The sequence below is a fragment of the Spartinivicinus ruber genome, from assembly GCF_011009015.1.
Lineage (GTDB): Bacteria > Pseudomonadota > Gammaproteobacteria > Pseudomonadales > Zooshikellaceae > Spartinivicinus > Spartinivicinus ruber.
In genome coordinates this window covers 1,928,701-1,986,371 of sequence record NZ_CP048878.1, presented here as the reverse complement: position 1 = coordinate 1,986,371, position 57,671 = coordinate 1,928,701, and the positions used below count along the sequence as shown (strand labels likewise).

The following is a 57,671-nucleotide window of genomic DNA, read 5'->3' as shown; positions in this document are numbered from 1 at the left end:
TAACAAAGCAACGGGATATTGGTTTAACTGCTGTCGAGTAATGGTAACTGTAGCGGGCTGTGTGATTAACGACTGTACAAACTGTTCCCAACTGTTGTTAAGTTTTACATTCAAATCACTTGAAAGACTCAGCTGAGGTTGACAACAACTAATAACTACAGACACCAAAAGGGAACTAAGCCTCATCGCGTATACTTACACCTAACCAGCAAAACTTAAACTCACCATCAACTGCTTTTCAGTAACCTCTTTACACACAACTTCTGCTTATCACTACACAACACCAAACTATAAAATACAGTGCAAGCCGCTCAGTCAAACAAATATATCGTTTTAGATTGTCATGGGAATGTAAAGAAATACAGCAACACTTTTATAAATAAGGTAGTCAGAAATCAATAGGTAACCAGCCCCATTTTTTTAGCAATAGGCAGCCACATGTGTACCTGTGCCATGTGGTTTTCCTTTGATAACTCGGTAAAAGGCTGTGACAGCTCAACACACTCCAGGCATTTACGCCGCTCCTGAGTACTGTTGAGAATTTGATATTGCCACTGCTCAAGTTCATACATGGTAACGCGATATTGCACTCGGGTAATCGCAATATAGTACTTGCAAGCATGTTCAGTTGCTGAAAACGGCTGTTCATTGTTAATCCTATTCCAGATTGCAATCATCGGATAATTCATATTTAACAGGCGAGTACAAGGTGTTAGCTGTATAAATGCATGACTGTCCAGCACCGCCGTTTCCATTAATAAGCTGAGTAACTGATTTTCCTTTTGAAAATGGCTACCTTGTTTTTGTAGTTGCTCCAACCCTGGCGCACGGATGACTTCTGTCCGAGCACGCTCAAAGCGGGCTAGTTCAACAGGAAAAAATAACATTTCCGACTGCTGAAGTGTTTTATTTCGTGCCGCTTGGCTTTGCAGTAGAAAGTCAGCAAACTGCCCTCCTAAATTAAACAAGGTGTGAGAAGTCGAAGGATATTTCCAAATATAAGCTTTAGCAAAAAAGTCAAATAAATCTGCTCCCATCACTTTACATAATGCAGGAAAGTCTGCTCGAAGGCATTCCAATAAACGTAAAACATAACCTTGCGCATAAATGTTGAGTCGTGTTTCTGGAGTCAGGTTGTTACTGTGGGTAATACTACATTGTTCATTTAATTCATACTGGTGATTGGCCAAAACTAATCCCCGATTAATGCCACCTGGTGTTGTAGTCGCACGCAAAAACCAAGACTGTAATCGCATCAGACTTTCAGGTGGAGGGGGATTAACTGCTAATGACTCTGTTTCAAGGGGAGTAAGATTATTAGCTTTGGCAGATTTACTCAACATCCATTAACTCCAATTGAAAATCAATGGGGGTAGAAATAGAGTGAGTATTTTTGTTATTGGCTACTTTTACTCTGATATCAGGCATTTTTCCAGACAATACTTCTCTTGCTTTATGTAGCTCATTTAACAGTTGAGGATAATCAGGAATATTCGCATCCCATTCCAGCAAGGTGGAAACACCGCCAGTCAATTGCTGAGCCAGCGCATAGAGTTGCCAGACTTGCGATGGCACTGGATGATCGTGAGTATCAATCAATAAGCCACCATTATCTGATGGCCCCGCAATATGTATTTGCACAATGTACTGGCATGGTAATGATTTAATATAGAATTCAGCATCGAATCCGTGATGGCTTGATGAAACAAAAACATTATTTACATCCAGCAATATACCACAACCGGTTTCTATCGCTAACTGACCAAGAAATTCCCACTCAAATAAGCTGGACTCAGCAAACTGAACATAACTACTTGGGTTTTCCAGTATTAAAGGCTGTTCAAGAAAGTCCTGCACAATGCGAACTCTTTGTACGACATAAGCAAAGCTTTCTTCCGTCAATGGCATGGGTAATAAATCATGAGAATTGACTGAAGATATACCAGTCCAGCACAAATGATCAGAAATCCAGCGAGCATTAACCTCTTTGGCTAATTGTTTTAACTGGCTGAGATAAGCAAAGTTTAATGGATCACAGCTACCAATAGACAAGGATACTCCATGTAAAACAATAGGTACTCGCTCAGCTAATTGGTTGAGAACATAGCGAGTATAACCATGGTTATCCATATAATTTTCGCTAATGGCTTCAAACCAATCGACGCCAGCGCCATGCTGCATAATATAAGACATATGTTTATTACGCAGTCCCACTCCCAGGCCAAGGTTTGGCAAGCCCAGGCGTGGTTTGCTTGCAGTATTACACACCATTATTCCACCTTCCCTGTCATCACAAACAATCGCAACACTCTGCTACCTCATAATTCACTAACCTTTGCAAACTCCTATCAGGTGGAAGGTGGTAGTGCTATTCTCAAATCAGTAGGTATAGGTTTGTCGCCAACATCTTTGCCACGATGTTTCATCACTTTTTCGTAAGCCTCCCACGCTTTGTCGTACACTGAGTCAGCATACTTGAACGACATTTTGCCAATAGGTACTGAAGAATGGGTAGGTCCTTCGAAATCGTATAGCAGCATTTCACCTGACTGTTGATTAGGATAAAGTTGAGAAGCTGACATCGGTACAGCACAACCACCAAAAGTACGGCACTTGTTGTCAGAAGGTGCGGAATAAGGCTGTGATGGTCCCCCACAGGAAGGGCCGCCACACAAAACCTGTCCGCCCTTTTCAACTGTAGGTGCTTGCACCCTTAAAGCACTGCAAGAACCACCGCCACTATCCAATTGGGCAAAGCCACATCCGCCTTGCGCTTTACAAGCATTGGAACCACGACAGGTGTGGTAGATTTCGATTGCTGCACAGTTATCAGCGTTTTCTTCTGGCTCCAGATTCAACCCCTGACAGGCGTGGTATAATTTATCTTCTTGAGGAGAGCCTATACCAACCGATAAGTCGGGAGCTTTACCAAAAATAGCCCAGCAAATTGAGATTCGGTCACCAGAGCCCACCATAGATGGATAAGGAAACTCTGCATCTTGTTGCTGCCAGTAAGTATCCAGTACCGTGGTAATCCCAGCAATGGCACCCACTGATACTTTACTCAAAATAGGATACATAGTGGTTTCCTGACCCTTAAGTCGATTTAGTGCACCTGCAACTTCACTGGGTGCAGGTATATTTTTTGGGGCTGTTTTTGCTTTATATTCACTGTTGGTCAGGTCTTTTTCAGACCAGCTATTGCCTTGCTGATGCCAGTTTTCCCAAGTAAGCACTTTCGACAGTAGCGCACCCACCTCTTCAAACCGTTCATAATGGTCAAACTTAGAATTTGGATATCGCGCCTCAGTATCTGCGGATGCAGCTGGTTTTCCATGTTGATTGTAGGAAGGGTAATCGCCTTCTAAAGCACATTTATCAGGGCGGTATTTTTCTTGAACAATTTCACTATCAACCATTTCATTCAACTGCCGTTTCCGGTAACGGCAAATATCAATTGCACTTCCTTCACCCTGATCGGTAATTGCACTCATCATATCAATGGCTTTATCAAAAGATGACTCAGCATCAGTCTCAGTAAAGTGAGTGGAAAATCGTGGAAATTCAAGATAAGGATGTGACTTAGCTTGTTCATAGTTAAACATATCCTGTTGTACAGAGTTTGAATCAAACACTTTTTCCCACAATGTTTTGCCATCAACATACTCAATGCTGATGTACTGTGCATAACACTCATACAACCAACCAATAGTACCGAACATAGGCAAATCAGCTTCAGTTTTTTCTGGTGTCCAACCTTTGAACGGTACAGTTGGGAAGTAATCCTTAAGCTTATCTGGCTCGATATTTTTCCTAGCATCAACTTCATTCTGCTCAATCGCACAGAACAATTTTACCTGGTTATTATTTAAAGCTTCCAAGTTAACTCGAACATCTTTATCGTTTTGGGTATCCTGCAAATTCACAATATGGGGAATTACAGTAATAGTTGATCCATAACAGGTCCAACCATGATCTTTATTCTGTAACATTTTGCTGGTAAAGCATGGATGCAATCCAATTGCACTAACAAGATTGGCTGCCATTTGTAAGTGCAGCATCTCTTGAATAAATACACTGAAAATAAGGTTAAAGGCTTTTTCATTAGCGGTTTTTGGGTTAACTGTTGTAGCAGCCCCAGGCCACTGACGCCCCTTATAGTATGTGACATCTTTGGCGTTAATTTGGTGTGTACCATGAATGGAGTAAAGCGCATTCATATACAGAGGAATAGTAAACAATTCAACATTCACCGCTGCTTGAGCAATCGCCCTTAATGCAGATTTGTCTGTTTCCAAGCAACTTAGCGGCTGGTCGGTAATTGGCTCAAAGGATTTATTTAACTGGGATAAGTCCATTTATATTTTTCCTCACAGGCATGACATTTAATTTTGCGAATAGTCGCCACCACTCGCTTAAATGAAAAAAAGAATATTTTTTATTTTTTTTATGTTGTATAAACTTCAACTCATCTGAAGCTTAGTATATTTTAAGGTAAGCCAAGGAAATAGTTTATATTCTTCGTGAATGATCTTTTGACCTAAAAATGATTCATATAATTTTACAAGCTTTTCTGCATAATATGACAAATTAATTACAGCTTAATCAAGTTTAGTGCTATTTTCAGTTTTAGTTAAAAATTAGACATTATATACCCAATACGAAAATTTTTTAAATGCGGCCATTGAGTGAAGAGGCTACATGAGTCTATAAGCTTTTTATTCTCCCATTTAATACACAGTGCATCGTACTTGCTAAACTTTCTAAAAAGTCAAACAGGCTAACTACTTAGTTCCCTATAAAAATTATTAACAGATCAGACTAACAAGCAAAATTAAGAATGAGAGTATGGAGAGACAACACCTGTTCAAAAATCACTCAACTGACACATTATTACCATGAAAATCAATATGTTAGTTGATCATAGCGCAAGGTTTAGCTAGTCTAATGGTGCAAGCTGTAAAAAGTCATCGTCGACAGGGGGAAAGGGAGATGACCAAATCGGAGCTGATTGAGCGCTTAATCGAAGCCCAACAAGGTGCAGAGCTAACAGCTAAAGATATTGAGTTAGCCGTAAATCTGTTGCTGGAGCAAATGTCAGAAGCGCTGATTAAAGGAGATCGGGTTGAAGTTAGAGGGTTTGGCAGCTTTTCTTTAAATTACCATGCACCTCGGATAGGCCGAAACCCTAAAACAGGAGAGCCAGTTGAAATACCTGCCCGTTATGTACCGCACTTTAAACCAGGCAAAGAGTTAAGAGAACGTGTCAATGCAGCAATAACCACATCTGCTCGACAGCATTTTTCAGTCATGAAATAAGAGAGTAGCAGCAGCTTATCGCTTACCCACAGTTACCTACTTGAGGGTGGTAAAACAGCGACACCCTCTACATTATTGCCAACAAACCATAGCACAATGCTATGCAAATGATTGTTGTAATCGCAATCCAATATTTGTCAATCCAGTGCTGTTGCCAACTTTGCTTGTTCATTTTTTATATTCATGCAAATGATAATAATTCTCATTATAGTCAGCAATTCAACTGTTGTCTAATACTCCCTTTTCACTACCACTTTGCTGTTAATGATTCATTTGTAGGCTCAGGCTCAGCAACTGTCACTTATGAAAGCTGTAGAATCTTCTTATCGCTTTCAATATATTTCTGAAAGACAGGCTGCTGATAAACCCTTGCCACATAACTTGCCAATTTTGGCCAACGACCTCTGTCCACTTCATAATCCGCATAGGATGCGTTGAGGAAGAAGCTGCCAATCGTAACATCTGCTACGGATAATGTTTCACACACAAAACCAGCTTCTGGCAAAACAGACTCCAAATAGTCCAAAACCGGGGGGATGTAGTGCTTAATATTCTCCTCTACCCGTTGTTCGTCAGTTTGCTGCTTTAAAAATTTAGGCTTAACAAGGCGTTCGAAAAACAAAGGGATACCAAGCACTGAAATTAATTTTGTATCAGCATATTCTTCTAACCATCTCACTTTCGTACGTGCCTTCAGCTCAACGGGGTAAAGTTTATTGCTCGCATATTTTTCGTTTAAATACTGACAAATGACAGTGGAATCAGGAATGGTAAATCCATCATCATCTAACACAGGGACCTTGCCAAGGGGGCTTATTCTTTTAAATTCTTCAGGTAAATCAAATATATTGACCGCCTTTAAGGTGTAATCAACCGCTAAAATATCAAGACTGATAAGAACCTTTCTGACGAAAGGCGACAACTGCACTCCATACACGGTAATCATTTTCATTTCCTTATCTTATTATCCAAAGCTATTTTCTATACCAAACACCAGCTTTAATTTCTTACTATTTTTTACAACACCCTCAATCATATAAAGCAGTATAATTGTTAACAACTGATGACACGTACTAGTCCGTATTGAAGATCCCTAGGTCTCAAGCGACACTTATGCGAGGAAAAACCACTACGGCTAAGTAATGAGGTATAGCCATGAATGCTGACTCAGCTAACAATAACGACTACCGTGTTGAGTATGATTTACTTGGTAGCAAACAAATACCCCAACATGTTTACTATGGTATTCAAACCCAGCGAGCTGTAGAAAATTTTCAAATAACCGGCGTACCCATTAGCCATTACCCCAGCCTAATTAAATCACTTGCCATGGTTAAAAAAGCCGCAGCCAAGGCAAATCAGGCACTAAAACATTTAAGTGACACCAAAGCCAATGCCATTGTCCAAGCCTGTGATGAAATTATTGCCGGCCAATGGCATGAATATTTTGTGGTGGATATGATTCAAGGAGGCGCTGGTACTTCAACCAACATGAATGCCAACGAAGTCATTGCTAACCGAGCACTGGAAATTCTTGGTCACCCCCGTGGCGCTTATACCCATCTGCATCCCAATACCGATGTCAACATGTCTCAATCAACAAATGATGTCTATCCTACTGCCGTCAGGTTAGCCATTATTTTACGCCACAGTGAATTAGCCCTAGCTGCACAAAATCTGAAGCATAGCCTGAACCAAAAAGGCGAAGAGTTTAAAGATGTCATTAAAATGGGACGCACCCAGTTACAGGATGCCGTGCCCATGTCACTTGGCCAGGAATTTAATGCCTATGCCACCACTGTTGATGAAGATGTAAAACTCATCAAAGGCCTGGCCGACTTATTTAAAGAAATTAACTTAGGTGGCACAGCTATTGGCACTGGCATTAACGCTGATCCTGGTTATGGCAAACTGGCGGTAGACTATTTGGCAAAAATCAGCAGTGTACCGTTGGTGCAAGCCTCTGACTTGGTAGAAGCCACATCCGACATGGGCGCTTTTGTACTGTTTTCCAGTATGTTAAAGCGTTATGCCATTAAATTATCGAAAATATGCAACGATTTGCGTTTGCTTAGCAGTGGTCCTCTTGCTGGCTTAAACGAAATTAACCTGCCACAAATGCAACCTGGCTCCTCAATCATGCCCGGCAAAGTTAATCCGGTTATTCCAGAAGCAGTTAACCAGGTGGCTTTTGATGTAATTGGCAATGATTTAAGTATCAGCATGGCAGCTGAGGCAGGTCAACTGCAGTTAAATGTTATGGAACCATTAATTGTTTATAAAGTGATGCAATCCATCGAGTCATTAATTAACGCCAGCACCATGCTCAGTGAAAAATGCATTACTGGCATTACGGCTAACCGAGAAAAATGCCGAGATTATGTCAACAATAGTGTAGGAATTGTCACCGCACTAAACCCCTATATTGGCTATGAAAATGCTAGTCGAATTGCCAAAACAGCCCTTCAATCTGGCCGACGGGTTATCGATCTGGTGTTAGAAGAAGGTCTGTTAGATGAAACACAGCTGAAGGAAATTCTTAAGCCTGAAAATATGCTCAACCCTTCAATTCTTCAGCTTAAATAATAAAACCAATTAAGACTGTGCCTGAGGGGTTACCCGCTCGGTAACCACCTCAGTAATTAAGCTCACTGGAATTACCTCAAAATATTGGTTTTTTATCTCAACATGCGCCAAGGTAGGTGCACCTAACTCACCCCCATTATGTTGCTCTAGCTCAACCATGCTGGGCAGCAAATCCACTCGTTTAAAGGTTTCACAGCACACATAAAAGGGTTTGTTTAAAGCCTTGGCCGCCAACGCTAATAAAAAACTACCCGATTTATTCACCACCGAGCCATCCTCAAGCAGCATATCGGCACCAATCACCGCCACATCCGCTTCCTCCAGCCAAATCCCCATTTGCGCCTCAGTAATTAGCCGGCAAGGTATAGCAAGCTCTGACATTAGCTCAGCCATTTTATGGCCCTCATAGCCAGGCCGAGACTCTGTCACAATCGCCTGACAAGGTTGCTGGCTCAATAAACAAAACAGCTCGCGAATGGTTGAGCTCCAGCTATGGGTCATAACCACACTCCCCGGTTTAATCCGCTGTGCCATGGCACAGGCACTATGAGCCACAGCTTCGTGGGAATATTGCACCAACTGCATAGCCTGAGCAGCTGCTTGCGCTAATGAAAGACCATCCTGCTCTACTGATCGCAACCAAGTTCCTAGCAGTTGCTGCAAAGGAGCCATTGATGGCCGAGTCCGTTGTAACTGCCTGGCTAAACGACAGGCTTGTTGAATATCACCTTCTGTTAAATGGGCTTGAGAACAAAAGTCGGCCAAACCACTTAATGCATCTCGGGCTATTTGACCTGCTCCATCAGTTCGGTTGTTTTGAATGGTATACAGCAACCGTTGGGCAAGTTGGTCATTCGTCACTGGTTGTATCTTCTATTTTATTAAAATAATATTTTTAAAACGCGGTATATGACAATTTGTTATCAAAAGCTTAACAAAAAATTGTCGTAGTCCATTATCCCTCTCGATAATTTCATCACAAGCTGGCAAACTAAGCTATATTAATGACTGGTTTTTTCCAGCAATCATTCTTTCTTATTAAGTGCTTCTGGAGCTCATATGCAAGAACAACAACCTACTGTCTTTATCATTGATGACGACGAAGCTGTGCGTGATTCGCTAGGGCTGTTGATGCAATCAGTAGGTCAAGCTGTTGAGGTGTATGCTTCTCCTGCTGATTTTTTAGACGCCTATAATGAAAATCGCCCTGGTTGCATTGTGATGGATATCCGGATGCCTGGTATGAGTGGTTTAGAATTGCAAGCCAAGCTCAATGAAATGCATTGCATCCTCCCGATTATTTTTATTACTGGCCATGGTGATGTACAAATGGCAGTACAAGCCATTAAAAATGGCGCGATGAACTTTATTCAAAAACCTTTCAGAGACCAGGAACTGCTGGACCTGATTAATGATGGACTGAAGCTTGATAGCGAGCAACGTAAAGAATTGCTTGAGCACAAAGAAATTCTAAAGCGCTTGGCAACATTGACTGATCGTGAGCGCGAAGTATTGCACCACGTAGTAGAAGGTAAAGCCAATAAGGTGATTGCAGCTGATATCAGCTTGAGCCAGCGAACAGTCGAAATTCACCGTTCTCGGGTGATGGAAAAAATGGGCACTAAATCATTAGCCCATTTAGTACGTCAGATTATGCAAGTTAAAGATCAGGTTGAGATATAATCAACCCAACTCGGTTTACAGCCAACCGCTCAACGGGTGACAATGTCGGCAATATAAGGCAATCCTTCTTTAAAATGCCGACATACCCTTTTCAAAGACACTAGCAAGCATTAACAGGCGTTTTATAGCGGCTCTTCTATCCTATATAGCCGATCTATAAGCCATTCAGTTTGGTGTAGACCATTAAAGCAGTTTCCTCTCTAATATATACCCGTAACAGTCTCCGTATATTCCGAACTGGGTATGATGTAATTACAGATTTTGTAAAGCTGTTTGACGACATATACTTGTGCTATTAATGCTTGCCCCGAGAAGAAAGACAGTTGTAGTGTGGGGCTTATTACGCCTTTACTCACAGCCCAGCTTGCATTTATGACACAACTACATACGCCGACAGTTTTATTATTTGATCAGGACCAGCGTACCCAGCAAACAGTCCAGGAAGTTTGTCAGCAGCATAATATTCCCTGTGCAGTAATGACTCAATTTGAGCAACTACTACAGTGCCTTTCCTGTAATCAGCCTTTATGTATTATTTGCAGTGATACTGCAATGGGCTTGGATGTGCCGAGTCAGTTAGATCAAATCCACACGATTAATAGTCATATTCCTATTATCATGCTGGGAGAACAACAAGTTGAGCTCTCAGTAGCCGTTACAGCGATTAAAGCTGGAGCCCTCGATTTTATTGAAAAGCCCGCCATCCGCCTACCTTTACAGCAACATATTGATAGCATTCTTAGCAGCTTACACTGATCATAATATTACCCTGAACTCATACCAGTAGCATAGAATAGGTATAATCTATCCCATCAACCTGTGTACATAGATTATTAGTTAATCACCTATGAAAAAATTGTCTCAACAGCGGTTAAGGCAGCAACTAAATGAAACTATTTTTGGCACCGAAACCCCTGCAGGTAGAGGGTTTGATATTGCACTAATCTATACCATTTTAATTAGTGTATTCATCGTCATCATCGACTCTGTAGAGCACATATCCAACGAATATAAGAGTTTTTTACTTTTTTGCGAGTGGCTGTTTACTATCATGTTTTCAATTGAGTATATTGCCCGACTATATTGTGCACAACACCCGTTGCGTTATGCCCGCAGTTTTTATGGTATTGTCGATTTGCTGTCAATACTCCCTTCTTATATTGCTTTCTTCATTCCACAGGCCCAGTTTTTCATTATCATCAGGCTATTCCGGGTACTGCGCATTTTCAGGGTATTAAAGTTATTTCGCTATCTTGGCGAAGCTAACATGTTAATGCGTTCCATTTTGTTAGCCCGCCGAAAAATATTTGTATTTTTGATGTCAGTTGTTGTATTAGTCAGTATCTTTGGCTCACTTATGTATGTCATAGAAGGACCTGAACACGGCTTTACCAGCATTCCCACCAGTATTTATTGGGCTATTGTCACTATCACCACCGTTGGGTATGGCGATATCACCCCCCAAACAGTATTAGGCCAAAGCCTAGCATCCATTATTATGGTGACGGGCTATGCAATTATCGCCGTACCAACGGGTATTATTACCGCAGAGCTTGCTGTAGAAATTGGTCGAGACAAAGGTGAGCACGCCTGCCGCAATTGCCAAAAAACTGGGCATGATAGCGATGCCGTTCACTGCAAATACTGTGGTGCCAAAATGGAAGTATCCGCATAAATAAAAAAATAGCAGGAGGATAGCTGCCTATACCCACCTGCTATTGGCAATACCTGAAAAGTTCAGGTGTAGTCCTAAAACCAGCGGTTTATACAAACCGACTAAAACTCAAGGAGAACTATTCAAAGACTCTAACTGCTGTACATGTCACGTTATTCATTAAACAAGTTACATGCCAACTTATCTTAGGTAATTACAGCTTGGTTATAGGCTACATTTGCTGCATGTTATATCACAACGAATAGCATTTCTGAGTAATTAAGTTGAGGCAATACAACAATAATGTGCACCAAATATGGATTTGATGCACAAATTTAGACACACAGGTTAATTAGCCATTAACCTGTTTAAGCGCCTTTCGTTCTGGCGCTTCTTCAACAGGAATAGCTTTAAAGAGTTTTCTTACCAAGTAGTTTACTGCAGGCAATCGGTGCCTAGCCCAAACAAAAGTAGCCTCTGGCTTAGCACCTAAGCTGGTTTTAGGCTCTAAAGCCGTTCTACCAAAAGAAATTGTATGACACCCCATGCTTATACCATGCTCAATAATTAATTGAAGCAAGCGAAAATAGATGGGGTATTCTGCATTCGTCTGGTAATCAATCCCTACATAATAGCCTTTAGCAACATCGCCATCCTTAATGGTGGTGACAAAACCCACAACCTTATCTTGATGTTTAATTACCGAACAAGAAAGGTTCTCCCCTAATGCGCTAGCTAAGGCTGAAAAATACCCCCTAGGCAAGGTAGCAGGTCTAACCTCAGCTTTCTGCTCAACCTGCAAATATAGGTTATGAATAACCTGCTCATAAGGCTCAAGATCAGTGACTCGCAAATCGGTAATATTAGCTTGGCGAAGTTGTTTTTGCGTTTTTTTTACTCGATTACGGTATTTAGACGTCAATAGCTGTAAGTAATCATCAAACGAGCGACAAGTATCAGGTAACTCCAACACCATATCAGGGTCTGTTTGAATTTTGCGGTAACTGTAGCGTTCCATTACTACAGACTCCTCAAGCTGAGCAATACCAAGATCCTTCACTAATGCAAAATTAACCGAGCCATTCAGCTTTTCTCCACGACGAATACGGTAAATTAACTCTGCAATAATACGCCATCCTTGTTCAGGGTCTAACTCATTAGCAAAAGCGACCCCATGCAAACCATTTGAAACCAAATTACCACAAACCAACACCCTTTCTCGGTATTTTTTAACTACTTTTTCCTTCAATTTTTTATCAGGCAACATCAGTTGTTTACCAGTAATAGTGGCCAACTGACATACTATTGCAGCAACAGGTTTACCATCCTGATAGGCTAACGCATAGCGTTGTTCAGTATTCGTTGGGCTATTTGCATCCAGTACTTGCAGGTATTCTCGACTCATAAATACCGAAGCATGACCAACTACCTGATCCCAATGAATGACATTAATAAAATCAATGCAATCAGCAATAACATACTGGTAACCGAGTGATGTATATCGCTCTTGGTGACGCAGCCGTTTATCCTTAATAGACTTGATTGTGCTTTTCATTGCAGAACCTTCAACCGTTTTTTTAACTATTATTTTTTCATTTGCACAATATGTAAACTACTAATTGCCATTAAGGTCTAGATTGTTGTCAACACTGCCACCGTGTTGACAACAAAAGCTCTCTCGATTAAGTATTTAATGATGGCAAGGTATTTTACAGGTTATCTACCATGATTGGTATAATTACGCTAGTACATCACCAGATGTCTGCATCGATGGCATACCATAGTAAGAATTATGTCTACAACACTAATAAAAATGCTCAGTTAAGAAAGCCCTGTCAAATAATGAGGCTTTTTTCGTTTATGACTTTACTTCTGATTATCTTTAATAGACTTAGAAAGAAGTGTTGATAACTTCTCGGATTTATAACATCCAAGTTCAATATCCATAATTTCATAAGATGTGTCATTTCTTTGGATAAAAAGCTTATCGATGCATCTTTTACTGCTTAGTATTGAGTCAAAGCTAACTGTCACTCTATACATGATGCTATCTATCTTTTTTATCTCTTCAATGATTACCTTAGAGGTTTCACTGAATGGCATACTCCTGAATAAGAGTGTGCCAACTAAAGCAGGTTTTAAATCTGGATACTGTTGAGTAAAGTTTTCTTGTTGCTTTCTAGCTTGAGCAAAAAGAACTCTTAGGCTTTTACTAAGGTAAGGCTTAATTTCATCTTCAGATTGTATGCCTAAGCTATTAGGTAAGTTGGATTCATAAAAATTATTTATGAACATATCCAGGCTAGCACTAGGATTTGAGCAATGTCCCAAAAGCATGATTAAAATCAAAGAGTATATACCGCTCTTCATACAGCACTCTACTTTATAATAGTAAGCTCAATTAGGCATGAGCTTGGGTTTTAAAAGTCACTGTTACTTGTAAAGTATTTACCACGAAATGAAAATAACCAAACTCGTTATACATTGCTCAGACTCTCCCAACAACAAAGACATTTCAGCCGAAGATATTCATCGCTAGCACATTGAACAAGGCTGGTCAGATATTAGTTACCATAAAGTAATTAAACGTGATGGCACTATCGAAAATGGTCAACCTGAATATTGGGTCAGTGCACATGTTAAAGGTCACAATAGCAATAGCCTAGGTGTTTGTTTAGTAGATCGAGATCAGTTTACTGATGCTCAGTTTGATAGCTTAGAGAAAGTGATTATCGACTGGTACATTAAATCCTAATGCTGAGGTAGTTGGGCATTGTGATTTAGATTCAGGTAAGAGCTGTCCTAGCTTTGATGTAAGAGAAGAGTGGCGAGAAAACTAACTAAGCACTCCAGCCTTCCCACTTAAGATCAGCAACCACACAGCCAATATATACTGGAAACATAGCAAATATCTGTATTTCAGGTATTGGGAATAATATTACTATAAGGATAGTAATAAATATGATTCCCCAGCCACAGATAAACCTTCCTTTGGTGAGGTTATATGGGGTATGTGGAAATAAAGCTATAGGTATAAACAAATATAACAAGCAATATAGTTCGGTTTTATTTGCTATTCCTATTAACACTGCTACAACAATGATTTTCGAAAGAAAAACCATAGTAATTCTTTTGATACTTTAATCTTTTTAATCATAGCATTGAACTATGTATTCAACTGTCATTAATGCAATCACTAGCCTTTTCCAAGCCTATCTAACCAGCAAACAAAACAAAGCCCAACTAAAACAGGCTATACACCAAAAGCAAATAGATGAAATTCAGCAAGGTAATGATATTCCCCCCATTTAGCGACAGCCACTCTATTAATATCTTTAAATAGACGTCATCTTCGGTTATTTATTCATCAATTTTAAAATACTTTTTAACAAGACTGAGTTCAAGCATAGCGATCTCCCAATAAATAACCGCGCAACAATAAACAAAAAATCTTTCTGCACATAATTTGCAATTTTTGACCATCTAATTTGCATTTTTGAGAAGTAAACTATAAGTTAGTTCGGGCAATTGCCGTAACAGGAAATATAAATGATGAAAAAAACGATATTAGAAATTTATGCACTAGCAGTCTCCTTTTTCACTTTAGCCTGCTTAGCAATTACATCTAGTGTTTTAATATGGGATTTAGTAGAAATTTCGCAACCTGAGCTTACTATGTCAAGCTACCAATATAAATGCCACCATTCAGATCAAGATTATAAAGACTGTTTTTCTGACCGACCAGAATATACTAGGGAAAAAAATCCAGAAGTATTTCCAACAGACGCAAAGTTGACTGCAAAAAGGACAACCTCATATCAGCGCGAGCTTAAAGCGGAACAACGAGATGGCCTCCAAAGCATGATTCAATCAATTATCGTGATTGTGATTAGCATAATTATTTTCTTAATTCACTGGCAGTTAGCCAAACGCTCACGCGAAAATAATAGTTAAAAATGGCGGGAAAACCCGCCTCTAACTCCTCCCCCCTTGACTTGTAATACCTTAACTGCATTACTATCCAACAACATATTACCCACGCGTTTGGTGATATAAAACGACACAAAAGATTTATTCGCTATTACTAATATGACCTTATCCTCTCTAGCACGATAAGTAACGGCAAGTTGGAGGCTTTATTCTTGTTGTTGATGTTCTTGATTTGTGCTTGTTAATCTGGTTATAGCAGCTGATTTAGGCTTGTGTGTCTCACCCCCTAATCAGCTCTTAGGTTGTCTAGTACAACTACTAGCGACTAGCAGACAACAGCTTTTGTATAAATTCTAGCCTAGATTCAGAGCTTCGTGGTATTTATCCATGTCATTGGCAAAGCCTTATCCCCGGTTATATCTTCCATTTCCCCACCTACTCAGGCTTTATATTTATTGCGGTTTTACTGACTGTAAGCTTGGCTAACTGCTTGAACATTGGGCTAGGCAATTCATTTTTGATTAGCTATATCAATGGTTATCCCTAATCCAAGTTTTAAGTCCTTCTGGTAAAGGACAGTGGTATTTAGCTGTAACTCATTATCAGCTTAGAGTGTTAAGCGGCTGATATTATGCCTCTGCACAAAGACAGAATTCATTTATTAATCATTTTATTTTTCTTGCATTCACTCAACAAATGAAACATTGCCCAAATACTTTTTACCAATAGATAGTTTCCACTTAGCAAGCTGCTGTTTACTAAAAATTAGTTGCCCTCTTTCTAGAGTTTTGTATGGTATAGCATTGGTTTTAATGCTTTTTTCTAAAATATCAAGCGCAACCTGACCAGCAGCTTCTCCCATATGTAAACCACTAATAATCATTCCTCCAACAAGCTTATCTTTTCCTACTACACCCGTATGGACACTGAAGGTCGGCAAAGGAGAATTTTTTGAAATCCAACTTGATACTTCATCAACATTGATCTTGTTACCTTTTGAGCTAACAAGTGCATAAAAATTTGTTGCTATTAATATATCGTAACCCTCTTTTTTGCTAGTCTTTATCCAACTATACCAGCGATCAATATTGTCTGACCTTCGAACATCCACATTAATACGTACTATCTTGAAGTGTTCTTGTTCATTTAAATCATTTTTAAAAAAAGCTTCACCTGTAGGGCTTGTTCCCATAATGACCATTACTTTTTTTAAGTCTAAGCTCAAAGCATCTTTCATTTGGTAAATTGTTCGTTTAATTAAAGGCCTTTCCAAAATACCAGTAACATTGGGGTATTCCAAAAGCCAAGGATAATCAAACCTGATGTTTCCATTCACCCCCATAAATACAATTGGAATTTCTTTCCCTATTTGGGGAACCATTAACATTAATGCATTATCATCAGTTAAAAAAACAAGCCTGGGGTTAAGTCGATTAACCACCTCATATGCTTCTTTTGCTTTTTCACCGAACTGAGTTTCAGGTATAGACTTTGTATTTAGCTCAAACTCATGAAATTTATAATTAGTTTTTCCAAATGCCGACTTAATACCTTTAGCTTGATCATCTACCCAAGAAAACGAACCATGACGCCCATAACTATGAATAATCAATAAGTCATTGACACCTGCTATTGAGCTAACTGGCATATAAAGACTTAAAACTATGAAAATTTGTAAAACTCTTAATGCTAAAGCACATGATTTCCTCATAGGAAAGTCGCCTCATCACAGATCACTTTTAACTTTATATGAAAGTTTAGTTCACTTCGTCCTGTTTTTGGATATTGCAGTAGTATCCTAAAGCTCTCGTGCCATTAACTGTTTATTTACATTTTATGATATTAAATACCTGCAAGCTGCATGCACCAGTGCTAAGCTTCATTCTGCAACACTCTTTCTTAAGTAGTTGATTTCTAAGAGCCTTAAGTTCTTTTTTTACTAGCAGCTCAATAGTTTGGCCATTGAACTGATGAGCAATCTTCTTAGCAACTTCCTTACCAACAGCGAAGGTGATTAATGGTCATTGTCTATAACCTTCTGGATAAACAACCTAGCATCCCTAAGCACTAACCTAACTTAATCGCTGAGTATTCCCCAATAGTCCTGGTTAGCTCGGTTATGATTGACATGGTGTATATCCTCTCTAGATCGATATAAAGCACTAGGTGTGAACTTCTTTAATTGGCTGTAGTCTTATTAATTACACGGCTACTCCCCGTGAGCATTGCTTCTTTGTACCACCCCCAAGTCCTAAACCAGCGTTGACGAAGCAGTGCTTTTTTTATTTGGCTATTCCTAATCTCAAGACGCTGCTGTTTGGCTTTATTAGTCATTTTTTACCTATACATAAAATTGTAAAAGTATTGATGTATATCTATTCATGATTATGTAATGACCCCATTCACATTGTTTCGTTGCTGTACTCCTAGACTGACTAGCGAAATAATGTTCTTCTCTTGTTTAAATAGCCTTATGTCTGCTTGTTGAATTGACTGTTTTGCTGGTGGTCGTGGTAAACCTTGTTTCGTTCAGCAATGGTTGTTGTACATGGCCAGGTAACGCTATGGGTATAGTTTGATGCGTCCATTTAGCTTTTAGTGGTTCTTAATCTATGTCGGCATGCTTCACGATAAGCAATTTCTGCCTTGGGTACCCCCCTGATCTAGTCAACCTAAACTGGACACCGTTTTCAAAATCAACTGGTGACCTATTTTCTTTGGCAGTCTGCAGTCGCTCAATATTGTAATACTTCATGTAAGCAATGACATCTTGCTTTAAATATTGATATTTCACTGTGAAAAACAAAGGCTCGTTTCGGCAACCTTTTAGATGAATGGATCCTTTCATGGCATGATACACTTAATCTGTCGCTAATCGGTTACTTCAATGCCATCTCACAATTCGCCTGGAAAATAAATCCTTTACGATAGAAAAATGTACCCAGCCTTTAGCTGTTTTTATATAGTTGATGTCACCTGCCCATTCTTCATTAGATCCCATAGGATTAAAGTTTTGATTTATTATCAACCACAGTATCACTATACTTGCGTATTGTTGTGATCTTATAAGCGACTCGTTGCTTAACACTTAAGTTTAGCTTTTTCATTAATGTTGCTTTTGAAAACTCTCAAATAACGGTGTCCAGTTTAAGATGACCAGAACAATGTGATGTGTTTCAGTGGCTTCGTACCATTTCATCAGATATGCTTTGCATAATCAAGACAATGGGCGCTAAACCCCAATAAGAGATACCAAAACTTAGTAAAAAGAAAAAATCGAATTGACTTTAATCAATACCTAATGATCAATTAAATAATACTCTTATACTGGATACAAAGTTTTATAGGAGTATTTTGTATATGCTTTCTCAGGCTGATTCAGCTACCACTTTAAATGGCGATCTACAAATAGACCAAAAATCTCTCGTAGCATCGAGAGTTATTGCTATCAGAAAAATTCTAAAGGCAGATGTTAGTGATAAAGAAGACGAACAACTGCTAGATATAGTAAATAATATTCATTTAACTGCCCAACAAGAAAAGAGCTCACAAGAAGAAAAAGACTTATCTGCTTTACTTTTTAACCAGGAAAGTATCATTTGGGCAAAAAACAATGGGCACAGTGGGCTTTTAGAGACTGAAAATCAAGAAGAACGTATTAGTGCTTATAAGCAATCGTGGTTAATTTCACTTAATCCACCGAAGTCTCCAAACTTTAAAAGTCGAAGTCAACTAGCAGAAGATGAAGTCGATAAACGTTATCCAGATGGAAATTATGTGTTGGATAACCTACTTAGGCCAGCAAGAGGTCTAGTGAGCTCTTCACAATCTCCTACTAAAGACCAAATGATTACTCGTTATAAAGAGGATTCAGATGTTATTCATAGATACTATGATCAGTTTTCTAATTACATCAATCAAAATTTAGATAGCTTTGTTGAGTTTAAGGTTAAAGACTCCCTAAATAAAATAAAATGGACCGACAGAGGGAAACTATTTCAGAAATTATGGAAAATAAATAATATCCAAGAAATGATTCCAAGAGAGTCAGGCCATCTCATACGAGGAAATGGTCTAGGGCCGCCATTTAGCATTAAATCTCATTTTAATGACAATGCTTACTTTTTTAAATCACATGATGGAAAACTTGGTATTATTAAGCCTGATGGGAAGGTTATTTACCTTCCTAGTAAAATTGGAAAATACCCATTAATTACAAACAATAATCTGTCGGTAGCTGCAAAATTTGTAGTAGAAAAAGTTCTTGGAGTTGTACGTAGTAAAGAGTCAATAGCTATTGAAGTAAATGCTGTACAGGTTGACTTATCTAATCAAAATATTAACACTATTAGAAAAGTTGTTAGAAACAACATTCATTCTTACCTTTTAAGTCAAATTAATCAGTGGAAAGAGTCTAATTACAGCCCAAGTGGGTTAGAGACTTTTTTTAAAGCTGTTATACCATTCTATGGAACGATTCATAATGAAATATATGATGATAGTTATACATTCGAATTTAAAGATATTGCATTTGATACAGCTGATCTGATTTTCACTTTGGCAACCATAGGGTTTGGTGCAGTCGGTGGATATAAAGGAATTACCGCAGCTATCAGAGCGGCTAAAGCTGGACACTCTGTAAGCCGTTTAGGACGTACAGCAACAGCTCTTCGAACTATCCTTGTTACGGTAAAAAAAGGTTCTTTTTTAAGAGCAGCTGGGAAAGAATTAACAGACTTTGTAGTACCGGTTTTTACTGCCAGAAATGTATCAAGATCACTAGTTAGAGCGAGTGCAACAGGAGCCTCTGATCTTGTATCAAAGCTTAGGAGAGCTGTCCATTCATCAGATGAAGCTGCAAGTTTCGCCATTTCCAGTAGTCAATTTTTTCAAAAAGCAACTGACGAGGAAATAATTAACCGCTTATATACAAAGATATTCGAATTAAGGCAAGGAACAGTTGGCCGTGGAATTACAATTGAAAGAATAAAGGAAATTATCGATACAAGAGCTTCCTTATCAATTCCAGACTTCGTATATCGAGGCCAAACCTATGACCCTAACATGAAAGGGCTGAAAAGAGCTTTAGGTGCTATAAGTCCTGATGACAAAGATGCTTATCTAGTAGAGATTATCAAGCATACGGCTAGTACAGGTGGCTCAAAAGGAAAAAACCTCTCTCTTAGTTCTGATCACTCAGTAGCCAATCGATTTGCTAGTAATCGTGGTGAAAATGCACGTGTTTTCAAAATAGATACAACTCAAAGTCCTAACCAATTTAGGACAGTTGAAAATATTCTTAAAGAAGATGGCCCTCGTTTAGTTCGAGAAGGTAAAATTAGACCAGCTACTTTGTCTCAAGCGATTATCCAGTCACTTAATGGAAATGAGTCAGAAATCTTCTATCTAGGAGGAGATATTCCTGCTGAAATTGTTGAAATGACAAATTGGCGACCTATTGGTGAAATTACTGCTGAACCTTTAGTGCAAACAAGTAACGCACAGTTAGTACAGTCAATGGCTAGTTTTTCCGATAACGTAGCAGATACTGTTGGGACTAGCAGTAAAGATTTTATGAGTAGAAATTACGAGGCGGTCCTTGTAACAAGTGTTATTTAAAAAATGGTTAATTCTCATATTCAACAAACAAAAACTGGTTAACTTTTTGTATAGAAGTTAACCAGCGTTCTGATCAAGCTAAACTGGACACCATTACTTGAGAATTTTCAAAATCGACTAGTGACCTATTTTCATTGGCCATCTTGTGTTAAAAGTACTTTCTGCTCTTCAAAATATTCACATTCAATAAAATCTTTCAACTTTACCTAACCTCCATAAACAGGCTATGGTGTAGAAGCTGTCCCCACTTTTAGTTGTCAATAGGATTACACCATTTATATCAGGTTTCCAATTTCTTCTGTAATTCTGATATTTAGAGATTTGATGTAATGACCTTCAACAGCCCTCCCCCCAAGAATACAGATCACTGGCTCCTTTGCTCTACTTACTCAACTTTATACTACTATTGTGGTAAACATGCGCTCGCCTAGTGTTAATTCAAAACACCAACTTTTGAACCATGCCTAAACTAATAGTCACTGACTAAGTCAGTCTACCTTGAAACTCATTTTGGACCCAGTGCACTTTGGGGTGCCTTGAACTCTCGTACTTCCGACTTAGATCCATCGAAGTAAGTCAATTGCACGAAGATTCTATCAACAACTAAACTCTCTTTATTTGAGGAATCTTCGGACAAGCCTATAAATGAATCCTGTGCGGTCTCACTATTAGCCTCAGAGTCAAACCCAAAGTCATCTGTAAAAATGTAGGTCGAGGCGCCTATTGGTATTGAGTTGGGATTTTCTTCATTGCATTCCGCAATTGGAAGTTCCTTATTCAGTTTATCACTCTTCAAACCCCACGCAGCGCTTTGGATTCCACACCGCCAGCCTTGGAAATGCGTAAAATAGAACATAGTACGGGAATTGAAATATCTCCACTCGATCCAGTTATTAATGGTCATACTGAGAATTTTTTTACCTTGCTTCTCGTTTATCGTTCCCTGTATCTCAATAGAGGGAGTATCCTCCTGTCCATCAAAAGAGCTAAAACCGGCCAGTAAAAGAAATGCAACCAAGGCTAGACCTACTGCCATTAAGCGTCTGAAAGTATCAACTGCTTTAATCATTACCCTTCCTATTTATTAATTTAAAAGAAGTTCAAGTTCTGCGTCACCGCAATCCCTCTCTGTCAGGCTAGTTGTCGTTTTTATTCACTGAGATGACGACAGATAACTGATGGCTAAATATACCAAACAGCAAAAAGAAAATATCTTAAAGCTATTGCTCCCACCCGAAAATAAATCAGTCCCAGTGGTACACAAAATGACTGGCATTCCTCAGTCAACCCTGCATACTTGGAAAACCAAAGTGCGAAGTCAATCTGCCAACATGCCGAAAGAAACATCAAATCAAAGCTGGTCATCAGAACAAAGGCTTAATGTGATCATTGAGACAGCGGCCTTATCTCAAGCAGAGCTAGCAGCCTATTGCCGAAAAAAAGGGTTGTATGTTGAGCAAGTTGAGCAGTGGAAACAGGCATTTATTCAGCCAGAGCAACCCTCCCAGGAGCTAAAGAAAAGCTTGCAAGTGGAAAAGCAGCGGTGCCAACAACTTGAAAAAGAGCTAAAGCGAAAAGAAAAAGCACTGGCCGAAGCCGCGGCCCTGTTAGTCCTTCAAAAAAAAGCTCAGTCAATCTGGGGACCGGACGAGGAAGCCTAACGTCGTATGCGGATAGGCAACAAACAGTTCAGTTAATTGGGGAAGCCACAACTGCAGGGGCTCGGCAATTTAAGGCCTGTGAAGTATTAGGGTTAACCCCGCGCACTTATCAACGGTGGCAGCAAGGCGGTGAGCTACAACCGGATGGCCGCACCACTGCACAGCGTCCATTGCCGCCTAATAAGCTGCCTCCCAATGTTCATCAACAGATGCGAGAAACGCTGAATTCACCGGAGTTTGCTGACCTCCCACCTTCTCAGATTGTGCCTAAATTAGCAGATCAAGGTGAGTATATTGCCAGTGAAGCCAGCTTTTATCGGCTCATGCGGGCAGAAGGGTTATCAACCCATCGAGGGAAGACCCAATCTCGTCAACCCAAACCGAAAACCACCCACACGGCGACAGGCCCTAATCAACTTTGGTGCTGGGATATCACTTGGTTGCCAGGTCCCGTCACCGGCATCTTTTTTTACCTGTATTTGATCCTTGATGTTTTCAGCCGCAAGGTGGTTGGCTGGGAGGTGCACGATTGTGAGCGTAGTAGCCTAGCGGCAGACTTAATACAGAAAGCCTTCTGGCGGGAAAATCTCCATAAAATTCACCAGCAGCCCCTGATATTACATTCAGATAATGGGAGTCCAATGAAGGGAAGCGCTTTACAAGTCAAACTCGCTGAACTTGGTATTGAGCCTTCTTATAGTCGACCGCGAGTTAGCAATGACAATGCTTATGCAGAGTCCATATTTAAGACCACTAAATACCGACCAGATTTCCCTCACCAAGGGTTTACCTCATTAGAAAGCGCTCAACGGTGGGTTGATCAATTTGTTCATTGGTATAACCATGAGCATCAGCATAGTGGATTAAAGTTTGTAACACCGGTACAACGCCATACAGGTGAAGACCTAGTTATTTTAAGCCGGCGGAAACAGGTTTATGAGCAAGCTAAAGCAGCTTCCCCTAACCGATGGAGTGGGAATATACGAAACTGGGAGTTGGCAGATGAAGTCCACTTAAACCCTGAGAGAAATCAAACTCGTTAATATCCATTTAAAACTGTGCAACTCCCCTCTTTAATTGAAGCTGCTGAGGATGGATGCTTTGCATCGCAAGGCGTCCACCAGAAGGAGCAATGGGTGTTGTCTGTGTTATTAATAATTAGCCCTAAATTGATTATTAATATTTATTATGCCTCACGTTTTGAGATAGCTCGATGAAGATAAGAAGATAACACGACAACTACGTTGACAAACACCGCAATCATGCTTTGCATTTAAGAAGTTCAAGTTCTGCATCACCGCAATCGTGCTTTGCATTCATCTTGATGGCATCGGAGGTAATCATGTATTCAATAGCATCATCGTAAGCTGATTTACCTTTGATCCTCTGGAACAGTATTTTAGCCGCCTCACAAATGTTGCCATAATCAACCAGTTGCTCGAAGACGGGAAGAAGTGCTCGATCAGATTTAAGGATGGGGCCAAGTCTGATGAGGCGATTTCCTTTTGCATCTTCTCTCAGTCCATACTGAGCTTCAAATAGCTTTTGATATTTGCCAAGAGCCTTAACAACGAACTCTATCTGCTTAGAAGAGTCCCAGTTACTATTCAAAACGCCGACTCTAAACTCAGATGCACTCTCTTTACTGAGTAAAATCAGCTGTCCATGCAGTTCAGCACTTAGGGCGTACTCTCTGCTTTCGTCAGATGGGGAGTAGCAAGCATTCAGAATTTCGTCCCACTCATTGCTGATTTGCTCCATCAGCGATGGGGCTTGCCCTTTAGTATATCCTCGTCGACTTAGCTTGAGGTTGACGATGTTTTCCTGGAGTTCGAATACTCTCTCAATGGCTGTGCGGGTCATAAATGCATCGCAATATTTCGTATACTGGCCCCATTCTCTGCCAGTCCTGAATCCCCAGCGAACGTCAATGTAGGAAATTACCTCTTTACCTCGCCGGAAGTTTTCCATCACCAAATCCAAAGCGGATAGCTTTTGATTACCTTCACGATCATCGACTTTTTCTTCAATATACTTTTTGAGTCTTTCGAAGAACTTGTTATCGAAAGGCTTTTCTTCATATTTTGAAATAGAGAGAACTCCTTGCACTTTGAATGCAGGGGTTTTCATGTTCTCAATTACTGCTTTAGCCATTCCTCTTTTCTCAGAAGCAAGCAGCAACTCAACCAAATCAGCAGCGAATAGGTCTTTACCGTAAGTTGTTGCTTTAAACTTACTTTTATCCAAGCAACTTCGATACTCATCAAGTGCCAACAAAACGTAAGCAGGATCTTCGTCCTGCCCGATAAATATCTGAGCAGCGTTTTTTAGGTTTTGATGTGCCTCAACGAGGTCTTTAGCAGAATTCGCCGCTGAACATGCTTGCTGCCCAGCGCTCAGAGAAACGAAGCCAAGGCATGAATAGCTTGGGTTTGCTTCACACACGGTATCATAGTACGACGTCAACTCTTTGATATAGTCTGAGCGGAGGGCTTCCTGATTAAAATCACCTATACTTTGGTTGGACAAAATATTGATTGCTTGATCAGAACCAGGATGTTGAGCAACAATTTTATCTAGCACTTCAAAAATATTGCCGTATAGTTCTAGGCGTCGTTCAATTGGAGTATTTTCATGTATTTTTGCTTTGTATTTAAGCGCCTCACCCATCAACTCGTTAGGATTCGCAAGGGCCACTTGACTAACGATTAAAACCAGAAATCCAGCCATCTTGTTGAGCATTGTAAAAAATGCCTCCAGAAAAAAATTAAGCACTTTAGATATAAATTTTCGATAATACAAATACTATTTGTAACTAAATTTTTGCCTATTGAAAAAACAGGTGTTTCGAGTGAACACGAAGCGAACACCATTCTACCACAATAGCAGTATAAATTTTAGTAAAGGGAAGAACAAGTTAATTAGGCCTATTAAACCACTAATACTCTGACAATTCCAGCCAGTGAGTATGGGTGGAATTAGCAAAGTGTAGTTACAACTAAAGTTGAATCCAAAAGTATTTGACCTCTCCATATAGTTAAGTCAAAATTCAAAACTTTATTTAATATACTAATAGAGACGTTTACTGATATCAGGATAAAACATATGTACAAAATAATTTCACTGATATTCAGTGTAGCGCTAATACTGACTGGATGTAAAAAAGAGCCTTAAAAAATAAATAGGCTATGGAACAATAGAAAATAATAGCAGTGGCTCAAACCTATGTTTTATCAAATTTTTCGCCCAAACTCATAGCGATTAATAAAGAGTCCTATAACAATGTCATATATTTTATCTGACTTAGAAAAACAAGTTGTTTATCTACCTAGATGCTTAATTTAAGTCCTTAAAGTTAAGTATTTTCTTTCAATTTTTTGTATATTGATTATTCCTACTAAGGGTTTTTCTAATTGTTCTAATCGCTCATTATTAACAACGTGCAATTCAGGCTCTTTTTTCAAGCATCTCAATGACTGTATTTCGGCTAATACCCAGGACTCTGGACAGTCATATCAATGATCTTTTCTTTGGCCTCTGACTGGTAAGCTTTATTGCCATAATCCAATATAAATGACTTTTTACAGCGTAGACTTTTACACAGATAGCGTTGCTTTCCTTCTGACGTATAGTCTATTTTTTTCACATGCAAAAAACATTAACTGTAGCCAAAACATACTCTTCGAGAACTGGCATTATAAGTATCATACAATAAAAGTAGTCATTATTTCATTCAACATATCTGTTTAATATTTAACCAAACATTGGTTTGGGTCACACCCAAATCTAGCAATATCCAACAACCCAATCCAGGCCGCCAACCTGTAACCCACAATGATGGATGTTTGGCTTCTTCTACTTGGAGTGGCTCAGGTTGGCTGAGTGTTGCTTGGAGCTTTTGTTTAGCGGCTAAGCGTTCTTCATCTGAAGTGAATAAGCTGTCCAGGCCAGACACAATAATGTTGGCTATATTGTCAACTGATATCAATTTCACAGGAACAAAAAAAGCCAAGACTGGTTAGTCTTAGCTTAATTTGGAGTGGAGTCAGATTGTAATGGCTAGCTGTTCGCGTAGTTCTATATTTTCTTGTTTCAACTCTTTCACAGCTTCGATTAAAACACCAACTAGTCCAGCATAGTTAACTTTTTTAAGTATGATTTCAGCACCATTCTTATCTGTGACTTTGATATTATGAACCAACTCTGGAAACACTTTTTCTACATCCTGAGCAATTACACCAATATCTTTTCTTTGGGGAAGGTGTTCGATATCAGTCTCTCTAGGACTTTTCCACTCAAAAGTAACACCTTTTAATTGAGATACTTTTTCTAAAGAGCTGCCTATTTGTACTGTGTTTTCCTTTAGTCTTATATCACTAAATCGTACGACACAGTTTTTGGTACTACAATATGCATAAGCATTTGAAATAGATGTAATTGAAACTAAAAAAGTTAATATGAATATTTTTTTCATTATAGTTCAACCGTACGTTATTTATACCAAATGTTACAACAAAGTATCACTCTGAAACAAAGAAAAAGTATAGCTAATTTTTGTAACAAACTGTATCTAATAACAGTTTATTAAAACCTATAAATAACCATTCTTGTAATTATTTGGTATTATACACAGAGGCTGACTAGTAAAATAAGTAGGCTATAACTGTAGTTTATTGGAATTTCTCTACCTACTTTAAACGTCAAGATTTAGTCAGATTTTTCCAAACATAGATAATGAAAATTGTAGTTTTATCTAATTGTTCAAATTTCTAATCTACTTCAGTATACAAAGTGCTGAATAAACTTTCCCACTAGAAAGCCTACAAGGCAGGATATCAACGTGATTGACCACATGAATCCAGAATTTTTATATATCGAATGTAGCTCCTTATAATTTTTGCATCTCCAAATTAGCAATGCATTTGCAAATAAACAGAAGGGAAATACAAAAACTAAAGACCAGTACACATTAGGTTCCATTGATCTGTATATACTAGATGCTCTAGCGGGAATTTTACCAGTATCAAGAAAGTCATATAGCATCCATACTCCTAGCAGAAATATAAGTGAGGCAAAAATCTTCATACTTCAAAACTCTTGAAAATTTATAGTCAAAATTCAAGTATAACGTATTATGTCTTCTTTACACCCTCTCCCACCATTCTCTTACATCAAAGCTAGGACAGCTCTTACCTGAATCTAAATTACAATGCCCAACTACCTCAGCATTAGGATTTAATGTGCCAGTCGATAATCACTTTCTCTAAGTTATCAAACTGAGCATCAGTAAACTGATCTTGACCAACCAAACAAACACCTAAGCATGGCTACTGTGACCTTTAACATGTGCCCCGACCCAAAATTCAGGCCGACCATTTTCGATAGCGCCATCACGCTTGATCACTTTATGGTAACCAATACCTGACCATCCTCGTTCAATGTGCCAGCGGTGAATATCTTCGGCTGAAATGTCTTTGTTGTTGGGGGAGTCTCAGCAGTAGATGACAAGTTTCGCGATTGTCATAGATAACTATAAAACCATTTGATAAAAGCAGATGTACAGCAGTACAAACTACTACTTAAACTTGATATACGTCAAATTATGTACAATATGATTACAAAAATATTGTTTAATGTAAGTAAACTCCTGAAATAGAATACTCCTGCATCATAAACAGCAACAGCTGAAATATTAAATTTAAGGAGTATTTTATGTTGAAACGAATGGGAATAGCTTTTACCGCATGGGTAGTGCTTATGATTGCTGTACACTCCCAGGCTGCGACAACGAATGTGTTTTGTTCTGACCTTACTAACTTGAGCAACTGGTCATGGGCAAAAGACTTAGATGGAAATCAAATAACTGCAAATGGAGAGTGGCATTCAGCAGCTGTTGATGGAAATAACAAACTAACGTTCAATTATTTTCTAGTAGCTAAGTCTGAATTTGAAAAGTTAAATAGGTATTGCTCAGGTAATTATGTACCTCAACCTGGTAACTATTCTATCAGCAGCTGGCACATTTTCGTTACCCAAAATGGAAATGGTCAACTAGTGGCACAGAAAGGTATACTAAGTACATTTTATTATGACCCACAAACAACCCCACCAGCTTCAATTAACCTTTTTACAATTGCCCGTGCTAACGGCCAATTTGTTAGTCATATAAATACTCGATTGAGTGTTGAAGTTGTAGAGCCAACCGCAGAAGAGTCCCCTCAACCAATTAGCCAAACAGTTGATGTTAACCGTGAAGTTAGAGCAGATTGGGTACCATTTGACACTATAGGTGGTATGGGTTTGGGACGCTAAAACGAAAAAAGCCCCACCAATGTGGGGTTTTATCTTATATACTCTGGCGTAAATCTTTTCTCATTTCAACAAAAGCGACAGAGTCTTTACATTCATCTTTTACTTGTTTCAGCCACTCAGGGTCTCTAGAAATCTCTTTACCTGTTGGTTCATACCCTTTCTTATTGTAATAGCTGATTAGCCTTTCAGCACATTTAACAACCAGAATATACATTTTTGTACAACCTTTCTGAAGAGCATCTGCTTCTACTCGTTCTATTAACTTATCTGCTAACTTCTTTCCACGATACTCTTCATCGATACACAACAGGCCGAAGTATGCTTGATTTCCATCATAGTTGTAGTGTCGCTGAATACAACCAGCAATCTTTTGCTTTTCATTATCCATTAACACAAGAATATCAGACGAACGCGCAGCTTTTTCGAGTTCTTGTAAGTGTTGAAATCTAATATGAGTTTGCTTCGTGTAATTACTATGAGCTTTAGCCCATATGTTATTTACTAGTGAAAAGAGCTTTGATTTATCAACATCTTGATATTGCAATGTGGAAAAACCTGTTTTTAGTATAAGTTTTGATACTAAATCAGAAGTAGCAGTCTCAGAAGCCTGTTGATTTTTATAAAGTAGTGATGGAGTGCTGGCTTGTTCAGGTGTTAGTAATTGCAGTTGTCGCCCGTTGTGGTTAATAGAAGCTATTTTCTGTTCAGCTTCTCTGTTTGAAAGTGTAGATGTGCTCTGCTGAATTGCTGTAACTGGTAACATCCGTGAAATCTCTAAGTTGATTAAAAAACAACTCCACTTATTTCTGCCAATTAAAATAAGAAAATCTATGGCCATGTGAAGTGGCTGGAAAGTAACATATTAGTTATATACCGTCAAAATATAAGATTTTCTTAGATTCAAAGTTATAATCAAACTAATGAACGAGTCTGTAATTTAAGTTGTATAACTGCTCTTTACGGTCATGAAAAGTGTTGAATAGTCAACCTCTGTTCCAGTCTAATGGAACTGGACTCATCAATGAGAGATAATCATCCATGAGTATTGAGGTATTATTAATGGGTCAGAAACGAATTTACAAGCAGTATATAAAGAGTTTAAAGCGGAATGGAGCAGGGTTATAGCGTGCCAGAAGCAGCTAAATCACTCGGTTTCAATGCTAATCTCCTTTACCGCTGGAAAGATGCATAGAGCGACTACATACGGCCAATGAAAATAGGTCACCAGTCGATTTTGAAAATTCTCAAATAACGGTATCCAGTTTAGGTTGACCAGAACATTGGATTTGGGCATGGAAGCGATGGAACTGAGCTTTACCATTGATAATTGTAATACAGAAGCCCTTAATTTCAAAAAGGCAAACAGGTGCCGTTTAATATTAAAGGTATCCTACGTAATCCTAGTCAGAGTGAGCAAGGGATTGATGCGGTTTGTCGTAATTTAGTCAGTGAGCTAGACTTTCGGAAATGAAAATAAGTGGAATTATCCAGCTTAACCGCCACCCTCAAACTGGATTACTACAAGCTCACTATTAACAACCAGCTGATATATGAAATTGATGTTGTTAACCATGTGCGTAACACAGAAGGTACTGACCACATGCAAAACATCCGTGAGTTACTGGGGCTGTAGTAATAATGCGTATTTTAAGCAGTTTGTTTAAATGGTAACATTGAAGTAAGAATTAACAAATGGAGAAATAACATTGAGTAATCCTTATAAAACCCCTGAATCTCAAATTGGTGGAGATAATGGCTTTACTTATGTAGGTTTTTGGGCAAGAGCTGGTGCGACAATAATTGATACAATTATTATGCTATTAATTACCACTCCAATATTAATGACTGTATATGGGGAAAACTATTATCTTTCAGAAGAGATGATTAATGGACCACTAGACTTTCTATTAAGCTATGTATTTCCTGCAGTAGCCGTTATCCTATTTTGGGTATACAAATCTGCAACACCAGGGAAAATGGCTGTTAAAGCAAAAATAGTCAATGCAAAGACTGGTCAAAAAGCCTCTACAGGTCAACTCATTGGACGTTATTTTGCTTATTATATTTCCCTTCTTCCATTAGGTTTGGGTATTTTGTGGGTGGCATGGGATAAGAAAAAACAAGGCTTTCATGACAAGTTAGCTGGTACAGTAGTTATTCGCCCCGCTGATTTTGGTGAAACAAAAGCTGAGTTCAATTAAACCAGTTTACTATTTAAAATAGCATATAAAATGCCTCGTTTTTACGAGGTATTTTTTTACCTATTTTAAAAAAAGGAAAAACCATGAGAGAAGTTATTACCTTAAATTACCCAATTAAAATGAATAGAAAAGCCATTAACGAAGTTACATTACCCCGCCCCAAAACTAAAGACATGAAAAATATTAAAAAATGAGGTGGCGGAGAAATTAGCCAAAGCATCCATATGATTGCGGATTTATCGGGCTTGGATATTAAAATTGTAGAAGAGTTAGATGCTGCTGATTTTCAATACTTGAATGATGTGATGGCTGGTTTTTTAGACTCGACTGGCGATCCGACCAACAAATCTGTTTAAACCTATCTTATTATTTGCGAGGTACTCCATTGTCAGAGCTGTTAGATATGGACCTCGACGACCTACTTGATTGGTATCATATTCTTACTAAAAGTGATAGTTCTTCTATACCTATATAATTTTGTATAGTTATGGCCTCATTTAAATATTACAATGAAGCCACATTTCACCTATTTATAAAGTCCTCTAAAACTCAAGGTTGTACATATTGATATCCTATTCCTTGAAAATCACTGACTGCCGAAACGCCCGAAGGAACGAATCTGATACCTTTAATCATATTTGCAATTATAACCTCTTTGCTAGCTGCTGTATTTTGACAAAAATATACTTTGACACTTGGTATTTCAATTAAAGTTTCAACTGCTTTTTGAAAAGGATTTTGTTGGGCATGCTTTTTTATCGCCTGATTATCAAGAGCCAACTTCCATCCTGCACCATGAATGATAACAGCAATTTTATAGTCTTTTGATTTCAATCCATGAGTAACAGTTAAATCCTCAACATGGTTAATAATATTGCCTATTGCATAAGGTGAACTACATTTAGAGTTTTTGCATTCTTGATTAACCTGGTAAACAACTTTAACTTTTTTTGTTTTAGCAAGGCATCGCGTCACAGCCATAGAACCTGGGCCAAATTTTTTTTCGATAGAGACCGATTCACCTTTAGCATCTTTCCATTTGGTGTCTACACAGTTTCTAGAATTAAGTATATCTTCTGTTGCAGCAACATGAACAGAATAAAAATTAATTAAAATTAGTATAGTATTTTTAACATTTTTTAAATTCACAGCTTCCTCGCTTTGATATCGAAATAAAAATCCTCTTCATTCTACAGCTAATAAGATAACTCTAATTTACTGATTACGACACTTGAGAAAATAAAGTAATTCCACGTATGAAAATGTTTATAACTAAGTAATTAAACACCATGGCTAATAAACTCAATATTGCGATAGGCGCTTATATTGATAAGTCGCTGGCGAAGTGCTTTAAAAAAACTAAATCCGCTGCCAGTAAACTAGGTAAAGCCTACCGGGAAACTAATATAAAGCTGGCCGCTGTACAACAGGTAGATCGGTATCGCCAACGCTTGGCCCGATTACGCCAACAGCAGCAACAAACGGAGGGAGCAAACAACAGTAACAAATCAACCAATACAAAAACATGAATGCTACCACTCACATAAATGCACCAATCACGATTCAGGGGGCAACTGGTATGTCAGCTGAAGCAATTGCTCAGCAAGTGGAAGCCAAACTTGAAGAACGTGGCAAGCAACGGAAGCCTATACAGAACATATCAAGGTTGGTAATAGTGAACCGATCTATACTATTAAAATGGTATATCCGCCCAAGGAAGCAGGCAAAGCATTTGGTGAATGCTTTGGGGTATACGACGAGTGTCAGTTTAATTAAGTGAGGTATGAAAGGAGTTATACGTCACTACAACGTAATGTATCACGTCATAGTGACGTTAATTTATAGTTAGGAATCAAAAAAGTGATTCCATTGATAAAAATGCCTAGCTGAACTTCACAATCCACATTGCGATAAAGGCGGCTCTTAATTTTTATCAATAAATACATTAATAGATTTGATAAAATATCTAGCCTTTAATCAGGAAGTAGGCTTATTTTTTACTAGCAGCCTATATATGACTTAATTATGACTGATGTTCACTAGTCATAATAAACATCACCACTTTTACTACATTATAGAGGATATTTGGGATAGAACAAAGTAATGAAACAGACATAAATAATGAAGGTATAGCTACAAAGGCTTTGTGAATTTTTGATAAATTTGACTGCGCGATGACATAATGAAATGGCTTAAAGCCTTCGACTGGGTGGCCTAATTACAACGTCAACTGCAGTCAATTCGAAGTAGGGAGTGTAAAAAAATTCCCGGAAAACTCTTGCCAGATTACAATAGTTGTATATAGATAATAATGATTGTCAGAAAGGATAAACCATGCAAAGAGTAAAAAACAATAACCCTAAAAATTCAAAAGTATATCTTGTGGGTAGTGGTATTGCTTCTCTAGCAAGTGCAATATATCTTATCAAAGATGCTAGAGTGGTTGGAGAAAACATTCATATCTTAGAGCAAGACGAAATTTTGGGTGGCGCACTTGATGGTGCCGGCGATCCCGAAAATGGTTTTATTATTCGTGGCGGAAGAATGCATGAAGAGCATTTTGTATGTTACTGGGATCTTTTATCAAATATTCCTTCCTATGATGACCCTGGTGTTTCCGTTAAAGATGAGTCTTTTGAGTTTAACTCCAGATATGTTTCACATGCACAGGCTCGTTTACTCAAAGATGGAAAAAGAATGGATCTCTCCTCTTTCGAGTTGTCTTTAAAAGACCAGATGGAACTGGTGAAACTGACATTCGCTTCTGAGAGTTCACTAGATAATATCCGGATTCAGGACTGGTTCAACAAGGAGTTTTTCGATACTAATTTCTGGTATTTATGGACAACAATGTTTGCATTTCAAAAATGGAGCAGTGTAGCAGCGATGCGGCGCTACATGAAACGTTTTATTCACTTAGTAAGCGGGATGCCAAGGCTTGGTGGCATAATGCGTACCAAATATAATCAATATCACTCTGTTGTGGTACCGCTTAAACGGTACTTGAAGGAACGAGGCGTGTATTTTGATATGCAGACACAGGTTATAGATATCGAATTCGACCTGTCGGAAGATAAAAAAATGGCTATTATTCTACAGACAGTCAACAAAAATGGGACAGAAGAAAAGATTGATCTTGGTGAAAACGATTATGTATTTATTACAAATGGTTCAATAACAGAATGTACAGACAATGGTTCTTGGACTAAAGCTCCTGTTCTCAAAAAAAAATCATCTTCAGGTGCATGGATGCTTTGGGAAAAAATAGCAAAAAAAGACAAAACGTTTGGTAATCCCAGTGTCTTTAGCGACAATATTGACTTGCAAAAGTGGTACTCTTACACTGTAACAATTAAAGATGATACATTCCATGATTATATGGAAGACTTTTCTGGTAATTTAAATGGTACTGGAGGGTTGGTAACAATAACAGATTCAAACTGGCTAATGTCAATTGTTATTGCCCGTCAGCCACATTTCCCCAACCAACCAAAAGATGTAAAAGTATTCTGGGGCTATGGTTTGTATCCTGACAACGAAGGTAATTACGTAAAGAAAAAAATGTCAGAGTGTAATGGTAAAGAGATACTTGAAGAACTGTGGCACCACCTTAAAATACAGGATTTGATGAAACCCATTGTAGATTCAGGAAAAGTTAATTGCATACCAGTAGCTATGCCATTTATTGATAGCCTCTTTATGCCATGCGCAAAGGGCGATCGTCCAGATGTATTACCAAAAGGTACAATGAACTTCGCTTTTATTGGCCAGTTTGCTGAAGTACCAAAAGATTGTGTCTTTACAGTAGAATACTCTGTACGCTGTGCTCAAACTGCAGTTTACGGACTATTTGAAACCGGAAGAGATGTATTACCAGTATATGACTCAATTCATAAGCCAGAAGTGTTAATAAACGCAATGAAAGCACTTAGTAAATAGACTGAGCACGGTAGCAAAAATGGTATAACTGAACAAGTTTCCAAGAATTTTTAAGATTCAATAGTTGTTACCAATCAAGATATACTTAATAAACTAAAACACAGGTTATTATATCGGGAAAAATCAAATGTATAATAGATGATTGCCGAGAGGACGCATTTCAGCATAGACTTCGTAACCAGCGAAATTACCATATATTTTCATTATTCATCCATAAAGCAAGATAGTAATTACTTCGAACTAATAAGCTGAAGTGTATTGGATAATATCAGAAAATGAATGGCTTGTGGAGGTATAAAAAGCCTGAAACACGGTTACTTACAGACTCAAAAAACCTCGAAATTTCCTTTATTACATCTGAGAAACCCAGAGAGTGTAATGTTTTTTAAATTAGCTTAGAATATTTCAAAGACCTGCCCTCCCCTATCATTTCTAAGCTATCCTTTGGTCATAATCAACCAAAAAGCTCAAGATTAGTAACCAACATGATTTACAGATTACTCACAATCAGTTTGCTACTTAACGCCCTATCAGCTCACAGCTGTCCATTACAAAAGCTAACTTACATAACTGAAGACTACCCTCCCCATAATTTCCGAGAAAATGGCATACTGAAAGGCGTATCTGTTGACCTACTTCTTGAAGCCTTAAAGGCCATCAACTGCCCTATAGAAAGAACCAGTATTCAAGTATTACCCTGGACACGGGGTTACACTATGATTCAAAGCCAATCTGATGTCGTGCTGTTTGGTACCAGCCGGTTAGAAGAACGAGAAAAGTTATTTAAGTGGGCTGGCCCATATATAACAACAAGCATTACACTTATTGCCAAAAAAGACTCTCAGATAAAAATTCGTAATCCAACTGACATCAAAAATTATACTATTGGTGTTGTTAAAGATGATGTTGGAGAGAAGCTAATTAAGTCAATAGGGGTTTCTCAGACTCAGATTAAGTACGGTAACAACGAACCAGAAACTTTAGCTAGAATGTTAGCTGCAGATCGGTTTGACCTATGGTCTGCAGAGATCAACGGAACAAAGTGGTTACTAACAAAGCTGGGCTATGATATTCAACAATTTGAAGTTGTGTACACTTTTAACTCTGTACCTGCCTTTTATGCATTCAGTAAAAATGTTCCAGATACAACTGTTGCATTGCTACAAAAAGGGATTGATATAGCTACTAATACAGAACTACCTTCAGGTCATACTTTGCTGGATGAAATTTATACAAAATATGGTTTAAAAAAGCTTAATCATCCAAAATAGAAGTTTGATATATGCTGTTTTACCTAAGCACCTTATTTAGGCAAGTTCAGTTACTTCCATTCATGATAAAACAAGCCTCTTCTATAACTTGATACAGTGCCAACACTGTGCTTAACCCTATCTAATTTCAGCTGTAAATACTTTCTCCGGCAATTAGAGTGCCATTAAAAGTATAATAAAAACAGTTAGTTATGTAGTCGGTCTTCCCAAGATACACTCTTATATTGATCTTCAGTGAATGCCTTATCAATTTCCAGTAACGCATGAGTCACAGTCGCTGATGGGACAAAGCTGACTTCTACTTTCTGTATCCCAAAAAACCACCTGAGCATGGTTTAAATTCTAACCCCTGATGAATTCCGGTTTCAGAGCGGAAACCGTTTCCTCTAAGAAGGTGTTTTAAAAAGAGTGAATGCATACAAAGTTGTATTGTAAGAGATAACTACCAAGGGGTTACTCATACGGCGGGCATATAGGAATAGGCTCCCTTACTGTTTATTATTGGTTTCGCAAAAATCAAAGATAAACAATAAAAAGAGCCTAAATGGATTATCCAACAGATTTAACTGATACACAATGGGAAATACTGAGCCCTGTATTACCTGCATCCAAATGGCAACCTGGCAATAGAGGCAGACCACCCGTTAATAGACGCCTAATCATGAATGGCTTGCTTTATGTCCTAACAACTGGCTGTCAGTGGCGAATGGTGCCTAAAGACTTTGGCTGTTGGCAGACAGTATACGGTTATTTTAATTCCTGGAGCCAGCAGGGGGTTTGGGAAACCATTATGGATACCTTCAGGAAATGCTATCGTGAAAAAGTAGGAAGAAAAGCCGATCCCAGTGCAGGTTGTATTGATAGTCAAAGTATTAAAACTCATACGCAAGGTATTCATGTTGGTTTTGATGGTGGTAAAAAAGTAAAAGGTCGCAAACGTCATATTTTAGTTGATACGCTTGGTATTATTATCTGTGTTGTAGTGACTTCAGCTGCCGTTGGTGAGCGAGAGGGATTAAAACAGCTACTTAAGGGCTATGTTGCAAAAGGCATGACGAGTTTACTCAAAATTTGGCTGGATAGCGGTTATTCTGGCACGCCTATTATTGATTGGGTTAAAGACTTTCATCAAGCTACTCGAGAAATTATTCTAGAGGTGGTTGAAAGGGCAGGTAAAGGATTCAATGTTATTAAACAGCGCTGGGTGGTTGAGCGTACTTTTTCTTGGCTAATTAACTATAGACGACATGCTAAAGACTATGAGGTTCTAACAAAAAATAGTGAAGCAATGATACAGATTGCCATGTTACATATTTTAGTCAGGAGAATCGCTTAAGCTTTTATTTTAAAACACCTTCTAAGGTAACCCATCTGCCTTATAAAGATAGTAACCACACTCATCCATAGCTTGCAGGAAATTTTTCATTGCAGCGGTAGGCTTTATGGTGAGATAGTCTTTATCAGAAGCACCCACCCCAAGATCAATCTCCAACCCAGTCTTAATCCAAACACGGCACGCATATAAACTGGCAAGCGACATCAGTTATTAGTATTTCCAGATGAATAACACCTTCAACAGGAATAACTACCTTATCATGAGATTCTAGAGTGCGAGAGCCTGTTATTTTTGCACCTTAAATCACCATTACTTTGATAGTAATCACCATTCTCTCCTTCTACTTTTACAGATGTCATCAACGCAATTTTTCATCCGGAAATATCTTGTTCAACCTCACCACCCTTAATAACTACCTGTGCACGGAACTCTTCACCAGGCTTGAGTATGTCATACTCAAGTTGTGTCTCAACCAATACCAGCTGAAGCTAGTAACTTCTCAAATATAAGGGTCCTTGATTATTAATTGTATGCCCTCCTTTTTTCATTATTATAAAAAAATTACAATTATCTTACTATCTTTAACTAGAAAAGTGGGGAGTAAATGGTATTCTTATAGTAAATATAAACCTGCTTTTCTATAGGCAATAACATGGTAGCTAACCACTGGATGCTTAGATTGTTGTTTATCACAGCTACACTACCAAATACACTTGTTATACAAGCATCACCCACAACAATTCGTCTGGCTTATAATATAGAACCCAATCCACCTTTTAATATGGGTGATCACTTAGCTGAAAAACCAGGTATTACTATTGAAATAATTCAAGCGGTTGGCCACCAACTAAAACTTAACTTTGTATTTGTTGAAATGCCTTGGAAGAGATGTTTGTACACTGTGCAAAAAAATATTATGGATGGAACAGTTGATGCTAGTTTCAAAAAAGAACGAACGAAAGTTGGAGTCTATCCAATGGCAAATGGGAAAATAGATATTTCCAAAAGAAACAGTACCCAAAGCTATTCTATTTTCACAACCCATTCATCAGACATTAACTCATTAGAAGGCTTATTAAATAAATATGTTGGTGTAACAAGAGGCTACTCAATAATAAGTGATCTAAAAAACAAAGGCGTTAAAAATATCATAGAAACCAATGGTTCATTAGTCAGTTTGCGAATGCTAATGAGAAAGCGAGTTCATGCAATTGTTGACCTAGAAGCAAATATCAAAAATCAGCTACATTTGCATGCAATCGAGTTTCAAAATATCCGCATGGTAACACCACCAGTTAAAAGCAAACCTTATTATTTGCTTTTTTCTCACCAGTTTTACAGAGAAAACAAGTTACTTGCACACAAAATATGGAACGAAATAGCCATTATAAGAACTTCAAAAAGATATCAACAGTTATTTGAAAAATATTAATGGAGTTACCCTCCACCTTACGAAGAATTATTTATAGCTAATTAGCAGAATAAAATACACTAACTATTTCCTATAACTATAAACTAGTACACAAGAGCGCATTTCATGCTCAAGCCTATTATCAAGATTATGATAATATTTTTGGCTCGTTTATAGAAAACTCACCATTAGTCCGCAGCACTGATATGATAGGACAATCAACTATCACATCAAAAAAACAAGACTTACGATTTAACTTTAAGACCCCCATAGAAAAATTATTTTATACTCAAGGAGCATTGCTTGATTGGAGAGTTGATATATTGAAGGATAAAACCGGTCAAACATTACTTTCCGGCTCAATAGGAGGTGATACATGGACTCCCTATATGACAATGACCCAATACGCTCCCTTTGTACAATTTCAAAGTGATATAACCAAACAGCGCATTAGAACAGGATTGCGTAATGAGCACACCCAAATCAAGGTAGATGATTTCAATACCGTTTTTGGTGGTCATATTAATGATGGCAAAGTGACTTTCCAGGAAACCTCGTTCAATATTAGCTTAGTTTATAAATTAACCAACCATACTGAGATATTTGCTGGAGTATCTGAAGGCTATAATGTACCAGAAGTTGGAACGAATTCCACCACCCAAGGCAACAGCCTATGTGGAATATAAACCAACAGGAAACACCTTGATTATATTCCAAACCTTATACTCCGGTAAGCGAAACCGTTTTCCTGATGATGTTGGCAATGGTGAACAGTTTAAGGGTAAAGTAAAGTCATTTACTACATTTGATTTGCTAGGTCGATACCAACTTGACAATACAAACATTACTTTATCTATACATAACTTATTTAATAAAGACTATTTTACCGTTTTCTCACAGTCATCAAATCTAGATAGAAGAGTCATAAAGGCGCCTGGCCGAATGATAAGCCTTACTTTTAAAATAAACTACTAACCCTAAAAATCACAATTATTATTGATTAGTCTTAATCAAGCTCCTAAGAAGCTCTGTTAATTTTTTAGACTCATAACATCCCAGTTCAATATCAGCAACTTCATAAGCTGACCCCGCAGTAAGTATAAAGAGCTTATCAGTACATTTGTAATCTGCTTGTACCGTATAAAAGCTTACAGTTACCTTATACATATTATTTACTTCACTGACTTCTTCAATAAAGGTTTTATAAGCTAAGTCATGCGGCATGCTAGTAAAAAGTAATGTATCAACTAGATCAGGTTTCAGGTTTGGGTGTTGTTGAATAAACTGCTCTTGTTGAACTTTTGCATCAGTAAAAAGTTTTCTTAAGTCTTTACTTAAATATGGTTTTACTTCATCTCCGGAAGGTATCCCTACCCCAGTTAGTAATGTAGAGTCATAAAAATCACGAACAAACTTTTTTATAGTTGCGTCTGATGTTCCACATCCACTTAAAAACACTCCTAAAAAAAATAAATATGTTATATTCTTAACACAACCATTCATATTAAAATTAATCACTCTATTTAAACTCTCAGGCATTTTTTAACTACCAATCTATAGCTAATTATTCATACTAAAACTAGCTAATTACTACTCTACACTTATTTTTTATGTGTAGGCTATTTTCCATAGTTACACCTTATTAAATATTATTAAATATTATTAAATATTATTAAATATTATTAAATATTATTAAATACTAAATCATTCAACAAAAGTGGAATAAAATTCCTTATCAATAAATGTGTCATAAATGTAACACCTCAAATAGTGGTAAATATACTTATACAAACCCTAACACCAATAATTTTAGAACCTAGTCAACTAGTTAAAATTAATGACAATCGTTTACAGTAAGTATAACTCCTTATACTCTATTCCCCATATTGCCTGTAGTGTTACTCATGCGTAACATTTAAGAAAATGCTAAACTACTTGTTTTAACATTATTTAGTTTTTGAAAAAAGTGTATAGGATAGTTCGATGAAAAAGCAGTTAGCCGCTTTAATTACCTTTTTTACATTATTTTCTACATCTCTCAGTTATGCTGATGTTAAAATTACTGCAGATAAAACCAATTTTTCTGATTCTGATTGTTCAACCCAATATACTGGAAATGTAGAACTAAGAACTAAAAGAATCAAACAAATTACCAGTAAAAACTCAAAGAGACTGGATAAAGATAATATTAGATTCACTAATAATGTAAAAATTGAACTTGATAATGCAGTTATCACCACAGAAAATGCAACCTACACGACTCTTGATAACAGCATATTAATTACTATGGACTTAGCTACCATTTCAAACAGCTATGGCTGTAAAAATATACAAAAGTAAATTTTAATGATTCACAACTAACAACTGGCAATCATACAATAAAAGAAATAACGAAACACATTTCTAAAGAAAGATGGACTTACCAAAAAAGTGATTTCTTAAAAGTTATCATCTTTTATAAAGGCCGTATCGAGAGTATTGAGTTCGGCGGGCGAGTCAAGTAAAACTCCGTTGATTACATACAGCTATTTTACTCATTAACCAATGATATTGGGCAAGCAACACCCAATATCAGCTTTTCAAACAGTAGAGAGATACTTTAACAAGTATCCATATTTCACATGTCAAATATGATAAAATACCTTGAGTATAAATTACTCAACACCTTTTAGAACCGCATTCTTAAAACTATCCCAAGCTAATTTAGGTGCTTCTTTTTTTGTGATTGCACCATGATTCAAAGACTCCCAGGTTGCAATGATGATTGAATCTAATAGCTGTAGCACCCAAAGTACTGGAACACCCTTTCTAATTTGCTTGGATCTATTTAATGCTTCGATTATCCTTGTTAGCTTTCTATTTACATTCGCAAATCGACACTGAGTGGGGTCATGAGGGTGATGAGTATCTAAGTAGCTATGGTGAGTGATAATATGAAAGATATTACCAAATGATATACTTTCATGTAGGTAGTACTGCAACTGATCAGCTGGCAAGTCATGAGACTTGATTGCCTCATCAACCATCTGCTCATATTTTTCAAGTAAGTAGACTTCAATACAAGCCAACAAGTTTTGTCGGTTACTAAAGTATCGGTTTATCGTCATACGGCTCACACCTGCTGACATTGCAATGCTTGCCATAGAGGCGTTGGGGTCATGAGATAACTCTCTAACTCCAGCTTCTATAATGTTTTGACGTGTATCACTCATTTTATATGTAGACACCAATGTTACAATGGCGTATCATACTCGTTAGACTAAGACTGCATATCGCCATTGTTTATTTTAAAACCAGCTCTTTAATATTAGCTGTTGTGTTACGCTGCTGGTTCATCACCAATGTCAAAACCAGCAAAACAGTACATTCTTTTGCCAAGCCCGAATATTTCATCAAAACACATTGTTTTGGGCTAGTGCCTGCTAGAAATTAGAACATATCTTTATTGTTTAACTTTCATACACAGATAAAATCATCAAGCTTTCAAAACAGCGAATTTTAAACCTAATATCACTTGCTTTAAAGAGACCCCTCTCACCTTATATTAGCTTTAACTTCAATATGCTTAAATTTTATACATAATTTCAGTTGCCAGATACTCTATATCTTATTCTGGAATTAATATATTCCCTTTAATTATATATCTTGTATAATATTTCTTTCTCTACAAACCTTAACCAATAAAACTAAGAACATAAGTATTTTTACTATGTAGCAATCAATGTTACAAAAAAGTAACATAAAGTAACTCTCAATATTTATAAATAAAAGATTCCTATTTATCATGGGTTGTACAAGTTATATGTAAGAACACTTCAATTATTGGTTAAGTCCGTGTGAAAAATTAAAACCCAATTTAGTAGATATTGCGAATGTACTGCATCAACCAGTGAAAATTAATAAAAAAAGTCATTACTCCATATAATAGAAGAGCTAATGTATAGAAAGTCAATACGCATTTTTGGAAATACTTAAGTGATTACTCATTTTTACCTAGCAAAAAAAAATATCGTTATAAAAACACTTTCTATTCTCGTTTTCTTAGCAACGTCCCCACAGGGCTATGCTGATCCAATAAAAAGATCCGTCCTTATTAAGGACAGCAATCCATCCCTTAAGTTTGAAGAAGCATTGGTTTCCGAACGTAGTTATTATGTTGGAGACCTTTTTGGAAAACTAAATTATGAAAAGATAGCCAGTGTCTCTCCCAAAGCGTACTGGATAATGACCACTGAGGTAACCTACAACTTATATCAATCAATATACGACTGGGCCATTCAACACAGTTACCAGCTTACTGATGGGTGTAACGGCTGGAAAGAATACTCATGCCTAGAAGAAACAACAAACTCTCTTCAACACCCAGTCACACTGATATCATGGATGGATGCTATTGTGTGGGCTAATGCCTTAAGTGAGAGATTAGGCTTACAACCAGTCTATAAAACCAATACAGGCAAAATAATCAAGAGTGTAGAAAGTTCAAAAATCGACATTGTCGTGAGCAACACTAACGGCTTCCGCCTTCCTACTTTAATTGAGTGGCATATCGCCGCTAGAGGTGGCAATCCAGCCCTTCTACAGGACACTTATGGCACATTACACTCAGGTAGCAATAGCCAAAACCTGGTTGCATGGGATGAAGAAAGTTCACAGTTGCAAGGTACAACAACAGTCAAACAGCTAAATCCAAATGAGCTAGGCTTGTATGATATGTCAGGTAATGTTTCCGAATGGATTTATGATAGCTATATAAGTGAAGAACAGCTTATAGCTGGCGTTTTCAATAAAATGCATTATTTTTGCGGAGAAAGCTGGAAAAATAGCAAAGGCCTTAATTTAGCTTACTGCAATATACACTCTCGGCACTATCGATTAGATGATATTGGTTTCAGACTCGTAAGGAACTAATTTTGTTTAACAAATTTTTTATCACCTTATTATGCAGCTATTGTTTGATTGGCTATTGTGACAATCAAATCAAATTAAAATCAGGCCCTAACTACATTGACTTCAATAATGATGGACTTCAGGATATTATATTCAAAGGTCTATATGACAATAGTACATCACACCCAGATACCACTTATACATTTTACCTAAAAAGCAAAGACAGCAGTTTTGTGCATATCCCTATTGGTGAGAATATAGAAGATATTACCTTTTGGGATGAAAAAGTATCAGGTTTAGGATATCTTTTTAGGGACTTAAGAGTTTTTAAAATAAAAAATAAAACTGTTGTTGTAATAGCTACCAAAAGCCAATTGAGCAACTTTGATAAGTCAGCCGTCACATTAATTTACTACCATTTGGTAAAAAGCCCTGAAGGGCCAGGTCAAATTCCGTTCCGTTGGCTTGAATATAAGTCGATAAAAACTCAACAACAGTATAAGTCTGTTGAATCTGCTTTTAATGAAGTCAAATAAGTAAGCTGTTTGTAATGAAATTGTGGAGTTTCCAACATACTAAAGTAGCTGAACACTTAACATATAAAAATACCTACTATGTCGCCCCCAAACTAGGGCCTGTTAACACTAATTAGTTTGTCGACGATAAGTGCAAAGTGAATAAAAAAGCGAAAAACAGTGTCTAATTTTTCAAATCGAGAGAATATACGTCTAAAGCCTTTTAGCCTACGAAATAAGCGTTCAACTTCATTACGTTTCTTGTACATTTCACGATCATACTTCCAAGGTGATAACCGATTACTTTTTGGCGGAACCACAGGCTCCATATTTAAATCAAATACGAGTTGCCTGGTTTCGTCACCTTCGTAGGCTTTATCCATAATGACGTGCGCACCTTCCCAGCCACAGTTTTCAAGCCTCTTTAATAGCTTTCTACCTTCCGGTGCATCACCTGCTTGACCTGGAGATAATGAAAAAGTGACCGCCGTTTGATCATCTGCTGCTACCAGGTGAATTTTAGTTGACCATCCTCCTCTTGATTTACCAATCGCTTGTGGACCGTTTTTTTTAACGCGCCTGTACCATCAGGATGAACTTGTATGATTGTGCTATCGAGCGACACAAGATCAACCTGGATATTGATGACATCAGCTTCTTGTAATACAGAAAAAACATCATCTAAAACACCTTTTTTGGCCCATCGATTAACGCGTGTATAAATGCTGTGCCAGTTGCCAAAATATTTCGGTAACCCTCGCCACTTACACCCATGCTCGGCAACATAGAGAACGGCGTTGAGTACTTGTATATTCGATAGTTTTACATTGCCGCGCTGAACAGGCAGCAAGTGTTCGATCATTTTAAATTGTTGTGTTGTAATCTCCATGAGCCTATTGTAACAACATTAGTGTTAACAGGCCCTAGTAGAGCCTGATTGGTTAATAGCCTATCAGTGGATGAGCAAGAGAATGCAAGACAGAAATATTAATATTGGTAACCATCTTCCCATTTGGCTGTGGGCTTTTCAACCCACTTTTGCAACACTTTATGAGTTGGTTTCAGAACACCAGTTTTCCCAAGGTATTTGCTTAATAGAAGTTGATGTTCCTAGAGAACAGGCCACTTTTTCCTGTTATCAACAATGGAATATATTCCTGGACTATTGCATTGAAAATAAAAGAGTTCCCATAATTGATAATAAATATAGGAAAATGTTCACCTCGTTTCATAGCCTACAACACAATGGTATTCAAGTAACTTTGCCATGCCTAAGACGAGAATGGATTAGCCAGGTTAAAGATTTAACTGAATATAGAAGGTCTGATAAATGGAGCGAAAATAACAGTTTAATTCTAAACCACAACTCAACTCGTGAATTAATCTAAAGAGTACCTTAGGGCCTGTTGGCCCTAGTAACTATCCGTTTTTTTGACCAGCTGATTAACTTGAGCACAACTTGATGACAGGGGATTAAGCTCAGAGCTAAGATCAGTATCAATTTCAGATACTTGGTTTTGTTCCGTGCAGTCGAGTTGCTTTTGATCCACCAAATAATAGGCAAGGTAAATGGCGATTAACGTAAAAAACATACCCCCAATAGCCTGGCCAAGAAGTACTCCTTCAGCGCCATAAAGTTTGGCTCCTAACCAGATAAAAGGCACAGTTCCAAGCGTGGCTTTCCCCCAGCTCATAATAGTGGAGAAAGTTGGTTTACCAAGATTATTAAAGGAAGCATTCGCTACAAATAAAATTCCATTGAAAATAAAAGTAATGGCTACAAAATGACTGAAAAAGCGTACCAGATCACCCGCTTCACCTATTAGTTTAAAAGCATCAATCACTTGGTTATTAACCAGAAAAAATAATAGACTCACTACACTAATATAACCGATACAAAACAAAATAGCTTTGTTCAAGCTTTCCCTAACACGATCAAGTCGACCTGCGCCAAAGTTCTGGCCCACGATAGGTGCCACAGCACCTGAGAGCGCAAAAATGACACCAAACAAAACCGGAATGAGTCGCCCAATAACAGCATAGCCAGCTACCACATCATCATTAAACTCAGCCATTGCTTTGGTCACAAAGGCGTTGCTGGTAGGGGTAGCAATATTAGTGAGTATTGCAGGAATCGCAATGGCATTAATACTACGTAAGTCTTGAAAGTAACGCTTGGGATGAAAACTTGAATACAGCTTATGGTGTTTTACAATTGCCCAACAAGCAATAGCTAACATGGTGACACGGGCAAACACAGATGAAATCGCAGCGCCCTCTACTCCAAGATCAAACGTGAAGATAAAAATAGGATCTAATATTGCGTTAACCAATCCACCCATTATGGTTGAATACATGGCACGCTTACCATCACCAACAGCGCGAAGACCTGCACCAAGGCACATGGCAAGTGCTAGAAACGGTAGTGAAGGGATTAAAATATTCAGGTAGCTCACAGCCAGTGCATGAGTTTTGCCTTGAGCGCCGAGTAACGATAGCAGTTCAGGAATAAAAAGCCACACAACACCAGCCACCAAACTTGAGAAAACCAACGCGGTCGCACACACATGTACCATCAAGCGCTCAGCTTTACTGCGTTCATTGGCTCCTATTGCCTTTGATATCAGTGCAACAGATGAAATAGAAAGCCCAATACCAAAAGACGTTGTAAAAAATGCAACGGTACCTGCATAACCCACCGCAGCAGCTAACTCTACAGTACCCAGCATACTTAGAAAGAACATATCCAGCAGGTCCACCAGAAAAAGAGCTGTAATACCAGCAGCACTAGTGAAGCTCATCGCCAATATATGTGGCATGAGGGGACCGGATACAAATCTGGGGCTATTCATTTTTTTGGCTCTGAGGCAAAAGTTGTTTAGTTTCCAAAGCGTCCATATTAAGGCACCATTAACTTGCTAAAGTTTAGAACAGCTCAAACACTGTCTTGCAGTTAATCAATGGCCAGCACATTATACCGCTAAGATTACATACTTAATCAAGAACATAGCAAGCTCATGCCGTATAGTCAGAAAGGTCGAATGAAATGATAGCTTAAGTAAAATGCCTGTAATACAGGCATTTCAAGATGTGATGTATAATTATTACGAAGTGTTTTCCCATAAAACAAGAAAATAAATATTTTTTAGTTAGCACAAAGTTAGTTAATTTATTGCTCCTCCTTAAAAGATAACCGAAATTCTTGAGTCATTTGATGGCCTTTTATAGCAGGGACAGCAATCGCATTAATCAATAGTTGCCCTAACATTATCAATGTTGCTGTTGCTAATGCATCAAGAAACCAAGCAACCACAATACCTACTTTGCCCATGTAAACAGGCATAGATGCCAGCTCTGGAATAGTCTGAATACCCGTTACTCCGTGTAAAACTAAACTGATCCAAAACCCAAAACAGTAAGGGCAGCGCCAAGCCTCATATAGATAAGCAAGCGGTTTAGGTAGATGTTCTATAATCCAATTGAACCACCCTCCCCAATCAGGTAATTTTTCCCAAAGCAAAATGTAAATAGCTAACCCCATAAGCGCTACAGTAAAATTCATGCCTGCTTCCCGAATAGTTACAAAAATTCTATATAAGTGGTATATCCTAATATGCAGTGTATCCTGCTTGAAAACCCTAACTAAAAGTTACATCAATGTAACACATCAACATTTTCAGTCAATGATCAAGATTTAATATTTTTAAATTTACTAGTTTTAAAGGTAAGTATTTGTACATATTTTATTTTTAAAGTATTGAAGTCATACGTTACAATGGAGTAACATAATCATTGAATCAAAAGGTAGTTTTCATGAAGATTAATAAAACTCTTTTTTCGTTTGGTTTAGTATTGAGTACTATCCTATTTGCTATATTTTTCATTGGTTATATCACTTTTCATTGGCTAATGCTCGGTATAGTTTATAATTAACTTACGAATTGAACTAACCGAATAAGCTAAAATAGTTAAATTTAATTGATATAAATTACTAAAATGGCAACTAACAGCTATTATTTCGAGACAATTAGATTACTGGTGAGAGAATGGCACTCAATTGATAAAACCGAGTGCAAACAAAATAACCTAGTGAATATTGTTCAGCAAATTCTTACTTCAGCTGTCACACATTCGCTTCCTGCTGATTGGCAAAATATTTGTACAGATGAACATGCAAAAAACTGGATCCAAGCACGAGATAACGAGGGAGTAACTTTGCTGATCATTGAAAAACAGTTAAAAATGCCAATTGGATTATTAATCTTGGCTCAAGACGAAACAAATACCAATGGTATAGAATTAAGAATTGGTTATTTACTAGAAGAGTCTGCTTGGGGTAAAGGGTTTGCAAGTGAACTCATTAAAGGACTTATATCTTGGAGCGAAGAAAATAAAGTTTCGTTATTAACGGCTGGAGTTGAGAAGGAGAATCTAGCATCACAACGGATACTAGAAAAAAACGGCTTCTCTTGTTCATTACAAACAGAAGCAACAGATACTATTATTTTTCAGCGCACTATAGAGCATCTCTAATATTTTACTGCCTCTACCCTTTTTTACTGAAAGTAGAGGTACTCAAACCAACCAATTACTTTTAAACAAAAACCACCGTTTTATTTTTGTGAATAATAACCCGGTCTTCTATATGATAACGCAAACCAAGAGCTAAAGCGGTTTTTTCACAATCTTTACCCAGCCTGACCATATCTTCAACCTTGTCACGATGGCTTACTCGAACAATATCCTGTTCAATAATGGGCCCTGCATCTAATTCTTCAGTTACATAGTGACAAGTGGCACCAATTAATTTCACCCCCCGCTGATGGGCTTGATGATAAGGTTTTGCACCTATAAAAGAAGGTAAAAAACTGTGGTGAATATTAATAATTTTACCAGCATATTGCTCGCATAGCTGGGGGGGCAAAATTTGCATATAGCGAGCTAATACAATGGCATCAGCATCATGCTCTGTTATTAGCTCCATCACCCGAGAAAAGGATTTCTCTTTATTCTCTTTATCAATTGGCACATGAAAAAAAGGAATACCATGCCACTCGACGATACTACGCAAATCATTATGGTTTGATATGACACAAGGGATTTCACAATACAGATCGCCACTATGCCAGCGATGCAATAAATCAACCAAGCAATGAGCTTGTTTGCTGGCCATTAAAATTACCTTTTTAGGCGTTGCTGAGTCAGTAATTTGCCATTGCATATTAAACTCATTGGCAATAGGGGCAAACGCTGTTTTCAAGCCATCCAGATCAAACGGCAACGAATCAGCACAAATTTCATGGCGCATAAAAAACCAGTTGTATTCTGTGTCTGAGTGATGATTGGCTTCAGTAATCGAGCCGTTATAGGTGGCTAAAAAATTACTGACTTTGGCAACAATTCCTACCCGATCAGGGCAACCTATAACCAATCGATAACTACGTGACATACTTTCCTCATCCTAAACTGTTAGTGCAATTCATATTTAGGCACGTACAGTTTCCAATCAACAAATAACTAAAAGGGGATGAATTATATTACTTGACCTATCGGTTAAGCAATTGAGTTTTGAACAGCTTAAGTCTTCAAGGCCTTTTGCTTTTCATCCACGAATTGCTGTAACTGCCTTAGAATAGCCTGGTCCTGTGGATTTTGCTTTGTCGCCAATAATGATGCTATTAGTGCTTGCAACTCTGGCAAACAAATACTACCACCGCCCTCTTTTTTCATTAGTCGATGTTGGCACCAGCTCTGCCAGCGTTGCTGCTCTGATGAAGTGAGGATTTCAGGGTAGTTACGAGCCCGATAACGAAATAACATGGTATCTAATCGACTGTCCTGAAACTGGCCAGCCATTTCTTCCAACATATTGGGAGGTAATGTTTTTAGACGATTCATTTGGCCTCGATCATAAGGGCTGAAAAAGCCACCACTATATAACATCAGGTCAGGATCATTCGTTGCCGTTGCTGGCTGTTGATTAAAAACTTCACTGACTTTTTCTCTTAATCCCGCGGCAGCCATTAATGCTTGATGATGCTGTTTATACATGGCTAAATCAATTTGCCAGCGTTCTTGGTCTGCTGGTCGTAGCACATTTAAAGGGGCTATTACCGGACATTTATTGATATGAATGGTTTTTAGCGGTATGCGCGCTACACCATTTGGTAGCTGGTCAGCCGGGGTGAATAAGCGTTCGCGAACTTCTTCTACCGATAACGCTAAGAGCGGTGTTGGATCTACACTCAAGTCATAGACAATACGGCCATTTTTATTAGTTGGGTGCTCAGCTAATAGCATGACTATCGCCATACAACCCCGGCTAGGTGAGAACATACCAGAAATATGCACAAACGGATTGGTCGTATCTACATGTGCTTTCACCCTATTTTTATCTCGAACACCTAACATAAAGTCAAACAGTTTAGGCTGTTTTTCCCTTAATAATTTTGCTAAGGCAATAGTTGCCCTTACATCCGATAATGCATCATGGGCTTGGGTATGGGTAATACCATTAGCCTGGGTTAACTGCTCTAACTTAAAACTAGGTATGTTTTCCTCATTAGAGGGCCACTCGATACCTTCTGGCCTTAATGCATAAGCAGCTCGCATAACATCCAATAAATCCCAACGACTATTGCCGTTTTTCCATTCTCTGGCATAAGGATCAAAAAAATTGCGATACAACAAATGACGGGTAACTTCATCATCAAAGCGAATACTGTTATAACCTAGTACACAAGTATTCGGCTGGCTAAACAGCTGATAGATTTTATCTGCAAACTTAGCTTCTGGTATTCCATGCTGATAGGTAGTTTGTGGAGTAATTCCAGTAATTAAACAAGCCTCCGGGTTTGGTAGCTGGTCATCAGGCAATCGACAATAAAAATTATCAGGTGAACCTACTTCGTTGAAATCTTGGTCGGTACGAATACCCGCAAATTGTGCAGGCCAGTCTTTGGCTGGATCGGCACCAAACGTTTCAAAATCATACCAATAAAAAGTTGGGGCTTGTGGCATTGGCTACTCTTTAGACGATGTTATAGGTATCAGCTGAGTGCCCCATATTAAGTGAAGTTTTAGTGATTACTCAAATTTAAAGCCATTTTAACTGAGCTTGTCCCTTGCTTTTATTAATGACAGCCAGCTCTAACTGTTGTTTATTTTCTAAAGGTACTTTTGCAGTAATGGTTACTTGTTCAGTATATTGACTGTCAATAATAGAGCCTTGATACTCTTCCAGTATTACCTTCACAGTTGGCTCAAAGCTATAGTGACAGTTGATTACACCGGAAAGACAAGGCACTTTTAGCTTAGTAGACAGTTGCTCTAGGGCTGCTTGAGTCACCCCCGAGTAGGCACGCACCAATCCACCCGCCCCTAGCTTAACCCCACCAAAGTAACGCACCACCACTACAAGTACTTCACCTATTTTATGATGCTGTAACACATTAAGTATGGGCTTGCCTGCAGTACCTTGTGGCTCACCATCATCGCTAAATGCAATACTGGTCGCACCCTCAGGCGGTCCAGCAACATAAGCCCAGCAATGATGGCGCGCATCAGGGTAGCGAATTTTAATTTGCTCAATGGTTGCTAATGCTTGTTGGCGATCCTGAACATGTTCTATCAAAGCGATAAACCTACTGCGCTTGACTTCATGCTCTACAGTAATAGGCTGCGTAGGAATAGCATAGGTTGATTCCAACTGTTCAGACATAAAACAATATCACTACCCAATGACAAAATATCAGTGCATTTTACGAGGTTAACCTGGAAAACAAAATGCGCCTTGATAGTTCAGTCTTTAAAACTAAAGTAGTGTTGCAGCGACTCAACGATATCTTTAATACCGCAATGGGTATGAATAATCTCAAAGCCAGAGTCAAAATAGCGTTGATCAATGTCAGGCTTACACCATAAACATACCGCAATAAAATCTATCTTTCCGGCATTGTCGGGTAGCTTAATTAGCAGCTGATACTCAGCACTGGTCATAATCGGTATTTCACTAATCAGCATCAAACCATGAGTGGATATGTTACCAATAAATCCCATTGATCGGTCAGTATAGTTGTTATATACAGTTAAATAGTCAGTGAGGTGGTGACGAGGGATTAAGCGTTTTTCATTAGTAAAACTGTGATTTGCCATTGTTCGTTAGCTTATTGTCTCACATCAGGTTGCACCTCCCTGTCAGATAGAAAATAGCTTTTCTATAGCCAAAGTTATTACCGACAACTCACATGCCATCCACTTGCTTGCGAAATGATCAAACCTATTAGAAGTGTAGTCGTAAGTTGTTAAAAATGACAGCTAAACGTTATCAAAAAGACATGAAATCGTCATTTAGCGTAGGGGCTTTTCCCTATCTTTCCACCTGTTAATACTCTAATTCGGGCTTTTGCACGATAGGCATATTCAGATTGAGGGTAAGTCTGTTGAATAAAACGATAGGTTTCTATTGCATCCATATACAGTCCCTGTCGTTCTAGACATAGGCCACGTAACATGGAAACTTCTGGTTGTAAAAAACGCCGTGGTTGAGCACGAATCATTCGATCAACCCGACTTAGAGAGTGAAAAGTACCTACGCAATTACCATTGTCATAATGCTGATAAGCAAAATCTAACTCTTGATTAATCCGGTGAGAAGCACAGCCACTGATCAATATGAATAATATAGAGACGAAGACAAGTTTGCAGAGAAAAACAATTGCACCACAACAACTACTGAGGCCATTCAAGAAAAAGCGCACTTGTTGTTCTGCCATCGTTTTACCCTGTCATTAAGTAAAGAAAAACCATGTCAACAAATATCGACCTATTGGCTTTTTTCTTTAATAGACAATTTTACTTAACGAGCAGCTTTCGTAAGAAAGCAACAACACACAAGTACAGTTTTGATCATTCAGAAACAAACAGGTAAGCCAGCAAAAGCTGGTAAACAGGTCATTGCCTGTTACCAACTCAGCATTGGCTTTTGGGTATTACTCAGTAACTACCTTTTCAACGCGATCGACTGCTTCGATAGTAGCAACAACCCGACGGTTTTGCTTACGACCCAAAGGAGTTCCGTTATCAGCAATGGGTTCAGCTTCCCCTTTACCAATAGCGGTCAGGCGATTGCCATCCACTTGATATTGTTCAATCAACGCTTCACGAACGGCATCGGCACGTGACTGAGACAACATCAGGTTGTAGGTGTCATTACCGACTGAGTCAGTATGTCCTTCAATAGTGACATGCACATTGGAGTATTTACGTAAGAACTGGGCAGCTTTTTCCAATTCACCGTAGTACTCAGGCTTCACCTCTGACTTGTCAAAGTCAAACTCAACATTAAGCCTCACACTAACGGGCTTATCGACATAAATTGTCTGAGGCTCTTCTACCGGAGTAGGAGCTGGCGTCACTTTACGAGGCTTACTGGTTTTAGTGTCGCCCAAGGCATACTTGAGTGAAAACATCCAGGCTGCATCGTTATCATCTTCATCCAGACTGTGGTAACCACGAACATCTGTTCTTAGCGCCAACCGATCAGTTAATTCGCGCTCAATACCCACACCCACACCTAGCAAGGTTTCTTCATCAACACCTGAGGTATTTGGGTCTATCCGCATGTGAGCAGCACTTGCCAATAAATAAGGCTTCCATTTACCTTTTGGGTTAAAAAAGTACAGCCCATCCAGGTGATACCACTGGGCATCAACTTCGTTATCCAAACCAGGATCTTCAGTTTTTAAGCCCCCAACCCCTAATTGCAAGGCAGTACGCTCATTAAACTGATAACCGAAATCCAGGCTGTAGATGGAATCATCCTCAAGGCCACGATCATCATTAAAAAAGTATTTGCCCACCGAAGGAGCAACATACGCGTGGGGCTTAACCTGTTCCTCAGCAGCTACTGTATAAGTGGCCAGACTCAGAACAATCCCCGTGGTAATTAAGTTCATTTTTTTCATTAAGCCAAACTCTCCATTGCACGAATAAATCGTCCGGTTGGAGTATATAATGACTTTTTGCAATAAAAAAAACTGAAGCGATTAAAAATGGTTGCCAAACAGTCAAATCGTGAATCAGATCACTACTTTTTTATGCCATAATAATAAATACTCGTTTAGATAATCATTATAAAACAGCGGTTACTCAATGGAAAATTTAAATACACCACTTTCGTCTTTTTGTTTAGTATTGCTTGACTGGCAAAATAACTCTTCCACTTTTTTAAATAGAGCCATAACGACAGCAGCCTTACTTTCCGACGAAATTTATTATGCTGTTATAATTACCCACTCATTTAAGTACTTACCCTTACCAGGTAAACAGTCTCCCAGTAAAAAGCAAATAGAAACAGAATCCAATCAACAGGTTGAACAAATTTGTGGTCAATTAAATATTAACAAAGCACTCCACTACTGTGGGATTTTTATGGGAGATGAAGGTATACATCAGTTAAATCAAGTCTGCCTTAAAAAACAGATTACGCTCATCATAAAACACCTTCATCCTAGCCTCCCTTTTACCCAACAATTTGCAGCTATTAGCCCCATGCAATTCATTAAAGAAACGACCATATCTATATGGTTTATCACACAACCAACCCCCAACCAGCAGGCATTAGTTTGTGTGAATGGTGAACAGCATGATGCGCAACACGAACAGCTTACTCAAAAAGTGATTGCAGTCAGTGGAAGGCTTGCTAACAGGTTATCCATAAAGCTTGAATTATTTCATGCTATAACACCATTAGGAGCAGAATGGTTAGTTGATACAGACCTTACCCAGCCACATCAAGAGGAAACGCAACAACTGGAGACTAACTTTGATCAACTGGTTAGCCAATTACAAAATACACTCCCAGCTGATGCCTGTTCCATCACCTGTATGCAAGGAGAACCTGGCTATGTCATCAGTCAACGATTGCAGCAGCAAATGATCGATTTACTGATTATTGGATGGCTACCACAAAACCACTGGACCCATGCTATACATGGCCAATTGGCCGAGCGATTTATTAAACAAGGTAGTTTTGATGTAATTATTATAAAATAAAAGCTTATTTTTGTGAGATTAGCTTAGTCAACGGGGTATTATTTAATGCAGCAACGCAATCCAAAACCCCAGTCGGTTTTCCGCTACGTTTTATTTGTTGTTTACTCTTAAAAGTACTAGTAAAAATTTCTTTAACTTGCTCAGTATTAATTTGTGGATTTTTTTCTGCCATCAACGCAATACAACCTGCTACTGCGGGTGTTGCCATTGAGGTACCAGAGTCCATTTTCGTTAAAGAGTTTTTATCTGATGGATCGAAATTTTCATTGGTTGAAATAATATTATAACCAGGTGCAAGTACTTCAGTATGAGCAAATGGCTGCTGACCAACCGTTGATTTATTTTTGTTACTCGCTTTAAAGGCACCTACAGCAATAACATTGTCAAGACAAGCCGGAAAATCCTTAAATACCCCAAAACCCTCGTTCCCTGAAGCAGCTACTACAATAACCCCTTTTTCAGTTAATTTAGAAATATAGTTCCTTATTGCACGTGCAGGCCCTGTTGGAGGGACACAAGACCAACTTGAAAATGAGCGACTACCTAAGCTCATATTGACCACTTTAACGTCCTGTAATTCTGGGTTGCTGTCTATAGCCTTAAGCGCTTCAACAATGTCAAAGTTAGAACCATTATTAGCCTGATGTAGCACTCGCAAATTAACAACATTAGCTTGTGGCGCTATACCTGTGGGCGCACCCTCACTGAGTGGCTGAGCAGCAATGATACCGGCAACATGAGTACCATGATCTGCAGGGTTATTGCTACCATGATAATTACTTTGACAGGAGGCCTGTTTATAATTATTTTCTTTATCCCAGTTCGATGAAAAACAATAATGTCGGGTAATATGACGAAGCTGTGGATGATTACTATTAATTCCCGAGTCAATAACAGCAACAGTAATACCTTTCCCTGTATACGAGCTAGCATTTACAAAAGAAAAAGCTGTTAATGAATTTACAAGAAATATAACAAATAATAAGCGCTTCACCATAAGATAACTACTTCCATTAAAAATATTATTATTTATTGTTAGCCTCTTGATTAAGAACCAAAGCAAACCCTACTTTTTTATTACTATTCAAGGTTATTGATTTTGCTAAACTATGTAAATTAGGTTGATTGATATTCAGCACAACAACAATGATACTTAAGTCACGTTTTGTACTAGTGTTATAAGGATGTACCCAGAAGTAGTTACAGATTCAAGACTGCAAGGCATCAGAGCTACAACTATCCCTCTCCCTTGGACACAATCTGCTTTACGTCAAGCCTATATACTGTTAATTTAGTCACAACTTTAAAAGTATAATAAAAGCTTAGTTTTATACCCTCATTCGAAAGGGTAAAGACCTCAACTACATATATATTTTTGAGTATTCTATGGGCAATAGCATGAATATAGGAGAACAATTATACCAGGCTGCAATGAGACTAAGTGAAAAGCGTTATCCTGTGGATTTTGGAGGTGCAGCGGCTATTAGAACCCAGTCAGGTAAAATTTTGACCAGTGTAGCACCCGACACCAAAAATGATGCACTTGCCTTATGTATGGAAGTGGGCGCACTTCTAGTAGAAGCCCATATACTTAATGAAATAGTCACCCATTCATTATGCATTTATCGCGAAAGCGAGAAGGCTGATTATTTAATCCTTAGTCCTTGCAACATTTGCCAGGAAAGAGTTGTCCACTGGGGTGGCAATGTACAAGTTACTATCAGTAACCAACAAAATCAGCTTATTTTTAAAACAATTCGAGAATTACAACCTTACCATTGGTCCATCGTCAATGGAGAAACACTGTAATAACTTATGAGAAAAATAAATATCCAGTATTATCATACACCCTGTGGTCCGTTAGTATTAGGTGAATATAATGGTCAGCTTTGCTTGTGTGACTGGCAATATAGAGAAGCAAGAACTACGGTTGATAACAGGCTAACCAAAGGTCTTAAAGCAGGTTTTATTGAAGAAAATAGTGATACTCTACAAACAGCCAAACAACAACTAACAGAATATTTTAACGCCAAAAGAAATATTTTTGATATTCCTTTATTAATGGTTGGAACTCCTTTTCAAAAAACCGTCTGGCAAGCTTTACTGCAAGTCCCCTTTGGTACAACCACCAGCTACCTGCAATTAGCAGAAAATATTGGTAATAAAAAAGCCATCAGAGCCGTGGCCAACGCTAATGGTGCCAATGCAATATCAATCTTTATTCCCTGCCATCGTATTATCGGTAACAATGGGAAGCTAGTTGGCTATGCCGGAGGTTTAGACGCCAAG

At 38.2% G+C, this 57,671-nt stretch carries 61 protein-coding genes and 2 pseudogenes (2 of these 63 only partly in view); 31 read left to right on the top strand and 32 right to left on the bottom strand.

The annotated features are described in order from the left end of the window. The 4 genes from G4Y78_RS09405 to G4Y78_RS09390 all read right to left on the bottom strand — a co-directional run. Window positions 1-165 carry the 5' end (the start) of an ATP-binding protein gene (locus tag G4Y78_RS09405; protein WP_222937672.1) on the bottom strand. Its footprint begins 1,254 nt before the window's first position, so the window shows 165 of its 1,419 coding nt (coding positions 1-165); its start codon is at window positions 163-165; the stop codon falls past the left edge of the window. A gap of 230 nt (window positions 166-395) precedes the next feature. Further along, the gene (locus G4Y78_RS09400; protein WP_163832776.1) at window positions 396-1,343 is read right to left on the bottom strand and encodes an HvfC/BufC N-terminal domain-containing protein; all 948 of its coding nucleotides are present in this window, start codon (window positions 1,341-1,343) and stop codon (window positions 396-398) included. Further along, a complete protein-coding gene (gene bufB, locus G4Y78_RS09395) occupies window positions 1,333-2,271 on the bottom strand; it encodes an MNIO family bufferin maturase (RefSeq protein WP_163832775.1) in 939 nt (312 codons plus the stop codon). The genes G4Y78_RS09400 and bufB overlap by 11 nt, the downstream gene beginning before the upstream one ends. A 77-nt stretch (window positions 2,272-2,348) precedes the next feature. Then, entirely contained in the window at window positions 2,349-4,358 is a 2,010-nt protein-coding gene (locus G4Y78_RS09390; RefSeq protein WP_163832774.1) for a ferritin-like domain-containing protein, read from the bottom strand. Between the two features lie 634 nt (window positions 4,359-4,992). Here G4Y78_RS09390 and G4Y78_RS09385 point away from each other — a divergent pair. Continuing rightward, a complete protein-coding gene (locus G4Y78_RS09385; protein ID WP_163836427.1) occupies window positions 4,993-5,319 on the top strand; it encodes an integration host factor subunit beta in 327 nt (108 codons plus the stop codon). 301 nt (window positions 5,320-5,620) lie between these two features. Here G4Y78_RS09385 and G4Y78_RS09380 read toward each other — a convergent pair whose 3' ends face one another. Continuing rightward, window positions 5,621-6,271 (bottom strand): glutathione S-transferase family protein, encoded by a 651-nt coding sequence (locus G4Y78_RS09380; protein WP_163832773.1) that lies wholly within the window; start codon window positions 6,269-6,271, stop codon window positions 5,621-5,623. Between the two features lie 203 nt (window positions 6,272-6,474). Here G4Y78_RS09380 and aspA point away from each other — a divergent pair, with 203 nt between their 5' ends. Beyond that, complete coding sequence (gene aspA / locus G4Y78_RS09375) at window positions 6,475-7,905, top strand: aspartate ammonia-lyase (protein WP_163832772.1); 1,431 nt, start codon at window positions 6,475-6,477, stop codon at window positions 7,903-7,905. 9 nt (window positions 7,906-7,914) lie between these two features. On the opposite strand, the gene G4Y78_RS09370 is transcribed toward aspA, so the two are convergent. After that, complete coding sequence (locus G4Y78_RS09370; RefSeq protein WP_163832771.1) at window positions 7,915-8,766, bottom strand: translation initiation factor eIF-2B; 852 nt, start codon at window positions 8,764-8,766, stop codon at window positions 7,915-7,917. Between the two features lie 198 nt (window positions 8,767-8,964). Here G4Y78_RS09370 and G4Y78_RS09365 point away from each other — a divergent pair, with 198 nt between their 5' ends. The 3 genes from G4Y78_RS09365 (at window position 8,965) to G4Y78_RS09355 (ending at window position 11,263) form a co-directional block, all read left to right on the top strand. Next, the gene (locus G4Y78_RS09365; RefSeq protein WP_163832770.1) at window positions 8,965-9,588 is read left to right on the top strand and encodes a response regulator transcription factor; all 624 of its coding nucleotides are present in this window, start codon (window positions 8,965-8,967) and stop codon (window positions 9,586-9,588) included. A gap of 273 nt (window positions 9,589-9,861) precedes the next feature. Next, complete coding sequence (locus G4Y78_RS09360; RefSeq protein WP_163832768.1) at window positions 9,862-10,344, top strand: response regulator; 483 nt, start codon at window positions 9,862-9,864, stop codon at window positions 10,342-10,344. Between the two features lie 91 nt (window positions 10,345-10,435). Continuing rightward, a complete protein-coding gene (locus G4Y78_RS09355) occupies window positions 10,436-11,263 on the top strand; it encodes an ion transporter (protein WP_163832767.1) in 828 nt (275 codons plus the stop codon). Window positions 11,264-11,594: 331 nt separating this feature from the next. Here G4Y78_RS09355 and G4Y78_RS09350 read toward each other — a convergent pair whose 3' ends face one another. Together G4Y78_RS09350 and G4Y78_RS09345 are read right to left on the bottom strand one after the other, a co-directional pair. Then, window positions 11,595-12,797: a GNAT family N-acetyltransferase gene (locus G4Y78_RS09350; protein ID WP_163832766.1), complete on the bottom strand. Its 1,203-nt coding sequence runs from the start codon at window positions 12,795-12,797 to the stop codon at window positions 11,595-11,597. A 311-nt stretch (window positions 12,798-13,108) separates the two neighbouring features. Further along, window positions 13,109-13,612 (bottom strand): hypothetical protein, encoded by a 504-nt coding sequence (locus G4Y78_RS09345; protein ID WP_163832765.1) that lies wholly within the window; start codon window positions 13,610-13,612, stop codon window positions 13,109-13,111. A gap of 172 nt (window positions 13,613-13,784) precedes the next feature. Between G4Y78_RS09345 and G4Y78_RS31670 the strand changes: the two genes are divergently transcribed. From G4Y78_RS31670 to G4Y78_RS09330, 3 genes are all read left to right on the top strand, one after another. Further along, window positions 13,785-13,997, top strand: a complete 213-nt coding sequence (locus G4Y78_RS31670; RefSeq protein WP_222937731.1) for an N-acetylmuramoyl-L-alanine amidase — start codon at window positions 13,785-13,787, stop codon at window positions 13,995-13,997. A gap of 413 nt (window positions 13,998-14,410) precedes the next feature. Beyond that, complete coding sequence (locus G4Y78_RS09335; RefSeq protein ID WP_163832764.1) at window positions 14,411-14,554, top strand: hypothetical protein; 144 nt, start codon at window positions 14,411-14,413, stop codon at window positions 14,552-14,554. 237 nt (window positions 14,555-14,791) lie between these two features. Next, a complete protein-coding gene (locus G4Y78_RS09330) occupies window positions 14,792-15,196 on the top strand; it encodes a hypothetical protein (protein WP_163832763.1) in 405 nt (134 codons plus the stop codon). Between the two features lie 661 nt (window positions 15,197-15,857). On the opposite strand, the gene G4Y78_RS09325 is transcribed toward G4Y78_RS09330, so the two are convergent. Both G4Y78_RS09325 and G4Y78_RS09320 read right to left on the bottom strand, forming a co-directional pair. After that, complete coding sequence (locus G4Y78_RS09325) at window positions 15,858-16,883, bottom strand: ABC transporter substrate-binding protein (RefSeq protein ID WP_163832762.1); 1,026 nt, start codon at window positions 16,881-16,883, stop codon at window positions 15,858-15,860. Between the two features lie 467 nt (window positions 16,884-17,350). Continuing rightward, a complete protein-coding gene (locus G4Y78_RS09320) occupies window positions 17,351-17,506 on the bottom strand; it encodes a hypothetical protein (RefSeq protein ID WP_163832761.1) in 156 nt (51 codons plus the stop codon). A gap of 1,026 nt (window positions 17,507-18,532) precedes the next feature. Here G4Y78_RS09320 and G4Y78_RS09315 point away from each other — a divergent pair. Then, window positions 18,533-20,791: a hypothetical protein gene (locus G4Y78_RS09315; RefSeq protein WP_163832760.1), complete on the top strand. Its 2,259-nt coding sequence runs from the start codon at window positions 18,533-18,535 to the stop codon at window positions 20,789-20,791. A gap of 505 nt (window positions 20,792-21,296) precedes the next feature. Here G4Y78_RS09315 and G4Y78_RS09310 read toward each other — a convergent pair. Then, window positions 21,297-21,860: a hypothetical protein gene (locus G4Y78_RS09310; protein WP_163832759.1), complete on the bottom strand. Its 564-nt coding sequence runs from the start codon at window positions 21,858-21,860 to the stop codon at window positions 21,297-21,299. A 109-nt stretch (window positions 21,861-21,969) separates the two neighbouring features. On the opposite strand from G4Y78_RS09310, the pseudogene G4Y78_RS09305 reads away from it, so the two are divergent. Next, a pseudogene (locus tag G4Y78_RS09305) lies at window positions 21,970-23,495 on the top strand (IS3 family transposase). A gap of 217 nt (window positions 23,496-23,712) precedes the next feature. Here G4Y78_RS09305 and G4Y78_RS09300 read toward each other — a convergent pair. The 4 genes and pseudogenes from G4Y78_RS09300 to G4Y78_RS09290 form a co-directional block, all read right to left on the bottom strand. Beyond that, complete coding sequence (locus tag G4Y78_RS09300) at window positions 23,713-25,194, bottom strand: hypothetical protein (RefSeq protein ID WP_163832758.1); 1,482 nt, start codon at window positions 25,192-25,194, stop codon at window positions 23,713-23,715. Window positions 25,195-25,685: 491 nt separating this feature from the next. Beyond that, a pseudogene (locus G4Y78_RS31865) lies at window positions 25,686-26,104 on the bottom strand (IS1 family transposase). An 81-nt stretch (window positions 26,105-26,185) separates the two neighbouring features. Then, a complete protein-coding gene (locus G4Y78_RS09295) occupies window positions 26,186-26,446 on the bottom strand; it encodes a hypothetical protein (RefSeq protein ID WP_163832757.1) in 261 nt (86 codons plus the stop codon). A gap of 51 nt (window positions 26,447-26,497) precedes the next feature. After that, on the bottom strand, window positions 26,498-26,926 hold the full coding sequence (locus tag G4Y78_RS09290; RefSeq protein ID WP_163832756.1) for a tail fiber domain-containing protein: 429 nt from the start codon (window positions 26,924-26,926) through the stop codon (window positions 26,498-26,500). Between the two features lie 1,238 nt (window positions 26,927-28,164). Here G4Y78_RS09290 and G4Y78_RS09285 point away from each other — a divergent pair. Beyond that, on the top strand, window positions 28,165-28,764 hold the full coding sequence (locus G4Y78_RS09285; RefSeq protein WP_163832755.1) for a hypothetical protein: 600 nt from the start codon (window positions 28,165-28,167) through the stop codon (window positions 28,762-28,764). A gap of 34 nt (window positions 28,765-28,798) precedes the next feature. On the opposite strand, the gene G4Y78_RS09280 is transcribed toward G4Y78_RS09285, so the two are convergent. Beyond that, entirely contained in the window at window positions 28,799-29,602 is an 804-nt protein-coding gene (locus tag G4Y78_RS09280) for a GNAT family N-acetyltransferase (protein ID WP_163832754.1), read from the bottom strand. A gap of 270 nt (window positions 29,603-29,872) precedes the next feature. On the opposite strand from G4Y78_RS09280, the gene G4Y78_RS31665 reads away from it, so the two are divergent. From G4Y78_RS31665 to G4Y78_RS31345, 5 genes are all read left to right on the top strand, one after another. Further along, the gene (locus tag G4Y78_RS31665; RefSeq protein WP_163836426.1) at window positions 29,873-29,956 is read left to right on the top strand and encodes a transposase; all 84 of its coding nucleotides are present in this window, start codon (window positions 29,873-29,875) and stop codon (window positions 29,954-29,956) included. Window positions 29,957-30,241: 285 nt separating this feature from the next. Further along, the gene (locus G4Y78_RS09270) at window positions 30,242-30,397 is read left to right on the top strand and encodes a phage major tail tube protein (protein ID WP_163832753.1); all 156 of its coding nucleotides are present in this window, start codon (window positions 30,242-30,244) and stop codon (window positions 30,395-30,397) included. A gap of 73 nt (window positions 30,398-30,470) precedes the next feature. Next, window positions 30,471-30,965, top strand: coding sequence for an RDD family protein (locus G4Y78_RS09265; protein WP_230425722.1), 495 nt, complete (start codon window positions 30,471-30,473; stop codon window positions 30,963-30,965). An 83-nt stretch (window positions 30,966-31,048) separates the two neighbouring features. Further along, the gene (locus tag G4Y78_RS09260; RefSeq protein WP_163832752.1) at window positions 31,049-31,159 is read left to right on the top strand and encodes a phage tail assembly protein; all 111 of its coding nucleotides are present in this window, start codon (window positions 31,049-31,051) and stop codon (window positions 31,157-31,159) included. 30 nt (window positions 31,160-31,189) lie between these two features. After that, window positions 31,190-31,321, top strand: a complete 132-nt coding sequence (locus G4Y78_RS31345; RefSeq protein ID WP_163832751.1) for a phage tail assembly protein — start codon at window positions 31,190-31,192, stop codon at window positions 31,319-31,321. A gap of 193 nt (window positions 31,322-31,514) precedes the next feature. Here G4Y78_RS31345 and G4Y78_RS09250 read toward each other — a convergent pair whose 3' ends face one another. After that, entirely contained in the window at window positions 31,515-32,114 is a 600-nt protein-coding gene (locus G4Y78_RS09250) for a DsrE family protein (RefSeq protein WP_163832750.1), read from the bottom strand. Window positions 32,115-32,254: 140 nt separating this feature from the next. On the opposite strand from G4Y78_RS09250, the gene G4Y78_RS09245 reads away from it, so the two are divergent. The 4 genes from G4Y78_RS09245 to G4Y78_RS09230 all read left to right on the top strand — a co-directional run bounded on the left by G4Y78_RS09245 (window position 32,255) and on the right by G4Y78_RS09230 (window position 36,175). Beyond that, entirely contained in the window at window positions 32,255-32,494 is a 240-nt protein-coding gene (locus G4Y78_RS09245) for a hypothetical protein (protein ID WP_163832749.1), read from the top strand. Between the two features lie 50 nt (window positions 32,495-32,544). Then, window positions 32,545-32,745: a hypothetical protein gene (locus G4Y78_RS09240; RefSeq protein ID WP_163832748.1), complete on the top strand. Its 201-nt coding sequence runs from the start codon at window positions 32,545-32,547 to the stop codon at window positions 32,743-32,745. Between the two features lie 554 nt (window positions 32,746-33,299). Beyond that, window positions 33,300-34,904: an oleate hydratase gene (locus G4Y78_RS09235; protein ID WP_163832747.1), complete on the top strand. Its 1,605-nt coding sequence runs from the start codon at window positions 33,300-33,302 to the stop codon at window positions 34,902-34,904. 485 nt (window positions 34,905-35,389) lie between these two features. Continuing rightward, window positions 35,390-36,175, top strand: a complete 786-nt coding sequence (locus tag G4Y78_RS09230) for a substrate-binding periplasmic protein (protein ID WP_163832746.1) — start codon at window positions 35,390-35,392, stop codon at window positions 36,173-36,175. 185 nt (window positions 36,176-36,360) lie between these two features. Here G4Y78_RS09230 and G4Y78_RS09225 read toward each other — a convergent pair whose 3' ends face one another. Next, entirely contained in the window at window positions 36,361-36,507 is a 147-nt protein-coding gene (locus G4Y78_RS09225; RefSeq protein WP_163832745.1) for a hypothetical protein, read from the bottom strand. Window positions 36,508-36,719: 212 nt separating this feature from the next. On the opposite strand from G4Y78_RS09225, the gene G4Y78_RS09220 reads away from it, so the two are divergent. Then, window positions 36,720-37,511, top strand: coding sequence for an IS5 family transposase (locus G4Y78_RS09220; RefSeq protein ID WP_163832668.1), 792 nt, complete (start codon window positions 36,720-36,722; stop codon window positions 37,509-37,511). 21 nt (window positions 37,512-37,532) lie between these two features. Here the strand turns inward: G4Y78_RS09220 and G4Y78_RS09215 are convergent, their stop codons facing one another. Together G4Y78_RS09215 and G4Y78_RS31660 are read right to left on the bottom strand one after the other, a co-directional pair. Continuing rightward, on the bottom strand, window positions 37,533-37,715 hold the full coding sequence (locus G4Y78_RS09215) for a sporulation protein (protein ID WP_163832744.1): 183 nt from the start codon (window positions 37,713-37,715) through the stop codon (window positions 37,533-37,535). A 167-nt stretch (window positions 37,716-37,882) separates the two neighbouring features. Beyond that, window positions 37,883-37,987 (bottom strand): sporulation protein, encoded by a 105-nt coding sequence (locus G4Y78_RS31660; protein WP_222937671.1) that lies wholly within the window; start codon window positions 37,985-37,987, stop codon window positions 37,883-37,885. A gap of 176 nt (window positions 37,988-38,163) precedes the next feature. On the opposite strand from G4Y78_RS31660, the gene G4Y78_RS09205 reads away from it, so the two are divergent. After that, window positions 38,164-38,943: a substrate-binding periplasmic protein gene (locus tag G4Y78_RS09205; protein ID WP_163832743.1), complete on the top strand. Its 780-nt coding sequence runs from the start codon at window positions 38,164-38,166 to the stop codon at window positions 38,941-38,943. 65 nt (window positions 38,944-39,008) lie between these two features. Further along, the gene (locus tag G4Y78_RS09200) at window positions 39,009-39,608 is read left to right on the top strand and encodes a TonB-dependent receptor domain-containing protein (protein ID WP_163836424.1); all 600 of its coding nucleotides are present in this window, start codon (window positions 39,009-39,011) and stop codon (window positions 39,606-39,608) included. 307 nt (window positions 39,609-39,915) lie between these two features. Here the strand turns inward: G4Y78_RS09200 and G4Y78_RS09190 are convergent, their stop codons facing one another. Beyond that, on the bottom strand, window positions 39,916-40,461 hold the full coding sequence (locus G4Y78_RS09190) for a hypothetical protein (protein ID WP_163832741.1): 546 nt from the start codon (window positions 40,459-40,461) through the stop codon (window positions 39,916-39,918). 444 nt (window positions 40,462-40,905) lie between these two features. Here G4Y78_RS09190 and G4Y78_RS09185 point away from each other — a divergent pair, with 444 nt between their 5' ends. After that, window positions 40,906-41,262 (top strand): hypothetical protein, encoded by a 357-nt coding sequence (locus tag G4Y78_RS09185; RefSeq protein WP_163832740.1) that lies wholly within the window; start codon window positions 40,906-40,908, stop codon window positions 41,260-41,262. 314 nt (window positions 41,263-41,576) lie between these two features. On the opposite strand, the gene G4Y78_RS09180 is transcribed toward G4Y78_RS09185, so the two are convergent. After that, complete coding sequence (locus G4Y78_RS09180; protein WP_163832739.1) at window positions 41,577-42,134, bottom strand: TetR/AcrR family transcriptional regulator; 558 nt, start codon at window positions 42,132-42,134, stop codon at window positions 41,577-41,579. Window positions 42,135-42,897: 763 nt separating this feature from the next. On the opposite strand from G4Y78_RS09180, the gene G4Y78_RS09175 reads away from it, so the two are divergent. Next, complete coding sequence (locus G4Y78_RS09175; RefSeq protein WP_268935067.1) at window positions 42,898-43,833, top strand: formylglycine-generating enzyme family protein; 936 nt, start codon at window positions 42,898-42,900, stop codon at window positions 43,831-43,833. Between the two features lie 2 nt (window positions 43,834-43,835). Next, entirely contained in the window at window positions 43,836-44,348 is a 513-nt protein-coding gene (locus tag G4Y78_RS09170; protein WP_163832737.1) for a carbapenem self-resistance protein CarG family protein, read from the top strand. 92 nt (window positions 44,349-44,440) lie between these two features. Here G4Y78_RS09170 and G4Y78_RS09165 read toward each other — a convergent pair. After that, window positions 44,441-45,216 (bottom strand): IS5 family transposase gene (locus G4Y78_RS09165; RefSeq protein WP_163832560.1). Its coding sequence is split into 2 segments (ribosomal slippage): window positions 44,441-44,901 and window positions 44,901-45,216, totalling 777 coding nucleotides; the frame shifts between segments, so codons are not numbered across the junction. A gap of 55 nt (window positions 45,217-45,271) precedes the next feature. On the opposite strand from G4Y78_RS09165, the gene G4Y78_RS09160 reads away from it, so the two are divergent. Continuing rightward, window positions 45,272-45,715: a DUF3841 domain-containing protein gene (locus tag G4Y78_RS09160; RefSeq protein WP_268935094.1), complete on the top strand. Its 444-nt coding sequence runs from the start codon at window positions 45,272-45,274 to the stop codon at window positions 45,713-45,715. A gap of 24 nt (window positions 45,716-45,739) precedes the next feature. On the opposite strand, the gene G4Y78_RS09155 is transcribed toward G4Y78_RS09160, so the two are convergent. Continuing rightward, the gene (locus G4Y78_RS09155; RefSeq protein WP_230425721.1) at window positions 45,740-47,146 is read right to left on the bottom strand and encodes an MATE family efflux transporter; all 1,407 of its coding nucleotides are present in this window, start codon (window positions 47,144-47,146) and stop codon (window positions 45,740-45,742) included. 350 nt (window positions 47,147-47,496) lie between these two features. Then, entirely contained in the window at window positions 47,497-47,889 is a 393-nt protein-coding gene (locus tag G4Y78_RS09150) for a hypothetical protein (protein ID WP_163832734.1), read from the bottom strand. A gap of 434 nt (window positions 47,890-48,323) precedes the next feature. Between G4Y78_RS09150 and G4Y78_RS09145 the strand changes: the two genes are divergently transcribed. Next, on the top strand, window positions 48,324-48,860 hold the full coding sequence (locus G4Y78_RS09145) for a GNAT family N-acetyltransferase (RefSeq protein ID WP_163832733.1): 537 nt from the start codon (window positions 48,324-48,326) through the stop codon (window positions 48,858-48,860). A 61-nt stretch (window positions 48,861-48,921) separates the two neighbouring features. Here G4Y78_RS09145 and purU read toward each other — a convergent pair whose 3' ends face one another. The 6 genes from purU to G4Y78_RS09115 all read right to left on the bottom strand — a co-directional run bounded on the left by purU (window position 48,922) and on the right by G4Y78_RS09115 (window position 54,292). Further along, a complete protein-coding gene (purU, locus tag G4Y78_RS09140; RefSeq protein WP_163832732.1) occupies window positions 48,922-49,776 on the bottom strand; it encodes a formyltetrahydrofolate deformylase in 855 nt (284 codons plus the stop codon). A gap of 128 nt (window positions 49,777-49,904) precedes the next feature. Further along, the gene (gene sbcB / locus G4Y78_RS09135) at window positions 49,905-51,347 is read right to left on the bottom strand and encodes an exodeoxyribonuclease I (RefSeq protein ID WP_163832731.1); all 1,443 of its coding nucleotides are present in this window, start codon (window positions 51,345-51,347) and stop codon (window positions 49,905-49,907) included. 76 nt (window positions 51,348-51,423) lie between these two features. Then, window positions 51,424-52,047, bottom strand: coding sequence for a YigZ family protein (locus G4Y78_RS09130; protein ID WP_163832730.1), 624 nt, complete (start codon window positions 52,045-52,047; stop codon window positions 51,424-51,426). Window positions 52,048-52,127: 80 nt separating this feature from the next. Then, the gene (locus tag G4Y78_RS09125) at window positions 52,128-52,481 is read right to left on the bottom strand and encodes a PilZ domain-containing protein (protein ID WP_163832729.1); all 354 of its coding nucleotides are present in this window, start codon (window positions 52,479-52,481) and stop codon (window positions 52,128-52,130) included. A gap of 191 nt (window positions 52,482-52,672) precedes the next feature. Continuing rightward, window positions 52,673-53,101: a tetratricopeptide repeat protein gene (locus G4Y78_RS09120; protein WP_163832728.1), complete on the bottom strand. Its 429-nt coding sequence runs from the start codon at window positions 53,099-53,101 to the stop codon at window positions 52,673-52,675. A 216-nt stretch (window positions 53,102-53,317) separates the two neighbouring features. Beyond that, on the bottom strand, window positions 53,318-54,292 hold the full coding sequence (locus G4Y78_RS09115; protein WP_163832727.1) for an OmpA family protein: 975 nt from the start codon (window positions 54,290-54,292) through the stop codon (window positions 53,318-53,320). 187 nt (window positions 54,293-54,479) lie between these two features. Between G4Y78_RS09115 and G4Y78_RS09110 the strand changes: the two genes are divergently transcribed. Next, the gene (locus tag G4Y78_RS09110; RefSeq protein ID WP_163832726.1) at window positions 54,480-55,382 is read left to right on the top strand and encodes a universal stress protein; all 903 of its coding nucleotides are present in this window, start codon (window positions 54,480-54,482) and stop codon (window positions 55,380-55,382) included. A 4-nt stretch (window positions 55,383-55,386) separates the two neighbouring features. Here G4Y78_RS09110 and G4Y78_RS09105 read toward each other — a convergent pair whose 3' ends face one another. Beyond that, window positions 55,387-56,379, bottom strand: a complete 993-nt coding sequence (locus G4Y78_RS09105; protein WP_163832725.1) for a S8 family peptidase — start codon at window positions 56,377-56,379, stop codon at window positions 55,387-55,389. A 401-nt stretch (window positions 56,380-56,780) separates the two neighbouring features. On the opposite strand from G4Y78_RS09105, the gene G4Y78_RS09100 reads away from it, so the two are divergent. Beyond that, window positions 56,781-57,191 carry a cytidine deaminase gene (locus G4Y78_RS09100; protein WP_163832724.1) on the top strand — a complete coding sequence of 137 codons (411 nt, stop codon included), beginning with the start codon at window positions 56,781-56,783 and terminating at the stop codon, window positions 57,189-57,191. A 6-nt stretch (window positions 57,192-57,197) separates the two neighbouring features. After that, on the top strand, window positions 57,198-57,671 hold the 5' portion of the coding sequence (locus tag G4Y78_RS09095; RefSeq protein WP_163832723.1) for a methylated-DNA--[protein]-cysteine S-methyltransferase. 36 nt of this gene lie beyond the right edge of the window; 474 of the gene's 510 nt are visible here — the first part of the coding sequence; it begins with the start codon at window positions 57,198-57,200; its stop codon lies off the right edge, out of view.

Bases quoted from the DNA above. Each gene is read 5' to 3' on its own strand.
- G4Y78_RS09400 (WP_163832776.1), bottom strand. From the start codon at position 1,343: ATGTTGAGTAAATCTGCCAAAGCTAATAATCTTACTCCCCTTGAAACA.
- bufB (WP_163832775.1), bottom strand. From the start codon at position 2,271: ATGGTGTGTAATACTGCAAGCAAACCACGCCTGGGCTTGCCAAACCTT.
- G4Y78_RS09390 (WP_163832774.1), bottom strand. From the start codon at position 4,358: ATGGACTTATCCCAGTTAAATAAATCCTTTGAGCCAATTACCGACCAG.
- G4Y78_RS09385 (WP_163836427.1), top strand. From the start codon at position 4,993: ATGACCAAATCGGAGCTGATTGAGCGCTTAATCGAAGCCCAACAAGGT.
- G4Y78_RS09380 (WP_163832773.1), bottom strand. From the start codon at position 6,271: ATGAAAATGATTACCGTGTATGGAGTGCAGTTGTCGCCTTTCGTCAGA.
- aspA (WP_163832772.1), top strand. From the start codon at position 6,475: ATGAATGCTGACTCAGCTAACAATAACGACTACCGTGTTGAGTATGAT.
- G4Y78_RS09365 (WP_163832770.1), top strand. From the start codon at position 8,965: ATGCAAGAACAACAACCTACTGTCTTTATCATTGATGACGACGAAGCT.
- G4Y78_RS09355 (WP_163832767.1), top strand. From the start codon at position 10,436: ATGAAAAAATTGTCTCAACAGCGGTTAAGGCAGCAACTAAATGAAACT.
- G4Y78_RS09350 (WP_163832766.1), bottom strand. From the start codon at position 12,797: ATGAAAAGCACAATCAAGTCTATTAAGGATAAACGGCTGCGTCACCAA.
- G4Y78_RS09345 (WP_163832765.1), bottom strand. From the start codon at position 13,612: ATGAAGAGCGGTATATACTCTTTGATTTTAATCATGCTTTTGGGACAT.
- G4Y78_RS09335 (WP_163832764.1), top strand. From the start codon at position 14,411: ATGTATTCAACTGTCATTAATGCAATCACTAGCCTTTTCCAAGCCTAT.
- G4Y78_RS09330 (WP_163832763.1), top strand. From the start codon at position 14,792: ATGATGAAAAAAACGATATTAGAAATTTATGCACTAGCAGTCTCCTTT.
- G4Y78_RS09325 (WP_163832762.1), bottom strand. From the start codon at position 16,883: ATGAGGAAATCATGTGCTTTAGCATTAAGAGTTTTACAAATTTTCATA.
- G4Y78_RS09320 (WP_163832761.1), bottom strand. From the start codon at position 17,506: ATGACTAATAAAGCCAAACAGCAGCGTCTTGAGATTAGGAATAGCCAA.
- G4Y78_RS09315 (WP_163832760.1), top strand. From the start codon at position 18,533: ATGCTTTCTCAGGCTGATTCAGCTACCACTTTAAATGGCGATCTACAA.
- G4Y78_RS09310 (WP_163832759.1), bottom strand. From the start codon at position 21,860: ATGATTAAAGCAGTTGATACTTTCAGACGCTTAATGGCAGTAGGTCTA.
- G4Y78_RS09300 (WP_163832758.1), bottom strand. From the start codon at position 25,194: ATGCTCAACAAGATGGCTGGATTTCTGGTTTTAATCGTTAGTCAAGTG.
- G4Y78_RS09290 (WP_163832756.1), bottom strand. From the start codon at position 26,926: ATGAAAAAAATATTCATATTAACTTTTTTAGTTTCAATTACATCTATT.
- G4Y78_RS09285 (WP_163832755.1), top strand. From the start codon at position 28,165: ATGTTGAAACGAATGGGAATAGCTTTTACCGCATGGGTAGTGCTTATG.
- G4Y78_RS09280 (WP_163832754.1), bottom strand. From the start codon at position 29,602: ATGGCCATAGATTTTCTTATTTTAATTGGCAGAAATAAGTGGAGTTGT.
- G4Y78_RS31665 (WP_163836426.1), top strand. From the start codon at position 29,873: ATGGAGCAGGGTTATAGCGTGCCAGAAGCAGCTAAATCACTCGGTTTC.
- G4Y78_RS09260 (WP_163832752.1), top strand. From the start codon at position 31,049: ATGAGAGAAGTTATTACCTTAAATTACCCAATTAAAATGAATAGAAAA.
- G4Y78_RS31345 (WP_163832751.1), top strand. From the start codon at position 31,190: ATGATTGCGGATTTATCGGGCTTGGATATTAAAATTGTAGAAGAGTTA.
- G4Y78_RS09245 (WP_163832749.1), top strand. From the start codon at position 32,255: ATGGCTAATAAACTCAATATTGCGATAGGCGCTTATATTGATAAGTCG.
- G4Y78_RS09240 (WP_163832748.1), top strand. From the start codon at position 32,545: ATGTCAGCTGAAGCAATTGCTCAGCAAGTGGAAGCCAAACTTGAAGAA.
- G4Y78_RS09235 (WP_163832747.1), top strand. From the start codon at position 33,300: ATGCAAAGAGTAAAAAACAATAACCCTAAAAATTCAAAAGTATATCTT.
- G4Y78_RS09230 (WP_163832746.1), top strand. From the start codon at position 35,390: ATGATTTACAGATTACTCACAATCAGTTTGCTACTTAACGCCCTATCA.
- G4Y78_RS09225 (WP_163832745.1), bottom strand. From the start codon at position 36,507: ATGCTCAGGTGGTTTTTTGGGATACAGAAAGTAGAAGTCAGCTTTGTC.
- G4Y78_RS09220 (WP_163832668.1), top strand. From the start codon at position 36,720: ATGGATTATCCAACAGATTTAACTGATACACAATGGGAAATACTGAGC.
- G4Y78_RS09215 (WP_163832744.1), bottom strand. From the start codon at position 37,715: ATGTCGCTTGCCAGTTTATATGCGTGCCGTGTTTGGATTAAGACTGGG.
- G4Y78_RS09205 (WP_163832743.1), top strand. From the start codon at position 38,164: ATGGTAGCTAACCACTGGATGCTTAGATTGTTGTTTATCACAGCTACA.
- G4Y78_RS09190 (WP_163832741.1), bottom strand. From the start codon at position 40,461: ATGCCTGAGAGTTTAAATAGAGTGATTAATTTTAATATGAATGGTTGT.
- G4Y78_RS09185 (WP_163832740.1), top strand. From the start codon at position 40,906: ATGAAAAAGCAGTTAGCCGCTTTAATTACCTTTTTTACATTATTTTCT.
- G4Y78_RS09180 (WP_163832739.1), bottom strand. From the start codon at position 42,134: ATGAGTGATACACGTCAAAACATTATAGAAGCTGGAGTTAGAGAGTTA.
- G4Y78_RS09155 (WP_230425721.1), bottom strand. From the start codon at position 47,146: ATGCCACATATATTGGCGATGAGCTTCACTAGTGCTGCTGGTATTACA.
- G4Y78_RS09150 (WP_163832734.1), bottom strand. From the start codon at position 47,889: ATGAATTTTACTGTAGCGCTTATGGGGTTAGCTATTTACATTTTGCTT.
- G4Y78_RS09145 (WP_163832733.1), top strand. From the start codon at position 48,324: ATGGCAACTAACAGCTATTATTTCGAGACAATTAGATTACTGGTGAGA.
- purU (WP_163832732.1), bottom strand. From the start codon at position 49,776: ATGTCACGTAGTTATCGATTGGTTATAGGTTGCCCTGATCGGGTAGGA.
- sbcB (WP_163832731.1), bottom strand. From the start codon at position 51,347: ATGCCACAAGCCCCAACTTTTTATTGGTATGATTTTGAAACGTTTGGT.
- G4Y78_RS09130 (WP_163832730.1), bottom strand. From the start codon at position 52,047: ATGTCTGAACAGTTGGAATCAACCTATGCTATTCCTACGCAGCCTATT.
- G4Y78_RS09125 (WP_163832729.1), bottom strand. From the start codon at position 52,481: ATGGCAAATCACAGTTTTACTAATGAAAAACGCTTAATCCCTCGTCAC.
- G4Y78_RS09120 (WP_163832728.1), bottom strand. From the start codon at position 53,101: ATGGCAGAACAACAAGTGCGCTTTTTCTTGAATGGCCTCAGTAGTTGT.
- G4Y78_RS09115 (WP_163832727.1), bottom strand. From the start codon at position 54,292: ATGAAAAAAATGAACTTAATTACCACGGGGATTGTTCTGAGTCTGGCC.
- G4Y78_RS09110 (WP_163832726.1), top strand. From the start codon at position 54,480: ATGGAAAATTTAAATACACCACTTTCGTCTTTTTGTTTAGTATTGCTT.
- G4Y78_RS09105 (WP_163832725.1), bottom strand. From the start codon at position 56,379: ATGGTGAAGCGCTTATTATTTGTTATATTTCTTGTAAATTCATTAACA.
- G4Y78_RS09100 (WP_163832724.1), top strand. From the start codon at position 56,781: ATGAATATAGGAGAACAATTATACCAGGCTGCAATGAGACTAAGTGAA.